Here is a 48,104-nt window from a genome sequence, read left to right on the forward strand (position 1 = left end):
AGCTCCTAGTAAAGCTTAACAAATGGATAACTTCAAAATCACCTTTTTGGTCTCACATCATTGACAAAGGTACATTTTTTGAAGTGTGATATAATGGGGTATATTTTATGCTGGATAGGATGCTTGCCTATTTATAGCTGATTTTGAAAGGAACTGAACCCGGCCTAAATGCTGTGTCAAAAAGATAAAATAGCTAGTCACCAGGGTGGCTGCACCATCTCCCTATTTTGAATGTGCATTTTACGGCCTTGGTATCTTAAATTATGCAAGAAAATATTGTGATTCATGGGGCGCGTGCCCATAATTTGAAAAATATTGATGTGACCATTCCGCGTGAGAAGTTGGTGGTGGTGACTGGTTTGTCGGGGTCTGGTAAGTCGAGTTTGGCTTTCGATACTCTGTATGCCGAAGGCCAACGGCGCTATGTAGAGTCTTTGTCTGCCTATGCTCGTCAATTCTTGGGCAACATGGACAAGCCAGATGTGGATTCCATAGAGGGTCTCAGCCCTGCTATTTCCATTGACCAGAAAACAACCTCGCGTAACCCACGATCGACAGTCGGAACGGCAACAGAAATCAATGACTATCTCCGATTGCTTTATGCTCGGGTAGGGGTGCCTTACTGTATCAATGGGCACGGGGCCATTGCGGCTTCTTCGGTGGAGCAGATTGTCGATGAGGTTTTGGAATTGCCAGAACGCCAACGTTTGCAGATTCTAGCACCGATTGTTCGCAAGAAAAAGGGTCAACACAAGACCATTTTTGAGAAGGTGCAGAAGGATGGCTATGTGCGGGTCCGTGTCAATGGGGATGTCTATGATGTGTCTGAAGTGCCTGAATTGTCCAAGAGCAAGGCTCATAATATTGAGGTCGTGGTCGATCGAATTGTCATCAAGGAGGGCATTCGTTCTCGCTTGTTTGATTCGATTGAGGCTGCTCTTCGAATTGCGGACGGTTATGTCATCATTGACACCATGGATGAGAAGGAAATGCTTTTCTCTGAGTACTATGCCTGCCCAGTTTGTGGTTTTACAGTGCCCGAGTTGGAGCCTCGTCTTTTCTCTTTCAATGCTCCTTTTGGATCTTGTAGCGATTGTGACGGTTTGGGCATGAAGCTGGAAGTGGATACGGATTTGATTGTCCCAGATGCCAGCAAGACCCTGCGTGACGGTGCCTTGGCTCCTTGGAATCCTATTTCTTCCAACTACTATCCTCAGATGTTGGAGCAGGCCATGAACCACTTTGGTGTGGATATGGACAAGCCTTTCGAGGAATTGACGGAAGAGGAGAAGAACCTGATTTTCAATGGATCGGATGGTAAAGAATTCCATTTCCATTATGAAAATGAGTTTGGTGGGGTGCGTGATATCGATATTCCCTTTGAAGGCTTGATTACCAATATCAATCGCCGCTACCGTGAAACCAACAGTGACTATACGCGGACGGTTATGAAGGCCTATATGAATGAATTGACCTGTGGAACCTGTCACGGCTATCGCCTCAATGACCAAGCCCTGTCTGTCAAAGTCGGTGGCGAACAGGGACTGCATATCGGGCAGTTATCTGACTTGTCCGTAGCGGATCATTTGCAAGTCATTGAAAATCTGACCTTGTCTGAAAATGAAGCGACGATTGCGACACCAATTGTCAAGGAAATCAAGGATCGCCTGTCCTTCCTAAATAACGTAGGCTTGAATTACCTGACCCTTTCGCGAGCAGCGGGTACGCTCTCTGGTGGTGAAAGCCAGCGGATTCGTTTGGCGACCCAGATTGGGTCCAACCTGTCAGGTGTCCTCTATATTCTGGATGAGCCGTCGATTGGTCTGCACCAGCGGGACAATGACCGCCTGATTGCTAGTCTTAAGAAAATGCGTGATTTGGGAAATACCTTGATTGTGGTGGAGCATGACGAAGACACCATGCGGGAGGCGGATTGGCTGATTGATATCGGTCCAGGTGCGGGTGTGTTTGGCGGAGAAATCGTGGCCTCTGGAACGCCTGCCCAAGTAGCAAAAAACAAGAAATCCATTACAGGCCAGTACCTGTCTGGCAAACGTGAAATTCCAGTTCCTTTGGAACGTCGTGTTGGTAATGGTCGTTTCCTAGAGGTGACAGGTGCCAAGGAGAACAACCTGCAAGACGTGACGGTTCGTTTCCCACTTGGGAAATTTGTGGCGGTGACAGGGGTGTCTGGCTCTGGTAAATCAACCCTGGTCAATTCCATTTTGAAAAAAGCTATTGCCCAGAAGCTCAATCGCAATTCGGACAAGCCAGGCAAGTTCAAGTCCATTTCAGGAATAGAACACTTGGATCGCTTGATTGATATTGACCAAAGTCCGATTGGACGGACACCGCGTTCCAACCCAGCTACCTACACAGGTGTCTTCGATGATATTCGGGATTTGTTTGCCCAGACCAATGAAGCCAAAATTCGTGGTTACAAGAAGGGACGGTTCTCCTTTAACGTCAAAGGTGGTCGTTGTGAAGCCTGCTCTGGTGACGGGATTATCAAGATTGAAATGCATTTCTTGCCAGATGTCTTTGTTCCTTGCGGAGTCTGTCATGGACACCGTTACAATTCTGAAACCTTGGAAGTACACTACAAGGAGAAAAATATCGCCCAGGTCCTTGATATGACGGTCAATGATGCGGTCGAGTTCTTCAAACACATTCCGAAGATTGAGCGCAAACTCCGTACCATTCAAGATGTGGGCTTGGGCTACGTTACTCTAGGTCAGCCAGCAACCACCCTATCTGGTGGGGAAGCCCAGCGGATGAAATTGGCATCTGAGCTTCACAAGCGATCAACTGGTAAATCTCTCTATATTCTGGATGAGCCAACGACTGGCTTGCATACCGAGGATATTGCTCAATTGTTAAAGGTTTTAGCTCGTTTTGTTGATGATGGCAATACCGTGCTGGTCATCGAACACAATCTGGATGTTATCAAGACAGCTGACCACATTATCGACATGGGGCCAGAAGGCGGTGTCGGCGGTGGTACCGTTGTTGCGACAGGGACACCAGAAGAAGTAGCAGCTAACCCAGCCAGCTTTACAGGCCAGTATTTGAAGAGTAAGTTGAGATAATACATAGAAAAAAGAGCTGATTGGCTCTTTTTTACTCTTCTTTATCCATGTTTTGCAGGGCATAGTTACAGGCCTGAATGACAAAACTGGAAAAACTAACTTCTTTTTTGACAATAGCCTCCTCAATTTTATCAACTAACTCGGATGGAAATCGAATTGTTTTGATTTCAGTCTCTTTTTTATCAGATTTTAATTTAAAAGCCATATCACCCTCCATACTATTAGTGTATAGAGAAAACGAAGGATAATAAATGTTACAAATTGTATTACAAAATGTATTGTAAAGTTGGTATTTATATAGTAAAATATGGATAAGAAAAAGCAAAGGAGTTTATTATGTTGAAGAAAATGCTATTTTTGTTGACAACACTTTTAGCAAGTTTTATGTTGACTGCCTGTGGAGAAAGCAGTGAAAATGTTGATACCAATAAGATTGCTATTCCTGTGAGTGCGAATCCAGAAGATACGGATTTCCAGTCTGTGAAAAAGCAGTTAGAGGATGCTGGTTTTGAAAATGTAACCACTCAGAAAATTGATGATCTAACATTTGGTATTTTTACAAAAGATGGTGAGATTGAAAAAATTACTGTCAAGGGTGAGGAGGTTTTTTCAAAGGGAGATTTATTCGAGAAAGATGTTCCTATTACCATCCACTATCATACATTTAAAGAATATGATAACGAAACTGAGGAAAGTAGCAGTGAACCTGTAGAGACCAGTGAAAGTTCATCCAATGCTAGTACAACCCCAAGTTCCTCTGTGGAAGAAGTAACTGAGCCTGTTAAGGAAGAAGTTATTACGGTTGATAATCCAGATTTTGCTTATGTCACCTCGAATTACGACGAGAATAAGGCTAAAGAATTTGTAGAAAAGTATAAGGGACAAATTGTCGAATTTGATGGTCATGTTGCCTATACCGCACCCTATGGAAATTATGATACACGCTTTGATTTCTTGTTGGAGACTGGCGATTGGATAGACGAAAATACATCAAATTATACGGGGATTCCGATGAAGTTTGAGAATGTGAACTTCTATGATTTGAATTTTACAGATGATACGGACAGTGTTCCTTTAGGTACAAATTTACATATCAAAGCTAGAATTGTTGGTGCTGCAAAGTTAGGTCAATTGATTTTCTTAGAACCAGTTGAATTACGTTCGCGTTAAGTGATGGCTACTGTCTTTTTGACGGTAGTTTTTCTTATCTGCATTTTTCTGCTATAATAATCCTATATAATTTTCGGAGGTGGATCATGCAAGCGCGTGTTGAAAAATTTGTTGCGAAATTAGCTCAATCAGAGGTTGACGGAATCTTAGTGACAGGGCAAAATAATATTTATTATTTAACTGGTTTTTGGGGGACCGAGGCGACTGTCTTCATCAGTGGCAAGCGTCGCTTGTTTGTGACTGATTCGCGTTATACCTTGATAGCTAAGGCATCAGTTAAAGGTTTTGATATTATCGAGAGCCGTTTTGCCCTTGAAGAGATTGCAAAGGTGATTAAGGAAGATGGGCTTGAAACCATTGGTTTTGACAGCCAGGTGACCTATGGTTTCTATCAAAGTCTGACCAGCATTTTTGAGGGTTATCAACTGGCTGCTATGTCAAACTTTATCGAAGACTTGCGCATGATTAAGGATGAGAAAGAAATTGCGACCATTCGCCGTGCATGTCAAATTTCGGATCAGGCTTTTATTGATGTTCTTGACTTTATCAAACCAGGTCAGACGACTGAGATGGACATCAATCATTTTCTTGACCACCGCATGCGTCAACTAGGTGCCGAAGGGGCATCATTTGAGTTTATCGTGGCATCTGGCTACCGCTCTGCTATGCCTCATGGAAGAGCATCTGAAAAGGTAATTCAATCTGGTGAGACCTTAACGCTGGATTTTGGTTGCTATTACCAGCATTATGTCAGCGATATGACGCGGACCATCCATATCGGTCATGTGACAGATCAAGAGCGTGAGATTTATGATGTGGTCTTGCGGGCCAATAAGGCTTTGATTGAGCAGGCCAAAGAAGGTGTCACCTATCGTGAGTTTGACGCTATTCCTCGTGAGATTATCAATGCGGCTGGTTATGGAGCCAACTTCACGCACGGGATTGGGCACGGGATTGGTTTGGACATTCACGAATATCCTTACTTTGGAAAATCTGACGAGCCAATCAAGGCTGGTATGGTCTTGACTGATGAGCCGGGTATTTATCTTGATGGCAAATATGGTGTCCGTATCGAAGATGACCTACTGATTACGGACACGGGTTGTAAGGTGTTGACTTTGGCACCCAAAGAATTGATTGTCATTTGAGAAATCTGTCAGTTTGTGGTAAAATAAAACGAATAAATAAAATTTTAAGAGGTAGTCATTACAATGATTGAAGCAAGTAAACTTAGAGCAGGTATGACCTTCGAAGCGGAAGGTAAGTTGATTAAGGTTTTGGATGCAAGTCACCACAAACCAGGTAAGGGGAACACGATCATGCGTATGAAATTGCGTGATGTGCGTACAGGTTCAACTTTTGACACGACCTACCGTCCAGATGAGAAATTTGAACAAGCTATCATCGAAACCGTCCCAGCTCAATACCTTTACCAAATGGATGACACAGCTTACTTCATGAATACGGAAACCTACGACCAGTATGAAATTCCAGTAGCAACTATTCAAGAAGAATTGCTTTATATTTTGGAAAACTCAGATGTGAAAATCCAATTCTACGGAACAGAAGTAATCGGTGTGACCGTGCCAACAACTGTTGAACTGGTCGTTGCTGAAACACAACCATCTATCAAAGGTGCGACTGTAACAGGTTCTGGTAAGCCAGCGACAATGGAAACAGGCCTTGTGGTCAACGTGCCGGACTTTATCGAAGCGGGTCAAAAACTTGTTATCAACACAGCAGAGGGAACTTACGTATCACGCGCTTAATTGCCCCTCTTAGAAAAGGAGAGCCTATGACAACAGAATACCAAGGCGAAATCGTTATTGCACCACGCGTTCTTGAAGTAATTACAGGCATTGCAGCAGCAAAAGTTGAGGGGGTCCATTCTCTTCAAAACAAGCGGGTTGCAGATAGCCTGTCAAAATCATCTCTCAACAAGGGTGTCTACCTTCATACAGATGAGGAAGGGCAAGTGACGGCTGATATTTACGTTTACCTGGAGTATGGCGTCAATGTCCCTGCTGTATCAATGGATATCCAGCGAGCTGTCAAGACTGCTGTCTTTAACTATGCAGAGGTGGAGTTGGCTGCGGTTAATATCCACGTCAACGGCATCGTTCCAGATAAGACACCAAAACCAGCCCTGAAAGACTTGTTCGGAGAGGATTTCCTCGATGAAGAATAATAGACATGCCCTGCGGAAGTGCGCTTTGCAGGCGATTGTATCCCTAGAATTTGGCCAAGAGCCTGTCCAGGCTGCTCAATTTTCTTACCTCTATGACCGTGAGGAAGAGACAGAAGGTGTGGAAATTCCTCTCTTTCTCCTCAACTTGGTTAATGGTGTGGCAGCCTATCGAGAAGAATTGGACAAGGAATTGTCTAGCAAGCTCAAGTCTGGCTGGACCCTGGACCGTTTGACCCTGATTGATAAAAATATCATGCGCCTGGGTCTCTTTGAAATCAAACATTTTGAGGAAACACCAGCCCGCGTCGCAGTCAATGAGGCCATCGAGCTAGCCAAGGAATTTTCAGACGAGTCATCCGCTAAATTCGTAAACGGCGTATTAAGCCAATTTATCCAAGAAGAAGCCTAACCAGGTTTCTTTTTTCGTTTCTTTTTGAGTTGGGAAAGGGAGATTACTCTCAGAAAGAATTCAGCCCCCCTGACTTAATAAACGCTCAGTTTTGGAAGGATACCATGAAATGTTCAGAGTTAACTAGTTTGGCTGTTTATGGGATGATACAGGAGAAGTAGAATTTGACAAAAAAGACAAGCATTACACAATACTTGTCTTATATACTAGCTCCGGCGGATAGGCTGACTGGCAAAATGTAGTTCCGTTTATCCAGTTCCTTGCCTTCGATTTTATCAATCAACAAATCCACCATCAATTTGGCGATGTCAGCCAATGGCTGCTTAACGGTTGTCAGCTGCGGGTAATAATTTTCAATGAAATAGGTCCCATCGTAGCCAATCAATTTGAGGTCTTGCGGAATAGTCAAATTGAGCGATTGGGCAACGTTCCAGACCAGCATAGCTGTCAAATCGTCTGACACAAAGATGCCGTCGGGGGCGTGCTTTTCCAGAATGGACTTGATTTCCATTTCCTTGCGAATAGGTGTAAAGTCGCTGGCAACGTGATAGACGGTTTCATCTGGTAAGACGGAGAGGAAACCAGACCGACGCAGACCAGTAGGGGAGTCGGAATTATCATTCCCCGAAATCATGATAGGTCGTTTGCAGCCTGCCTTTTTCAGGGTTTGGGCCGCCAAGACTCCTCCTCCGTGGTTATCAGAAGAGACAACGGGAATAGTAGGAGAGAGGTTGCGGTCAAAGGCAATAATTGGGGCGGAAACCCGGTCATAGTCCTTGATGCCCAGGTTGTGACTGCCCGAGATGATACCGTCAACCTGATTGGCTGCTAACATCTCTAGATACTCTCTTTCCTTGTCCGATTCATGCTGGCTGTTGCAAATAATAGTCTTATAACCTCGGTTGAAGAGTTGGCTTTCCAGGTGTCCAATCAGCTCGGCATAGAAAATATTATTGATAGTAGGGAAGATGAGTCCGACCAGCTTGGCCGATTTTCCCTGCAAGCTCCTCGCCAAATTGTTGGGCTTGTAACCCAATTCCCGCATGGCATCCTGCACTTTTTTGACAGTTTTTTCTGACAAGTAGCCTTTTTTATTGATGACGCGGGACACGGTTGTGGGACTGACACCGGCTAGGGCAGCAACATCAGTTAGTTTTGCGACCATAATCTAAATGGTAGTAAGTTCCGGTTGGGTTGCCACTGGTAATGGCAATGCCATTTTGATCAGCATCAGGGAAGACGCGACCAGAAAATACTTTTTCTCCTTTATTGATGAAAATTTCAAAGACAGACTTGTCTATGAAAATATTGGCAGTCAAAGCTCCAGACTCAATGTCACAAGTTCTGCTTGTTCCATATTCAAGGGCAAAGGGCTGACCACAATGTTCGCGGTCCAAGCTAATCTGTCCCTTTTCTGTATCAACTGTCAGCACCAAGCCTTTTTGGTCTGCATTGGCAAAGAGGACGATTTCATGCTTGCCATTGGCAGCAAAGTCCAGCTCCAATTCGTAGACATTGTTGGTTTCTTTTTTCGCTGAAAATGGCTGTGCTTCTTGACGAAGGCTTGTGATGGCTTCAACAGGGTACTGGTAAAGTTTACCGTCCTTGATAGACAATTCTTTGACTAAGGACAAGCAACCTTGATAATCATAAGCATCGGTTGGGTATTCCATATCTGGAAGAGCCAACCAGCTTACTGACAAGGCACGACCGTCTGGAGCATTAAAAGCTTGAGTTGCATAACACTCAAAACCATAGTCTAAATTAATTAATTCGCTCGGATTTACAATAGCTGCTGTTTCAGGATCGAAACTTTGGCCAATTTTGTACATGTTTGGATAGATATTGTCATAGTCCAATACCTCTTTGTCTAAGCCTTGTGGACAGTAGAGGAGAATTGGTTGTTCGCCAACGAAAGCGATATTCGGGCATTCCATCATATAAGCGGTCATATCATTGGCAAAATCTAGGTTACCAACATAGGTCCAATTGAGGTAGTCGTTGTTTTCAGCCTTGTAGAGCTTAACAATCCCCTTCAAATCCAGGTTTTGTCCACCGACGATGGCGTAATACTGTCCCTTGTAGTTGAAAATCTGTGGGTCACGGAAATGGTCTGTCGTGTCCTCTGGCTGCTCAATCAAGACTTTGTCAATCTTTTCAATCTTGCCATCCTTGTCCATGAGGGCACCAATCTGATAGGTGTGGCGTTGCCAATTTTCATCGCGGACATTTCCTGTGTAAAAGAGGAAGAGTTTGTCATCAAACTGCATGGCAGAGCCAGAGTAGGCACCATGGCTATCCAGTGGCGTATCCGGATAAATAACTGTTCCCGTTTCTTCAAAGTGAACTAAATCAGTTGATTCGGTATGAACCCAAGATTTCAAGCCGTGGGCAGCACCGAATGGGAAGTACTGGTAGAAGAGAGTCCATTTTCCATTAAAATAGGAAAAGCCATTAGGGTCGTTTAAAAGACCGTGCGGTGTTTCGATGTGGAAGTTGGTTCTCCAAGGGGAACTCTCTGTATTCTTTTTGATTTTTTCAATGTATTCTGGCGACCAGTCAGCATAAGCTCGGTAGCGCTCTTCAGTTGTAAAAGCCATTTGTCTACTCCATATCTTCTAATTATTCATTTAATATAGTAAACGTTTTCTTGAAAAAAATCAAGTTTTTACTGTGATTCTTGGAATTTTTTAAAAAAATCTGCAAAACGTTTGACATATTCATAAAAACCATATATAATAAAAATATCGAAAGAGTGAAAACACTTTCAATAATAAAAAATATACAAAAAGGAGATTTTTGTAAATGGATTATAAAAAAGTTTCTGCCGAAGTGATCGAAGCGGTTGGGAAAGATAATCTAGTTGCGGCAGCACACTGTGCTACTCGTCTTCGTTTGGTTCTGAAGGATGAATCCAAAGTGAACCAAAAAGCCCTCGATGATAATACAGATGTCAAAGGGACATTCAGTACGAATGGTCAGTATCAAGTTATCATCGGACCTGGTGATGTAAACTTTGTATATGCAGAGCTCATCAAGGCTACAGGCTTAAAAGAAGTTTCAACAGATGATTTGAAACAGATTGCAGCGCAAGATAAGAAGTTCAATCCATTGATGGACTTAATCAAGCTCTTGTCAGATATCTTTGTGCCAATCATTCCGGCTCTCGTTGCTGGTGGTCTATTGATGGCGCTTCGTAACTTCTTGACTTCGCCAGATTTATTTGGTCCAAAATCAATTGAGGAAATGTATCCTGCTATCCAAGGCATTTCTGCGATGATTCAATTGATGTCAGCAGCTCCATTCATGTTCTTGCCAGTCCTTGTAGGTATCTCCGCTGCGAAACGCTTTGGTGCAAACCAATTCCTCGGTGCGGCTATTGGTATGATCATGACCACTCCAGATTTGGGTGGTAAAGAAGCTTTTTGGGATATTTTTGGTTTCCAAGTAGCTCAAACAAACTATGCATATCAGGTTATTCCAGTTCTTGCAGCAGTTTGGCTTCTTGCGACGCTTGAAAAATTCTTCCACAAGAAGTTGCCATCAGCAGTTGACTTTACATTCACACCATTATTGTCAGTAATGATTACAGGTTTCTTGACATTTACATTCATCGGTCCTGTGATGTTGACTGTATCTGATGCGATTACTAACGCAATTGTTTGGTTGTACGATACTACTGGTGCGTTGGGTATGAGTATCTTTGGTGGTACTTACTCATTGATCGTAATGACTGGTCTTCACCAATCATTCCCAGCCATCGAGACACAACTTTTGTCTGCTTACAACAATAATGGTACAGGATACGGAGACTACATCTTTGTAGTTGCTTCAATGGCTAACGTTGCACAAGGTGCTGCAACTCTTGCTATTTATTTCTTGACAAAAAATGCAAAAACAAAAGGTTTGTCCGGTTCAGCAGCAGTTTCTGCCTTCCTTGGAATTACAGAACCTGCCCTCTTCGGGGTTAACTTGAAGTACAGATTCCCATTCTTCTGTGCTCTTGCTGGTTCGGCTATCGGTGCCCTCTTTGCAGGTTTGACTCATGTTATCGCTGTATCTCTTGGGGCAGCAGGTTTTATTGGCTTCCTCTCAATCAAAGCATCTTCTATCCCAATGTATGTAGTTGCTGAGTTGATTGCTTTTGCTGCAGCCTTTGCCTTTACTTACGTTTATGGTAAGACAAAAGCATCAGCAGTTTTCGCTGATGAAGCAGCAACAGCTGCTGCGGCAGCAGTGACAGCGTCTGTAGTTGAAACTTCAGAAAAAGTTGAAGAAACTGCAGAAATCTCTACTGCACAAGAAACTCTTGTATCTCCACTTTCAGGTGACGTTGTTGCTCTTGAAAATGTTAATGACGCAGTCTTCTCTTCTGGAGCTATGGGTAAAGGTTTGGCAGTTAAGCCAATTGAAGGTGTTGTTTATGCACCAGCAGATGCTGAAGTAACCATCGCTTTTGAAACAGGTCATGCATACGGTTTGAAAACAGCTTCTGGCGCCGAAATCTTGATCCACATCGGTATTGATACAGTATCAATGAATGGTAACGGATTTGAGAAATTGGTTGCAGCTGGCGACAAGGTGAAAGCTGGTACGCCACTTGCCAAATTCGATGCAGCTAAGATTGCTGAAGCAGGTCTTGATGATACAACTATGATCATCGTGACAAACACAGCAGACTTCACAGAAGTTTCACCACTTGCTGAGGGTACAATCGCTCATGGTGCGGACTTCTTGAAAGTTGTTAAATAATCCGAAAAATAAGCACAGAAAAAGGCGGTAAGCCTTTTTCTTCTATTTCTATCTATGGTATAATGAAAAAAACAAAAAGGGAGAAAATTCATGACAAAATTATACGGAAGCTTGGAAGCTGGTGGTACAAAGTTTGTTTGTGCGGTCGGTGATGAAGATTTCCAAGTCATTGAAAAGACACAGTTTCCGACAACAACGCCCTATGAAACCATTGAGCGTACGGTAGAATTTTTCAAACGCTACGAAGATCGTTTGGCTGGGATTGCTATTGGTTCGTTTGGTCCGATTGATATTGACCAAAACTCACAAACCTATGGCTATATCACTTCAACACCAAAACCTCATTGGTCAAATATTGACTTGCTGGGCTTGATTGCAAAAGAATTCAACATTCCTTTCTACTTTACGACAGATGTAAACTCTTCTGCTTTTGGTGAGACCTTGGTGCGCAAGGGTGTGAAGAGCCTGGTTTATTATACGATTGGTACAGGTATCGGTGCTGGGGCTATTCAAAATGGTGAGTTTATCGGCGGTCTCGGCCATACCGAAGCAGGCCATACTTACGTTGCACTCCACCCTTACGATGTAAAAAATGAATTCAACGGCGTTTGTCCTTTCCACAATGGCTGTTTGGAAGGTCTGGCAGCTGGTCCTTCCTTGGAAGGTCGTACAGGCATCCGCGGTGAGTTAATTGAACTTAATTCCGATGTTTGGGATGTTCAGGCTTACTACATCGCTCAAGCAGCTGTTCAGGCAACTCTGCTATATCGTCCACAAGTCATTGTATTTGGTGGAGGTGTGATGGCGCAGGAGCACATGCTTAACCGTGTCCGTGAGAAATTTACAGGCCTCATGAATGACTATCTGCCAACGCCAGATGTCAAGGACTACATCGTGACACCTGCTGTTGCGGAAAATGGTTCTGCGACACTCGGAAACTTTGCTTTAGCCAAAAAAGTAGCTGAAAAATAAGTCTGACATAAGAGAGAAGCTTGGCTCTGCCAGGCTTTTCTGTGGCTCTTCATTGGCGTTTATTGAGAAATTTGATAAGATAGGGCTAGAAGAATTGAGAAGGAGACTATTATGGCACAACCATTATTTTTAAACTCCGTCATGCAGGAAAAAATCTGGGGTGGGAATCGTTTAGAGACCGAATTCGGTTATGAAATTCCCAGCCAGACGACCGGTGAATTTTGGGCCATTTCGGCCCATCCCAACGGCGTTTCCGTCGTAGTCAATGGCGATTACAAGGGTACTCCCTTGGACAAGTTATATGCTGAGCGTCGTGATTTATTTGGCGACAGTGACAGTCCAGTTTTTCCGCTTTTGACCAAAATTCTGGATGCCAATGATTGGTTGTCTGTTCAGGTTCATCCGGACGATAGCTATGCCTTAGAGCATGAGGGCGAATTGGGAAAGACTGAGTGCTGGTATGTGATTGCGGCGGATGAGGGAGCTGAGATTATCTACGGTCACGAGGCCAAGAGCCGTCAAGAATTGGCCCAGATGATTGAGGACAAGGAGTGGGATAAATTGTTGACCCATGTGCCGGTCAAGACAGGTGACTTTTTCTATGTGCCAAGCGGGACCATGCACGCTATCGGCAAGGGAATTATGATTTTGGAAACCCAGCAGTCCAGCGACACGACCTATCGGGTCTATGATTTTGACCGTAAGGATGATGTTGGCAACCTCCGTGACCTCCATATCCAGCAGTCTATTGATGTCCTGACCATTGGTGAGCCAGCAAGCAGCCACCCCGATACTATTGAAGCTGGGGCGTTGAGGGCCACAACTTATGTCAGCAATGAATTTTTCACGGTTTACAAGTGGGAAATCGAGGATGCGGTCATTTTCAAAAAACAAGCTCCCTACTATCTAGTCAGCGTCCTTGATGGTGTAGGCGAATTGCAGGTTGATGGTCAAGTCTACGAGATTGAAAAAGGAAGCCACTTTATTTTGCCAAGCAATGTGCTGGAATGGGAATTTTCAGGGCAATTGGAAATGATAGTTAGTCATCCATAGAATCTGGAAGGCAGTCCTGCTAAGGGGCTGTTTTCTTTGTGAAAAGCGTGTTTGAGAGTTGTTCCAACCTTGAAAAAAACCAAATCTTGTGCTAGAATATATTATTGAACTATGTCATCTGGCCTGGAATTTTTAGGTTCTTGTCAAATGGTTGTCAGCTATTGATGGATGTAGCTTACCCAAAGACGGAAGGGTATCCTTGTGACAGGTCAGACAAGCAAAATCAAGTTAAGTAGGAAGTACAGAATGGTTAGAAATATGCTCCGCTCCATTATTGAAAATGATAAGGGTGAGCAAAGAAAATTAGAAAAAATGGCGGACAAGGTTTTCTCTTATGCAGATGCCATGGAAGCCTTGACGGATGAGCAGTTGCAGGCCAAGACGCAGGAGTTTAGGGACCGCCTTGCCAAAGGTGAAACCTTGGATGAACTCCTCTATGAAGCCTTTGCCGTTGTTCGTGAGGGTGCGCGTCGTGTCCTGGGTCTCTATCCTTATAAGGTTCAGGTCATGGGTGGTATCGTTCTCCACAATGGTGACGTTCCAGAGATGCGTACTGGTGAAGGGAAGACCTTGACGGCGACCATGCCGGTTTACCTCAACGCCCTGACAGGTGAAGGGGTACATGTAGTAACGGTCAATGAGTACCTTTCTACTCGTGATGCGACTGAGATGGGTGAGCTTTATTCATGGTTGGGTCTGTCGGTTGGGATCAACTTGGCAGCCAAATCACCTTTTGAAAAGCGTGAAGCCTATAACTGCGATATCACATACTCCACCAACTCGGAGATTGGTTTCGACTACCTTCGTGATAACATGGTGGTGCGTGCAGAAGATATGGTACAGCGCCCGCTCAACTATGCCTTGGTCGATGAAGTTGACTCAATCCTGATTGACGAGGCCCGTACACCTTTGATCGTTTCAGGTCCTCAAGGCTCAGAAACCAACCAGCTCTATTTCTTGGCGGATAAGTTGGTCAAATCTTTGGATCGCGACGACTATATCATCGATGTACCGTCTAAAACTATTGGTTTGGCGGATTCAGGGATTGACAAGGCTGAGAAATTCTTCAAGCTGGACAACCTCTATGATATTGAGAACGTGGCTATTACCCACTTCTTGGACAATGCCCTCCGTGCCAACTATATCATGACCTACGATGTTGACTATCTGGTCAATGAAGAGCAGGAAGTCATGATCATCGATCCATTTACAGGTCGTACCATGGAAGGACGTCGCTATTCTGACGGTCTGCACCAGGCTATTGAAGCCAAAGAAGGTGTACCTGTCCAGAATGAATCCAAGACGTCTGCCTCTATCACCTATCAGAACCTCTTCCGTATGTATAAGAAATTGTCTGGTATGACGGGTACTGGTAAGACAGAAGAGGAAGAATTCCGAGAAATTTACAATATTCGCATCATTCCTATTCCAACCAACCGTCCAATTCAACGTATCGACCATGAAGACTTACTCTATCCAAACTTGGAATACAAGTTTAATGCTGTAGTGCGTGATGTCAAAGAACGTTACAAAAAAGGTCAACCAGTTCTTGTCGGTACTGTTGCGGTTGAGACCTCGGACTTGATTTCTCAAAAATTGGTGGCTGCAGGGGTTCCGCACGAGGTTCTTAATGCTAAGAACCACTACCGTGAAGCTCAAATTATCATGAACGCTGGTCAGCGTGGTGCTGTTACTATTGCCACCAACATGGCCGGTCGTGGTACGGATATCAAGTTGGGTCCTGGTGTGCGTGAACTTGGCGGTCTTTGCGTTATCGGTACGGAGCGCCATGAGAGCCGCCGTATCGATAATCAGCTCCGCGGACGTTCCGGTCGTCAAGGGGATCCAGGTGAATCACAATTCTACCTATCCTTGGAAGATGATTTGATGAAACGCTTTGGTTCAGAGCGAATCAAGGCCTTCATGGAGCGGATGAACTTGTCTGAAGAAGAGTCTGTCATCAAGTCTGGCATGTTGACCCGTCAGGTTGAGGCGGCGCAGAAGCGTGTCGAAGGAAACAACTACGATTCTCGTAAACAGGTCCTTCAGTATGATGATGTTATGCGTGAACAGCGCGAGATTATCTACGGCCAACGCCATGATGTGATTACTGCTGAACGCGATTTGGGACCTGAAATTCGCTCTATGATTCAGCGGACAATTGAGCGCCTGATTGACTCCCATAAGAGCTTCAGTCGTGAAGAGGCCTTGGATTCAATTCTCAAATTTGCTCATGCCAATTTGGTTGACGAGGAGAGTTTGCGCCTATCTGATTTGGAAGACCTCAGCTATGGGGAAATTGCAGATGAATTGTACGACAGAGCCATTGCGGTTTATGATTCACAGATTGCCAAATTAAAAGATGAGGACCGTATTCGCGAGTTCCAAAAAGTCTTAATTTTGCGTGTAGTGGATAATAAATGGACAGATCATATCGATGCTCTGGATCAATTACGAAATGCAGTTAGTCTGCGTGGTTATGCTCAGAACAATCCGATTGTCGAGTACCAGTCAGAAGCCTTTACCATGTTCAATGACATGATTGGTTCGATTGAGTTTGATGTGACGCGTTTGATGATGAAGGCTCAGATTCACGACAATATTGAACGTGAACGTGCAGCCCATGAGGCGCATACAACAGCAGTTAAGAATATCATCCCACCAACTCGTGCAGTTCCGAAAGAGGCCTTTGAGGGTGTCGATCGCAATGCACCATGTCCATGTGCTTCAGGGAAGAAATTTAAAAACTGTCACGGAAGACAGTGACAGCTTTTCGAATGGATAAAGAATAAACAGAACAGGAGCGTGGTGGGGCAGGAATGAGTGGCCTCCCCGCTCTATTTTTTAGGTGAAAATGATTATTGGTTACGGTATAGATTTACAGGAAATCACAGCGATTGCGGCAGCAATGGAGGGCAAGCCCCGTTTTGTAGAAAAGGTGCTGACTGAATCAGAGAGAGAACGGTTTTCGATCCTGTCTGGGCGCAGACAAGTTGAATTTTTGGCTGGTCGTTGGGCAGCAAAAGAAGCCTTTGCCAAGGCCATGGGAACGGGGATTGGAAAAATCGGTTTTCAAGATTTGGAGATTTTGCCGGATGAGAAGGGGCGTCCAGTGGTCACAAAATCGCCTGTAGTCTGTAAAGTTTGGCTGAGTATCAGTCATTCAGGGAATTTTGTCCAGGCCAGTGTCATTTTGGAGGAAGAGGATGAAAGCTAGCATACATCGGCCCACAGTAGCTAAGGTGAAGGTGGGCAATATTGGTCACAACTTTGATAGGCTGACAGAGAATCTGCCAGCGCGAACGAAGAAGTTTGCGGTTGTTAAGGCCGGTGCCTATGGCCATGGTGCTGTGGAAGTGGCGCGTGAATTGTCATCCAAGGCAGATGGCTTCTGTGTTTCCAATATGGACGAGGCCTTGGAGCTCCGTCAGGCCGGTCTGGAACATCCAATTTTGATTCTTGGTGTGGTCCCAATCGACTGCATTCCTCTGGCCCGCCAGACAAATATTAGTCTGACAGTGTCTAGCCTGGATTGGTGGCACTTGGTGCAGGAGGCAGGATTGGAACTGGACGGCCTGTCTGTCCATATCAAGGTGGATACAGGTATGGGGCGTCTGGGTTTTCGGAATGTTGAGGAAATCACTGAACTGATTGAAGAATTGGCAGCTGCTGATGTAGATTTTGAAGGTATCTTTACCCATTTTGCGGCTGCAGACCAGGCGGACGATTGCTATTATCAGGAACAGTTGCAAAATTTTCGGAGCATTCTGGACCAATTGACAAGCCTGCCGGATTTGATTCATGCTAGTAATTCTGCGGCCAGTATCTGGCATCCAGACGCTGTTTTCAATATGATTCGCCTGGGGGATGCTCTCTATGGCCTCAACCCAAGCGGTCGGGAGTTAGAACTGCCCTATGCTCTTCTGCCGGCCCTGAGCTTGGAGTCCCAATTGGTACAGACGAAGCTCTTGGACGCGGGCCAAAAGATAGGTTATGGTATGACCTACGAGAGCCAGGGGGACGAGTATATCGGGACGGTGCCAATTGGCTATGCAGATGGCCTGTTGCGGGCTATGCAGGGATTCTCAGTTCTTGTTGATGGGCAGCCTTGTCCGATTGTTGGTCGTGTCTCCATGGATCAGATTACCATTCGTCTACCAAAACCTTATCCCCTGGGGACCAAGGTGACCTTGATTGGTCAGGATGGGGACCGAGAAATCACCCTCCAAGACTGGGCAGATTATGTGGGGACTATCAATTATGAGGTGGTTTGTCTGCTGTCTTCACGCATTTATCGACAATATATAGAATAGTTAGATGGGCTGGGAATATTCTCAGCTCTTTTTGCTTGTTGAAAAAATTTGGGAAAGAAGGACCAATCTTTCGGTTTCTACTTGACAAGTGAAGCATTATACAATATAATAACAAGTGGATATAACCAGTTCAATAGGAGGAATACCATGCCAACCTATATTAAAGCAAAATCAATTATTCTTGCTGAACAAGAAATAGAAAACGCTTACTTAGAAATTACAGAAAACGGTCAGTTCGGTCAAATCTTGACAGAAGAGCCGACGGGCGGTCAAATCATTGACCATTCAGCTTATCACCTTGCACCGGGATTGGTCGATACGCATATTCACGGCTACGCTTCTCACGATGTCATGGACAATGACTTTGAGGGGATTAAGACCATTTCAGAAGGTCTGCTGGCTTGCGGTGTGACCTCATGGCTACCAACAACCTTGACGGATTCGGTTGAAAATTTGGATGCAGTCTGCGAAACCATTGGGAAACATGCTGGTGAGGAGACCGGTGCGAAAATTCAAGGAATCTTCCTCGAAGGGCCATTTTTCACTGAAAAATACAAGGGTGCCCAAAATCCAAAATACATGAGTGACCCTTCGATAGAGAAATTGGACAAGTGGCACAGCCTTTCCAATGGCTTGGTCAATAAGATTGCCATTGCTCCAGAGCGTGAGGGGGTTAAGGAATTTATCGAATTTGCCAATAGCAAGCAAATCCATACAGCGCTAGCGCATTCGGATGCGACTTTTGCACAAGCGCAGGCAGCGGTTGATGCAGGTGCCGATATCTTTGTTCATGTCTACAACGGTATGAGTGGTCTTCACCATCGTGAACCGGGTATGGTGGGCGCTGCGCTTAGTCTCAAAGATGTCTACGCAGAAATGATCTGTGACGGGCATCATGTCCACCCTGCAGCAGCTGAAATTGTTGTCAAAGCCAGAGGAGCGCAGGAAACGGTCTTGATTACGGACTGTATGCGGGCTGGTGGTATGGGCGAGGGCGAGTCTCGTCTGGGTGAATTTGAAGTTGTGGTCAAAGACGGCACAGCTCGCCTCAAAGACAGCGGTAGCTTGGCTGGTTCTATCTTGGAGCTTATCCAAGCGGTGCAAAATGTGGTCGAGTGGGACTTGGTCAGCCTGCCTGATGCCTTGAGAATGGCCTCTCTTGCACCAGCACGGTCTGTCAACATTGACCATGTCTGCGGTCAAATAGCTCCAGGTCGCGCAGCAGATTTCATTGTCGTGGATGATCAAGGTCAGCTCACAGCGACCTATCTGGACGGTGTGAAGCGCTTCGGCTAAATTTCGTCATTTCGTTTATCTTTTATTGCTTTGTTATTAATTTGTTAGGCACTAGGCTGGCCTACTTAACTTTGTTTATCTCATTTTCCTAAGGAGGATTCTAATGACAAAACTACAACTTTCGCAAGCTAAGTTTGATCACATGACACGTTTGTCAAACAGTAATCAAGTCATTGCGGCTCTTGCTATTGACCAACGCGGTGCTTTGAAACGCCTTTTGGCGGCAGCTGCTGGTGGTGGTGAATTCGGTGACGATATTTTGATTGATTTCAAAAAAGTGATTTCAAGTGACCTGACACCTTATGCCAGCTCTATCCTTTTGGATGCAGAATATGGTGTACCTGCGTCAGAATTGCGCCATGCGGACTGTGGCTTTATCGCTGCCTATGAAAAAACTGGTTATGATGCCTCAACTCCGGGTCGTTTACCAGATTTATTGCCAAACTGGTCAGCAAAACGGATCAAGGAATTGGGTGCAGATGCCGTAAAAATCTTGCTTTACTATGATGTAGATGACAAGCCAGAAATCAATGATATCAAGCATGCTTGGGTAGAACGCATTGGTAGCGAGTGTATCGCAGAAGATATTCCTTACTTCGTTGAAATCTTGACTTACGATGCTAGCGACATGGATGTGACTTCTCGCGAATACGCAGCCCTCAAACCGCACAAGGTCAACGGCGCTATGCGTGAATTCAGCAAGGCACGCTATAACGCTGACGTTCTCAAGGTGGAAGTACCTGTCAACATGAACTTTGTGGAAGGCTACACAACAGAAGAGCCAGTCTACACTGCAGAAGAAGCAAAAGCCTACTTCAAAGAGCAGTCTGAAAGCACGCATTTACCATATATCTACCTCAGTGCGGGTGTATCTGCAAAACTCTTCCAAGAAACGCTTGTTTTTGCCAAAGAGGCAGGTTCAGACTTCAACGGTGTTCTCTGCGGACGTGCAACTTGGAAAGATGCTGTGGCAATCTTTGCCAAAGAAGGTGAAGAGGCTGCTAAGGCATGGTTGGCAGACCAAGGTCGTCGTAACGTGGAAGAACTCAATGGAGTTCTAGCCACAACAGCCCGTCCCTGGACAGAAAAAGTAGAAGTGAAATAATCGTGAATTACTAAGAGCCTAGGTTCAAGCCTAGGCTCGCTTTCTTTAGTTTTAGTTCGTGTTAACATCTTAGCGCAGGGTTGATTGGCTTTCACAGTTTGGGGAACTGAGAAAGGTGGGAAATTGGGATTGTGAAACGATCCTCAGCACTTCGCGTTTAACGCTCCAAACCTGTCCTAACGAATGATACGAACTCCGTTCGTTCAATTTCCAACCTCCAAAGGTTTCCCAAACCTTTCTGATGGGAGTGAGAAAGAACTCAATTGGTCAAAAAAGAGTTCGTCTTCTCACCCCCGCACAGTTGATTAGGTCAGATTTGGAGTATGAAATACGAACAAATCTGCCAATCAACCACTGCGCTGAGATGTTGACACGAACTCTGAGAAGTGAGGCTGGACTTTTTGCCCAGCCTCCTTATCTCCAACCTCCAACAGTCACTACTCCGACTGTTGGAGCTGTGCCGGGTGGGCTATAACGGTCTGGGGATAGACCGTTTTAGGTCAACAACAAGAAATAAAGACTTGTTGACGAACTCTTTTTAGCTTTGTCGAGTTGAGCTCACTCCCTTTTTAAGTGGTTGAAAGCTCTAAAAATCTCGATAAGATCACTAAGTTAGGCTTAACAATAAATCTGTTTTTTGCTATAATCAAGGTATAGAATCCGTTTTCAAGAGGTGTCATCATGGAACTAAAAGAAGTCATGCAATTGTTGGAAGAGATGAAGTTGGGGGTTTTTGCGAGCTTGGATCAAGATGGAAATCCGCATGCCCGTCACATTCATATCACAGCGGCCACTGAGGAGGGGATTTTCTTCATGACCAGTCCCGAAACTCATTTTTATAAGCAATTAATGGGGGATCCGCGTATCGCTATGACAGCCATGTCAGAAGATGGTTATCTGCTTCAGGTCGTGCGGATTGAAGGCTTGGTTCGTCCAGTGGAAAATGATTATTTGAAGACTATTTTTGCGGACAATCCTTATTACCAGCATGTTTACAAGGATGAGGATAGCAATGACATGCAGGTCTTTCAATTGTATGAGGGGAAAGGCTTTTACCATAGTTTGACCCAGGGACATAAGTATGTCTTTTCAATTGGTAAGGGTGCATCTGGCACCATTCGGACCTTGTAAACTAGCCAAGAGGTGTAGATTTCTTCAAATTGTGATAGAATAACAATTATATTATCTAAACAATGGGGGAAGACTTGTGAGAGAGGATATTAAACTCAACGAGAGAGCCGAGGTGCTGTCTGAGCAGCTAATTGCTGTTTTGGAAACCATTTATGATCCAGAAATTGAATTGGATATCTACAATCTTGGTTTGGTCTATGAAATCACTGTGGATGAGGCTGGTCTATGCAAGGTCATCATGACCTTCACGGATGCAGGTTGCTCCTGTGCAGATACCATGCCGGGTGAATTGATTGCGGCCCTAAAAACCATTGACGGAATCGAAGATGCCCAGGTGGAAATCGTATGGTCGCCGGCCTGGAAAATGACCCGTATCAGCCGTTTGGGACGCATTACACTGGGGATTAGTCCAAGATAAAGGAAAAAAGTTGAAGATGGAGTGTCTTCAACTTTTCTTTAATACGACGGGCATGTCGTACATCTGAGGTGAAAGTCCTCTGCGGGCACCCGCTACCGGTGAACACAATAACGACTCCCAAGCCTGACTATCGTGAGGTAGCGGATTAAAATGGACTGGGGAGAGACCGTTTTAAATCTGACGCTAGAAACCAAGACCGTCAGATGAAGGGATAGCGAAATCGTGGCACTACGAACAGAAACGTGATACAAAGTCGTATATAGCGGATAAGGTGGCAAAGAACACCAAAGTCCAAAAAGGTAGTCGTAGGCTTATCCGACGGTGGTTGCCGAAAGGAACCACAAAAACGACCCCGAAAGAAGTCGCTTTTATCGAAAATTGGATCAATAACTATCCCAAAAAATGTTTGGGCTACAAGTCACCGAGAGAATTTCTTATAGGTGGCTAACTCGGAATTGAAATTTGCCGTCCTAAAGATGAAAAAGAAATAAACAAAAAATTTGTACGAACCATTATGAGACGATATAATTGTATGTATAATTAGCGATTATTGGAGAAAATATGAAAAACATTTTTAATGAAAAGCGAGAACGATTTGCTTTCCGTAAATTATCCATTGGACTTGTTTCTGCAACCCTAGCAAGTCTATTTTTTGTGACTTCTATTGCTACTGCCCCTTCAGTCAGTGCGCAGTCTATCAATTACACCTATGTGACCGAAGAAGAGTTGACTGATGCGGAAAAAGAATTGATTATTCGCGACTTGCCAGGTTTGGCACAAGAAACGGATTCTACCTACTATTTGGTTTATCGTCCTGTAGTGTCTACAGGTTCTGATTCAAAAATCTTACCTGAAACAGGTGTCTTGGAAAATAGTGCGATGGTTGTTGCAGGTCTATCTCTCCTGATTATTGCTGTAAAATTAGGCAAAAAAGGGAAGAAAGAATTTGCGGGAGTAATCATTCTTGCCGCAACGGGTGCAAGTTTCTTGGCACCGACAGGTTCAGCATTAACTAGCCATATTCTGGCTCAATTCAACCATGCGGTGGAACGTTCTGCAGGTCAGGCCTTGCCAGCGCCAGCTGAGATTGAAGGCTATGTTTATGTGGGCTATTTTAAAGATAGCAAGGCGGTAGAAGGGCTTCCAGCAGAGGAGGAGAAACCAGCTGATAATGGGAACCAAGAAATCGTAACCGAAGTTTCAAATACTGCTCCAAGTCATGAGCTACCAGCAGCTGATATTACTGAGAAGACTATCACAAAGATGGAAATCGTAGCCTTTGAGACTCAAACGGTTGAAAATCCAGCCTTGGCCGAGGGGACAGAAAAAATTGTTCAAGAAGGTCAAAATGGCGAGCGGACCATTACCATCAAGCAAACACTTGTAGACGGTCAGGTTCTGAAGGAAGAGGAAGTTTCATCCGAAATTACCAAAACTGCTACTCCAAAAATTATTGAAATTGGGACAAAGAAGGCTGAAGAATCTATCGTAACTGGTCTTCCAGATACAGCACCAACGCACGAAAATCCAGCCTTGGAAGTTACAGAGAAAGTTGTTTCGCATACAGAATCGATTGCCTTTGAAACTGAGGAAGTCTATGATGATACTCTTCCAGATGGGACTAGATTGACTGTGCAGTCTGGACAAGCAGGTCAAAAGACAATTGAAACCAAGCAAACATTTATCGGTGATGTCTTGGTGAAGTCTGAGGCTGTGTCCGAAGCGGTTAGCCAAGCTCCTGTTAATCAAATCGTAAAAATTGGTACAAAACCAATTACTGCTCTTCCAGATACAGCTCCGACGCATGAACTACCAGAAGTTGCCTTGACAGAAGATACGACGACCAACACCGAGTCCATTCCTTTTGACAGTCAAATTATCTATGATGCTACTCTGGCTGAGGGAACTCGAAATGTGGATCAAGTTGGGCAAGCCGGTGTTTGGATGACAATTACCAAGAATTACTATGCTGACGGTGTCTTGATCAAGTCTGAGCAGGTTTCAAGCTCGGTGACAAGCTCACCAGTAACTGAAATTGTTCGCATTGGTACAAAGAAAGCTGATACAGTCACAACTGAGACGGAATCAGCTACAAAAGTCATTCCATTTGAAATTAGCTACCAAGACGATGCGACCCTTCCAGTTGGTGAAGAAAAAATTATTACGGCTGGTCAAAATGGACTTGCTACTGTTACAACAACCTACACTCTTGTAAATGGCGTTCGTCAAGAAAATCCAACAGTGACTGAAACTGTGACCACTCAGCCTGTGACTCAAGTAGTTGCACGTGGTACGAAAACGGCTACCCCAACTCCAGTTGAACGCACAGAGACTGTTACAGAGACGGTAGAAATTCCATTTGAAACCAAGACAACAGAAACAGCGGATTTTTATACAGATGAGGAGCAAGTAGTAGTTGAGGGGAAAAATGGAGATAAGGAAGTTACCACTACTTATCAGACAATCAACGGAGTCCGTCAACCAAACCCAACAGTGACTGAGAAAGTCCTTGAAGAGCCAATAACGAAAGAGGTTCTCAAAGGAACAAAACCAATAGAGGGTACGGAAACCGAAACTAATCAAGTTGAAATTACCTTTGAAACAGAGTATGTTGACGACCCGACACTGCTAGAAGGTAAGACCAAAGTTGTAACGGTAGGTGTAAATGGCTCTAAGACAGTTACAACAACTTACCAGACTATTAAGGGCGTTCGTCAGGAAAATCCTACTGTAACAGAAGAAATTACCAAGCAACCAGTCAAGCAAGTCATTGCGCGTGGTACAAAAGTTGAGAAAGTCCCACAAGTGATTATCACAGACTTGGTGGAAAATGATGATGCCAAGTCAGCGACAATTAGCTACAAGTTAACAGATGAAACATCTAATTTCCTCAGAGCTGTTGCCCTCCTCTATGATAATACAGGTGCCTTGGTACAGGAACAGGCAATTACGGATCCAAATGGTCAGTTGACACTTGAAAATCTTGATTTCTACACAGATTACACTGTTAAGACTAAGATTTTCTACACAATGGCAGAGCAGGAACAAAGTTCCGAACAAGAAGCTATTCTTGAAAGTATGCGCAAATTTGATCTGGTCTACAAAAAGATTGAAATCAAGGATATTGATGTGGTGACTGTTTACCGTCGTAAGAATGGTAGCTACATCGGTCAAGAATTCTTGGAAGAACTGCCAGCATCCACTGATGAATTGTTTATCAAGGTGACTTCAGACCGCTTCAAGGAAGTATACCTACCTGTGTCAAGTATTGAAGAAACTACCTTGAATGGCAAGGCAGTCTTCAAACTAGTTTCATCCTTTGATGAATTGGTACAGGACAAGGATGCCCAATACGTTGCCAATCGTGAATTCTACATTCCTAAGATGGCAACTGATGCAAATACCTACACATCCTTCAAAGCTTTGATTGACGCTATGAAGGCAAATCCAAGTGGTACTTTCAAACTAGGTGCGCATTTGGACGCAAGTGAAGTCCCTGTTGGAGATATTCCATCTTATGTGACTGGATTTAGCGGTACTTTGGATGGAGTAAATGACGGCTACGCCTTCTCAATCAGCAACTTGAAAGCCCCATTGTTCTTTAACTTCAACGGTAAAGTTCAAAACTTGGACATCAAGAATGCAAGTCTAAATACAACGTCTAAGAACCCGCTTGCTACAATTGCGATTAATGCCAACGATGCAACTATCATGAACGTAGCAGTAGAAGCATCTATCAAAGGTCCACAAAACGTATCAGGTTTAGTTCATTCAGCAACCAATACGACTATCAAGGATGTATCCTTCAAGGGTAGTATCGAAGTAACTGGAACCGATGCAAGTCTAACTGGTGGTATCTTGGGTAACGGTACAATGGCAAGTGTTGGAAATGCCAAGGTTGATGCAACTATTACTCTCCCAGGTACAGAAAACCAAGTAGCTGGTGGTATTGTCGGACGTACCATGCTTGTCTACGATGTACCAGGAAGTGTCTATAATGCATACGCAACGGGCTCTATAGTGACGACAGAAACAGGTGGTATTGTCGGCGGTATTGCCGGTGCCAACCAAGTAACTGGTCCTTACGCTCCACATAGTGGTAACGTTAATAATGTTATCAGCGATATGGCTGGTACGACAAGCATTATCGGTCAACCAGCAAATCCAACTGGAAAGATTAAAGACGGTTTCACTACAACAACTGATAATTTGACCAATGTTACTGTTATCTCTGATGAAGATGCACAAGCCAAAGTAGAAGTAATGGCTATTCAAGCGACAATTGATGATTCTGTTTCGCTTAATCTCAATCAATATTCAGTAGATTATCTAACCGTGGATAAGGCTCAGGCTGACCATGAAATCGCCTACTACAACATGGAGAAAATCCTTCCATTCTACAACAAGGAACTCCTTGTATACTATGGAAACAAGATTGCAGTCGATGATAAGCTCAATACCGTTCGCCTCTTGGATGTTGTTCCGATGAAGGACGATGCCTTTGTGATGGATGCTTATACTGATAAGACAAACATCAACAAAATCATGCTTCATTATGCGGATGGTACCGTTGACTACAAGGCGGTTTCCTATAAAGAAGATTTCAAGAACAACCATGTAGTGGAGTATACCATTTCAGGAACAGACTTGATTTACACGCCAGAGTCCTTCTTGAATGATAGAAGCGCCCTTGTTACCGACTTGGTAAGCAATCTGTCTGCTGTCACCCTAGATTCTGAAGCCATGAAGAAAGTAATCGGCTATCCAACAACATTGGATGCCAATACTCAAACAGGAACCATTAAAGATTTCTATTTTGCAGACAGCTATGAAAAAGTTATGGCCAACCTAGAAAGCAATGTTCGTAAATTGTTAGTTGCCAGTCTCAATGGACAAGGCCAGGCTTCAGAGACCTATATCAAGGAAAAAATTCTTAATAATAAAGAAGCCTTTCTTCTAGGTTTGACTTACTTGAACCGCTGGTATGACATCAACTACGGAACTGTGAATACCAAGGAATTAACCATTTTCGAGCCTGACTTCTTCGGAAATGATGCAGCATCTGCCCTTGATATGATTTTGGCAATTGGTAATGGTGGCTATGATGTTCTTCGTGCGCACAATAACGTGACGACCTACGTGTCTGCCATGGCAAAACAAACTGCTAAGGCTTCTGTCTTTGACCTGGTTGAGTCCTACCGTAAACTTTTCTTGCCAAACTTGACAGACAATGAATGGTTTAAGCAAACAACAAAAGCCTATATCGTTGAAAGTAAGTCGCAGGTAGCAGAAGCAGCAGCCAAGCAAGATGCTGCAGAAAAACACAGCAAGTATGCTCTCGCAGTTTATGACCGTATTACGAATCCAAACTGGGCTTACCGTCAAATGCTCCTGCCACTCTTGACCCTGCCACAGGAAGACATTTTCATCATTAGTAATCTGAATACCATGGCAATTGGTTCGTATGAACATTATGTTGAAGATTATTCAACAACTGAAAACCGTGATAAGGTACGTCAAATGGTTGATTTGGCAGCCCAACGCCAACGTGACAATGCCGATTTCTGGTATAAGATTCTTGACGAGACCAACCGTGACAAACTCTTTGGTAGTCTTCTTAACAATGAAGGCTATATGATGTTCGGTCCTGACGGTAAGAGGGCTTACCGTAATCTGACCGCAGAAGTCGATGCTATTCAAGATTTCTATGGTCCGATCAACAAGTGGTATCGTGAACACTCATCAATTAAGACTGCCTATGCAGATGGTAAGGAAACTTACTATATCACCTATGATATGATCGGTGATTATGGAACCACTTTGTATAGTCATGAAATGGTCCACAATCAGGATGGCTCTACTTATCTCCATGGCTATGGTCGTCGTATCGGTCAGGGAATGGAAGTATATGCAGATGGCTTGTTGCAAAACGTTTCTTCTCTTGATAAGATGATCCTTGGTTTCAATGCCTTCTTCACGGATGATGTAGCCAACCGTGTCCATGTGGCTGATCCGGTGGAACGATTTAGCAATGAAGCGGATTTTAATCAGTATTTCCACAATCAGTTTGATGTGCTTTACTTGTTGGATTATTTGGAAGGTATGGCTATTCTTGGAAAATCTGACGATCTGAAGAAAGATTGGCTCCGTAAGATTGAAAACTACTACGTTCAAACAAACGGTGTTAATACGCATGCTGGAAATAATGCACGTGAGCTGACCGATGCAGAAGTAGCTTCCTTGAAAACTTTCGAGGATTTGATTGATAACAGTATCATTGATTACCGTCAATATTTCGGACCTTCTGGTGGTGCCAAAACCTTGACCAAAGAATGGTCTCGTAATGGTTACCACAGTGTGCCAATGTTTGCAGCCAACTATTCTGCACTTTCTAACCCTTATGGTTCACCGGGAGATATTATGTTCCGCCGTATGGCCTTTGAATTGATTGCAGCCAAGGGCTATACAGAAGGCTTTATCCCTTATGCATCTGGTCAATTATCTGACTATGCTATGAGCCAAGGCTCAACCATTTACGATACTTGGAACAAGAAAGATACAGGTCTGATTACTGATACGCACGTCTTGAACCAAGTCTTTAAGGGTCAATATGCAACATGGGAAGAATTCAAGAAAGCCATGTTTGCTGAGCGTGTTGAAAAAGCAGAGGCAGGAAAACTCAAGCCATTTACCATGCAGTATGAATTAGGTGTTGCTAACTCTACAAAAGAAGTAACAGTAACGACCTATGCCCAACTCCAAGCTTTGATGGAAGAAGCAATGGAAGCTGACACAAATGGACGAATTTTCTATTCAACCAATTATGCCAACCTCAGCCGTGTGCATGCTCTTAAGGTAAAAGTATATCAGGCTCTGATGAACACAACGGATGACTTCAGGACGTCGATTTTTAACCCATAAGCATAAACAAGTTGGACTTGTGCCAACTTGTTTTTTAGTACGACGGGCATGTCGTACATCTGAGTTGAAAGTCCTCTGCGGGCACCCGCTACCGATGAACCCAATAGCGACTCTCAAGCCTGACTATCGTAACCGTCCCATAACAAGGTATCTATTCAATCATTTCTTGCCTAGACTATCATCTCAAACGACATGCGTTAAAAGTTAGTTGAACCGCCGTGTGCCGAACGGCACGCACGGTGGTGTGAGAGGGACTAGTCTTAGTCCCTACTCTATTGATTTTTTAGCAAAATTCATACCAAAATCACACCATTACTTTTTGAGGTTTCGATAAAGGTATGACTCCCTTAGAATTTAGGGAAGCATGCTTTTTAAAGTACAAACATTTTTAACTATTCATTTTATCTGGGGATAGACACAAGCGTTCTCTCTTTTTTGATATATATATGACCTGTACACGTTCATCACAAGTTCAACTGCTAGATGTACTCTGTTAGAAGCTTGGCATTGAGCACAGAATCATTCGACCTCAGAATCAGAAACATAATGGCAATGCTGAACACAGACATCGAGATGACAAACGCCGCTTCTATCAGCATGTAACCTTCTATTCCTATGATGATTCTATCAAGCAGATTCAGTGCTTTCTTTACTGCTCCAATCGACTCCCCCATTCAGACTTTAGTCTAGGTATCTTTTATCGCTATCAGAAAATTTCTACTAGTAATATAGCTGAATATTTAGATTGCTTGAAAATGGCATTTTAAGCCTCGCTTCATTGACAATGGTGCCGTGGTAATTAGTAACATTTCTTGCTTCGATTACCATTTTGTTTGGTGAAGAGCAGTCACTATATTAAATAAGTGTGTAACCTTTTTTTAACAACAAGTTGGATGTTATATGAAAAAATTAGGTAAATTCGAGTGTGTATTGGAGTATTCTCCTTGCTTTTTAAGGAGGAATAGGATATAATTACAGCATTTGAAACAGTAGCTTAATTCATTGTTTCATAGAAAATTTGGAGGGCATTTCATAATGAAACGCAAGAAATCATTCGACTGGTATGGAGCGAGACAACGTTTCTCAATTCGTACTTATCATTTCGGTGCGGCGAGTGTTTTGCTAGGTTTGACATTGGCAACTGGCGCTCAAGCTGTACAAGCAGAAGAGCTTGTTGCTGACACTACTGTCACAAGTAGCATTCAAAGCCCAGCGACAACCGACACGACACCAGCACTTACGACGGAAACTGTTACGCCAGCTGAGCGGACAGCAACCGTCGATTACGTGGTTAATTATGTCTTGGAAGATGGCACACTTGTCAACGCTGGTGTGAAAACAGCTACCGTTACGACGACAGAAGCAGTTGCATCAACTAGCGTTGAAGTAGCAGTCGAAGTACCGGCCGGCTATGAGTTGGCGCAAGGTCAAGCGACAACTGTAACTCAAGTTGTTACCGAGGGCGCTGAAAATCTTGTTACCGTTCAATTGGTTAAAAAAGCTGAAGAAGTAGCTCCAGCAACAGCAGCACCTGCAACGACAACTGAAGCTGCAACTGAAACACCAGCTGACGCTACAGAAGTAGCAGCAGCTGTGACTGCTGAAGAAGCGAAAGTTGTCCTTGAGCAAAACATTTCTGAAGCGGTTGTCTTGTCAGAAGAAGCTAACCGACTTTATACTGCTGCACCAGAAGGCAATGAGTCTTTGAAAGCAGCTGCAGATGCAACGAAATTGGCTGCAACTGAAGCTACTACAGTCTTGAAAGACTCAGTAGCAACTCTTGTACAAGTAAACGCTCAAATCGACGCAGTTCGCACAAACGTTGAAGCCTTGGCCTTGGAATTGCGTAAGTACTTTGTCAATGGTGATATTGTAGCATTGTTGGATACGACAACATCTACTGATGGCACCACAACTATTGATACTTCAAACGCAAATTCTGTCTACTATGCACAAGATGGTGTGTGGGACATCCCAGATCCTGTGAAAGCTGCAAACTCAGGTCTTCCGGTAGCAGACCAAGAAGCAGCAATCACAGAAGGAAATAAGAATATCCCTGATGGTTATATTGCCGATCAAGATGCTAATCGCGATACCTTCTTGATACTTAATCTGGATACAGTAGCAGGTGATGATCAAGGGTTCAATGACTGGGCTGGTAAAAACTACTATATCACTTTCTCAGTTTCAACCGATAAGGTTGAACGTGAAGCGAATGATGTAGTTTATGCAAAATTAGTTGAGAAAACTGATAGCGGAAGTACGGTTGTTAACACTATTGAGTTGAAACCAGGAGAAAAAAATAACTTTGATGAGTTGAAAGTTCTTGAAACTGCTGCACGCCCAGTTACTTATGGATTTACTTACACTGTTCAAACTGCTAATGGTGGAACTACCAGAAACATTGCTTTGAGCAATAGTAATGGTAATAACCGAAATGCCATTGTTTACAGTAAATTGGAATCAAGTCGTGTAGGTATTCCATTTACAGAAACAACATTCCTTGTAGCAGGTTCAACTACTCAAACGACTTCTTACTTTGTTAAAGAAAATGCAGCAACTGGTCGCGTTCGTGAATTGTTGGCAAAACACACTCAAACAGGTGGTTTGACTGGTGATGCCTTCCATATCGCAGGTGCTATCGACTTTGATAACTATGAATTGATTGAGTCAGAACTTCCTACAGTAACTTCCGGTACATTAGCTTCTGACTATGTGGTTGGTACACAGTACGTTGTCCTTCGTGGTAACTGGAATGAAGCACGTATGATTACAATCACGGATGTAGATGGTTCTATTCAAATCCAAACCTACATGTTGGATCCAAACAATCCAGATTGGGCAACTTTCTATAAGAATAATATGAACAATGCAACTATCTCAGACTTCCCTGAGTATTTCAAGTTGATGTTCACAACAGAAGTTATCGCCCCTCAAGGTTATAACTCAAAAGAAGGAACGTTCTCTTCTAAGTTTTATGAAGCAGATAAGTTAGTTCTTGAAAGCACTGAGATTCAAGTCTTAGATGCCAATGGTGATGTACTTGGTACTTTGAGTGATGATAAGACAACAATCAAGACTACTTCTGGTGCAACTATTTCAGTTGCAAGCACCACAGATACCATGGTAACTGGTAAGGATGGTACGATTTACACTGTTAATTACAACAAAATCTACAAAACAGATGCTGATGGCAACTATGTAGATGCAGATGGTAATGTGCTTACACCTATCATTTGGGACTATTCGAAGCCAAATAATGAGTTTGTACCTGGAATCTATCAAGATGGGAAAACGGGAGTTGATGGAATTACCATTTCGACAGGTCCGCTTTCAGCAACAGAGCATCCAGAAGGTGTCCTTTACTTCGGTTATAACTATCACACGTCAACAACTGAGACTCGTTTGACAGATAGTGAAACAGATACACGTTGGGATGTCGGTGGTCTTGAGCAAACCTTACGTAATGCTAACACTAAGAACGAACAACACGTACGTTACTGGTACACTGAAAAAGGTGGCGTAGAAGTTTACTACATCACTGAAGATGGTACAGTATTGACAGACTTCACAGCTGCAGATGGTTCTACAGTTGCTGATAAGAATGTTGTTGTAGGTCATGGCGATACAGATTCAGCTTACGATACAACATCAGTTCGTTACGAAAGTATCACTGCTGCTGACGGTACAGTTTACTACTATAAAGAAATTGATACCACTGCTGCAAACCTTCACCCAGTTGTAAACGATACAACAGATACAGACTATCGTGCAAATGAGAAAATTGATGCAGAAACTGGAACGATTAAAACAGATACTGTTAAGCAATTGACTTATGTTTACGAAAAAGCTGGCTCAGTCAACGTTAATTATGTTGATACAGATGGTAACCCACTTCAAGCTCCAGTAGCTGATGTAACAAATGGTCAACCAGGTTCAGACTATGATACTTCTGACAACAAGCCAGAAACCATCACTGCAGCTGATGGAACTGTTTACTATCTAGCACCAGCTGGCGACTACTCTGTTGGTACAGTTTCAGACGATAATAACTTGACTGCAGCTGGTAATGGTACTGCAACAGGTGTTGATACTACAACTGGTACGGTTGAATCTGGAACTACTAAAGAGATTACTTACGTTTACCAAAAAGGTGGCGATGTTATCGTTCATTACGTCGATGAAAATGGTAACCCAATCTCAGGTACAACAGATGCAGGTACTGAAACAGATAGCACTGTGACAGATACTGCCTACACTAAAGCAGGTACTGCTTACGATACAACAGACCTTAAACCTAACACTATCACAACAGCAGATGGTAAAGTTTATCAACTTGTTCCAGCAGCGACTCAAGGTAATGAAACTGGTAAGGTTGTAGAAGGTACGACAGAAGTAACCTATGTGTACGAATTGTTACAAGGTGATGTTGTTGTTCACTATGTAGATACAGAAGGCAACCCAATCGCTAAAGATGTGACAGATACTAAAGTATCTGACACAGGTACAGCCTATGACACAACTGATCACAAACCAGCTAAGATTACAGCAGAAGATGGTACAGTTTACTACATCTTGCCACAAGATGAAGTACAAGCAGGTTCAGCTCCTGAAACTGGTAAGGTTGTAGAAGGTACAACAGAAGTCACTTACGTTTACCAAAAAGCTGGTAACGTTGTTGTTAACTACACATTGGCAGATGGTACAGTTATCAAAGATCCAGTAAATGATGAAACGAACGCTAAGCCAGGTACTGAGTACAGCACAACAGATAACAAGCCAGAAACAATCACAACAACTGATGGCAAAGTCTACAAACTTGTTCCAGCAGAAACAATCGGTAACGAAACTGGTGATGTTGAAGCTGGTAAGACTATCGAAGTAACTTACATCTACGAAGAAGTTAAGTCTGACGTCGTTGTAGAATACTACAACACAGCTGGTGAAGTGATTGCAGCAACTGTTGTCGATGAAGATGACAAGTCTGTCGGCACAGTCTACAACACAGATGAAGACAATCGTCCAGAAACAATCACAGCAGCGGACGGCACTGTTTACTACTACAAAGAAGTAAAAGACACTTCTGCACCAACAACTGGTAAAGTAGCAGAAACGACTACAACTGTTCAGTATGTTTACGAAAAAGCTGGTAACGTAGTTGTTAACTACATCACTGAAGATGGCGCAGTTATCAAAGATCCTGTGAAGGATGAAACAAATGCAGCTCCAGGTTCTGAATACAACACAACAGATAACAAACCAACTACTATCACAGCAGAAGATGGTAAGACTTACGAGTTGATCCCAGCAGCAACAATCGGTATTGAAGAAGGTACGGTTGAAGCTGGTAAGACAACAGAAGTTACTTATGTCTACAAAGAAGTAAAAGGTTCAGTTGTTGTAAATTACATCTCAACAACAGGTGAAGAATTACAAGCACAAGTAGTAGATACACCAGAATCTTCAACAGGTACAGAGTACGATACAACAGATGTGAAACCAGAAACAATCACAACTAAAGATGGTCGCACATTCAAGTTGGTTCCTAAAATGACTCAGGGAACTGAAAAAGGTGAAGTTGTTCCAGGCGTAACAGAAGTCACTTATGTCTACGAAGAAGTCAAAGGTGATGTTGTTGTTAACTACGTAAATACTGATGGTAAAGTAATTGCTACCCAAGTAGTAGATACAAAGACAACTTCAACAGGTACAGCTTACGATACAACTGACAACAAACCAGAGAAAATTGTTGAAGATGCGACTGGTGATGTATACTACTACAAAGAAGTTCAGGCTGGCTCAAACGAAACAGGTAAGGTTGTAGAAGGTACAACAGAAGTTACTTATGTGTATGAAAAAGCTGGTAACGTTGTTGTTAACTACATTACAGAAGATGGTACAGTTATCAAGGCACCTGTAAACGATGAAACAGACGCTAAACCAGGTTCTGATTACAATACAACAGATAACAAACCAACTGAGATTGTTACAGAAGATGGTTCACGTTATGTCTTGATCCCATCTAAGACAGTTGGTTCTGAAACAGGTACAGTTGAAGGTGGTAAGACAACTGAGATCACTTATGTGTATAAGAAAGTCGCTACCTGGATTCCACAAATTCCAGGTGTACCAGCAGGAGAAGAACCAAAAGTTCCATATCCATTCGATCCTGAGAATCCAGATAAGCCAATTGATCCAACAACACCTTACCCAGACGGTGAAGTTCCATCAATTCCACATGTTCCAGGCTACACACCAATAGATCCGAAGACCAACGAACCATTGAAACCAGTTGATCCAACAGATCCAAGCAAGGGCTATGTGCCACCAACTCCAGACGAGTCAGGTATCGACACACCAATCCCTTATGTTCAAAATGGTAACGTTGTGGTGAACTATGTGACTGAAGATGGTACAGAAATTAAGAAACCTGTTAAAGACGAAACAGATGCTCCAGCAGGCAAGTCTTATGACACAACAGATAACAAACCAACTGAGATTGTTACAGAAGATGGTTCACGTTATGTCTTGATCCCATCTAAGACAATTGGTTCTGAAACAGGTACAGTTGAAGGTGGTAAGACAACTGAGATCACTTATGTGTATAAGAAAGTCGCTACCTGGATTCCACAAATTCCAGGTGTACCAGCAGGAGAAGAACCAAAAGTTCCATATCCATTCGATCCTGAGAATCCAGATAAGCCAATTGATCCAACAACACCTTACCCAGACGGTGAAGTTCCATCAATTCCACATGTTCCAGGCTACACACCAATAGATCCGAAGACCAACGAACCATTGAAACCAGTTGATCCAACAGATCCAAGCAAGGGCTATGTGCCACCAACTCCAGACGAGTCAGGTATCGACACACCAATCCCTTATGTTCAAAATGGTAACGTTGTGGTGAACTATGTGGATGAAAATGGTAAAGTTATCAAGGATCCAGTTCAAGATTCAACGAATGTTCCAGCTGGTAAGCCTTATGACACAACAGATAACAAACCAACTGAGATTATTGGCGAAGATGGTTCACGTTATGTCTTGATTCCATCTAAGACAATTGGTTCTGAAACAGGTACTGTTGAAGGTGGTAAGACAACTGAAATCACTTATGTGTACAAGAAAGTCGCTAACTGGATCCCTGAAATTCCTGCTACACCAGAGAATCCAACTCCAGTTAACCCAGTGATCCCTTATCCATTCGACCCAACGAACCCAGATAAGCCAATCGATCCAACATCACCTTACCCAGGTGGAGGAGTTCCATCAATCCCTCATGTACCAGGTTATGTGCCAGTGGATCCTAAGACCAACGAGCCATTGAAACCAGTTGATCCAACAGATCCTAAGAAAGGATATGTTCCACCAGTTCCAACAACGCCAGGTGTTGACACTCCAATCCCTTATGTGCCTGTAACACCAGTTACACCGCCTGTAAGACCTACAGAACCAGGTAAGCCAGTGACACCGCCTGTAAGGCCTACAGAACCAGGTAAGCCAGTTACACCACCAGTGACTCCGGATGTGCCAGGTAAACCTGTAACCCCAGTTACACCGGCAACACCAGCAACACCAGGAGCAGCTCAATTGCCAAACACGGGTGAAACTTCTTCATCTGCGGCAGCAATTCTTGGTGCAGGTATGCTAGTTGCAGCACTTGCGCTTGCAGGTAAACGTCGTCGTAACGAAGACTAATCTGTTTTCATTCGTACATGTCCTCCCACTATACAAGTAATGAATGAAAATAGAAAACGGAAAGCATAGCTTTCCCAATAGGCTGTCCCTACGCTAGTTGTGGGCAGATAAAAGGAAGAGAGAACATGTGTTCTCTCAGACTGAAGACAAAGTCCTTAGAATTGATTTTCTAAGGGCTTTTCTTCGTGTTTAGGAGTATAATATAATAAAAAGGACTTGTGAGGTTCTCCTATGCTACACAAAGAAAAACCTGACTATAACTGCAATCAGTACGGTTTCTATACCCTTGACCAGCTTGTGCCTGCAGATCATTTCCAGCGCCAAGTTGATAAAGTTATCGATTTTGATTTTATCTACGGCTTAGTCGAAGAAGCCTATTCGTCTGACAATGGTCGTCTTAGTCTTGACCCTGTTATGCTGGTCAAAATCCCTATGATTCAGTGTTTTTATGGCATTCGTTCCAAAGGAGGTATTTGCTTATTCTGCCCAAGTTGCCTGTGACAAGTACGGTTGGGCACCCGCTACCGGTGAACCCAATAGCAACTCCCAAGCCTGACTATTGTGAGGTAGTGGATTAAAACGGTCTGGGGAGAGACCGTTTTAAGTCTGACGCTAGAAACCAAGACCGTCAGAGGAAGGGATAGCGAAATCGTAGCACTACGAACAGAAACGTGATACAAAGGCGTATATAGCGGATAAGGTGGCAAAGAACACCAAAGTCCAAAAAGGTAGTCGTATCAAATAGTGGCTCAGAGGTTGGTGCTGAAACGTGCCATATCAAAACCAGTCCTCGCTAAACGTGGACTGGTTTCTTGCCTAGATTATTATCTAAAACGACATGCGTTAAAAGTTAGTTGAACCGCCGTGTGCCGAACGGCACGCACGGTGGTGTGAGAGGGACTAGTCTTAGTCCCTACTCGATTACCGTCCACCGCGACCTCCAGGTGCGCCCCCCATTGCGCCGGGGCCGGTTTGGACAATTTCAGTTTGTTTCTGGCCATTGACCGTGACATCTCCACCTGTAAAGGAGACGGAACCGTCAAAGTCAAAGGCTGAAGTAGGTGCAGTTATGTCAATGGTGCCACCAGAAATGATCAAATCACCATTGGAATCAAAGGCATCCGTATCGCCATTTCCGACAGCAACGGTCAAATCACCCCCGGTGACCTTGATGAAGATATCGCTGGCTGTATCACTTGCAGCATTGATGGCGTCATCAGAACCATAAACATCCAAGGTTCCACCATTGATAGTGATATTGGTTCCTTCCAAGGCCTCGGTTGACTCAGTTACTTTAATCGAACCATCTTCAATGGTCAAGGCAGATTCAGCTTTGATACCGTCGTCACCTGCTGTGACAGTGATGGTTCCGCCCGTGATAGTGGTATTTCCTTTCGTAGTATCCTCGTCGTTTGTCGCCTTGATACCATCGCCACCTGCCATCACGTCAATCCTACCACCTGTGATGGTCAATGAATCCTTACCGCGAATACCGTCATCCTGAGCTGTTACCGTAATATTTCCAGCCTCGATGGTCAAGTCATCGGTAGAGACAATCCCGTCTTGGAAATTGCCTTCAACGGTCAGTTTACCATTGCCAGTGATAACTAAATCCGACTCCGAATGAATAGCCCCTTCAATATCTGTATCGGAATGAGTGCTAGTGTCTGAGACAGTATTTTCGGTGCCATCTTGCAAGTTAATTTCAAGATTATCAGCAGATAGGACATTGATAGCTGCGGTATCTGTGCTAGAAATGGTAGCTCCGGCCAAAATCAAACGCACATTTTCCTGAGTGTCAATGGTTACACCTTTTGTCGTCGAACCGCTTAGAATATAGGTTCCGCCTTCAGTGATGGTCAAGCCCTCGTCAGACAAGGTAACTTCTTGACTAGGGAGTGACGACCAATCAATGCTAGAAGTGCTTGCGGTGTTGCTCGTGCTTGAATTGGTTGTCGTTACTTGGCTGTTAGCAATCGTCTTGCTGGTTTGGGTCTGTCCTTGGGCAGAAGAACAAGCGGCTAGCGTAGCGATAGTGAGGAGGGCAATGCCAGAGGTGAGTAGTTTTTTCGTCTTAGTTTTCATCATAATGATTTCCTTCTTTCTTTATAAATATTTCTTTTTAGGTGTCTGTTTATTGACAATGAAATTGAGTGGATTGGCTTCGACAATGGATTTTGTCAAGGCTTGGTCTGAGATGCTTGATTCCAAAACCAGAGAATATTCGAGGACCAGTGCCTGCTTTTTCTTTTTGTAGCTAATGGATAGGATTTCTTCCTCCTTACAAGCTGCTTTGAAGACCTTCTTGAAAAAATGTTGGTAATCAAAATCCAAGGGAACAGTTAGGAGAATGTGTCGTCTCCTGTGATCGGTTTGACCATAATTCACAGTTTCAAAGAGGAGCATGGCGCCGCAGATAATGAGCGTCAGGAGGCTGGCCAGTCCCAGATAACCGGTTCCTGTTGCTAATCCGATGGCCATAGCCAGTAGGACTGCCAGCATTTCTTTGGAAGAGCCAGAGGCAGAGCGGAAGCGAATGAGACTAAAGGTCCCAGCGACGGCTAAGCTAGTCCCCAGACTGCCGTTGACCAAGAAGATGATAAAGGCAATCAGGGTTGGCATCAGGGTCAAAGTTATGACAAATTCCTTGCTGTAGCTGGATTTGTGCTTGTAGGTCATTGCCAGTAGATAACCCAGCACCAAGCTGATCCCCATAATTAAACTGATTTGCAGGGCGATGGAGCTGGTGGTAGATAAGATACTATCGAATAGGTGCATAGGCTATCAACTCCTTTTCTGGGCTAGTTGCGAGGCGGTAAGCCGTTCCGTATTTGGAGAAGGGTTTTCTCTCAATGGCGTGCTTTTCAAGGAGCGCGGATAGCCAATCTGGAATCGTCTCAGCTGCTTTGATTTCCATAATCATTAGGTCAGGGTCCAGCAGGACCTTTTCTTTTGCAGCTGATTTAAGCATCGGACGATTTTCGGAATAGGTGACGTTTTGGTCAATGGTCAAGCGGAGTTTTGGATCCTCTAGCCCCTTGAAGGACTGGCGTTCATAGTGAATGAGAATTTTCGGATAGAGATTGCCATACCGTTTCCGAAGCGCTTGAATTTCTTGGCAGACAGGTTGGTCTGGCAGGCTGCTGTCGCGCAAACCTGTACGGAGGAAATATTGAATAATGCGCGGTGTTGATTCCAGTCGGTACTTGTAACCAATGCCATCGATTTTTTTCTTGATTTCCAAAAAGGCGGTGCTGTTGGCATGAGGCTGAGCATCGTAGAGCCGAATCCGAACCTTTTCACGCTGATGCTTTTTGGCTAAGGCATCCTGCACCATGTCAAAATCCTCATTATCAAAATAAATGCTGGTAATGGTTGAATGAGCGTAGTCATCTGCAAGGAGATGGGGCTGGGCATCGCGGAGGAAGAGCCTCCAGGTCGCTTTACTGAGGATGTATTTGGTTTCCTTACGTTTGAATTGTTTTTGGCTGATAATGGTTTTCATGTAAGACCTCTTTCTAATGAACTGTTTATGTTTCTAAGTATAAAGGTCAAATATTAAACCAAGCTGAAAGAAATATTAAAGAAAGCTTAAAGTTCAATTTTGGGCGAAAAAAATCCCCCATCACGAGGATAGGGAATGTGCTAAAGTTTTTATTTTCCTGACCGGTCGATATTCCAGAAATCTGTGACAGCGCCTTTAGATGCGGACGATACGGTATGGGCATATTTTCCGAGCACACCGCGGCTGTAGAGAGGTGGAATGACAGTTGTTTTCTTGCGTTCTTCGATTTCTTGGTCAGAAACGTGCATGGTGATTTCTTTGGTATCTTGGTCCACCGTTACCAAATCGCCTGTACGGAGGTAGGCAATTGGACCGCCATCCTGAGCTTCAGGTGCGATGTGTCCAACAACCAGTCCATAGGTACCGCCAGAGAAACGACCGTCTGTTAGAAGGGCTACCTTGTCACCTTGGCCTTTTCCGACAATCATGGAAGAAAGGGATAGCATTTCAGGCATACCAGGACCGCCTTTTGGTCCAACATAGCGGACAACGACTACATCGCCATCTACGATTTCGTCAGTCAAGACTGCTTCGATCGCTTCTTCTTCAGAATCAAAGACCTTGGCTGGACCTGTATGGTTGCGGACTTTCACACCAGAAACCTTGGCAACGGCACCTTCAGGAGCAAGGTTACCTTTGAGGATGATGAGTGGGCCATCTGCACGTTTTGGATTTTCAAGTGGCATGATGACGTCTTGACCTGGTGTCAAATCAGCGAAATCTTCCAAGTTTTCTGCGATGGTTTTACCAGTACAAGTGATACGGTCGCCATGCAGGAAACCATTTTTCAGCAAGTATTTCATAACTGCTGGTACACCACCGACATTGTAGAGGTCTTGGAAAACATACTTACCAGAAGGCTTGAGGTCAGCCAAGTGAGGTACTTTCTCTTGGAAATCATTGAAATCTTCCAAGGTCAAGTCAACGTTTGCAGCGTGAGCAATGGCTAGCAAGTGAAGAGTAGCGTTGGTGGAGCCACCGAGTGCCATGGTAACAGTGATAGCATCTTCAAAGGCTTCGCGAGTCATTATGTCAGACGGCTTGATGCCCAGTTCTAACATGCGGACAACCGCACGTCCGGCTTCTTCAATGTCAGCCTTCTTCTCAGGAGATTCAGCAGGGTGAGAAGAAGAGCCAGGAATAGACATCCCCAAGACTTCAATGGCAGAGGCCATGGTATTGGCTGTGTACATACCACCACATCCACCAGGTCCAGGGCATGCATTACACTCCAAGCGACGGACATCTTCTTCGGTCATATCGCCGTTGTTCCATTTTCCGATTCCTTCAAACACTGAAACCAGGTCAATGTCCTTGCCGTCCAGATTTCCTGGAGCAATGGTGCCACCGTAGGCAAATACGGCAGGAATGTCCATATTGGCGATAGCAATCATAGAACCAGGCATGTTTTTATCACAGCCACCGATTGCGACAAAGGCATCGACGTTGTGTCCTCCCATAGCTGCCTCAATAGAGTCAGCAATGATATCACGTGAAGTCAAGGAGAACCGCATACCAGGAGTTCCCATAGCGATTCCGTCTGCAACGGTGATGGTACCGAATTGAACTGGCCAAGCGCCAGCATCTTTGACCCCTTCTTTGGCTAATTTTCCGAAGTCGTGCAAGTGAATATTACAAGGCGTATTTTCAGCCCAGGTCGAAATCACACCGACAATCGGCTTTTCAAAACTATCATCGGTCATGCCTGTGGCGCGCAACATGGCACGGTTGGGTGATTTGACCATTGAATCGTAGACTGAGCTACGGTGACGAAGGGTTTTAAGTGTATCTTTATCTGTCATTTCTCTTCTCCCTATCTTTCTGGTGATTGGTTTCCTTATTATACCATAGTTATGAGGGATATGAAAAAGGATTTGACAAATAATGGGAAATTTCTGAATTTTTTGAAAACAAAAGGAAACAGCTCCCATATATTAGCGGGGAACTGCTTCACTATATTGAAATTATATTGTTGGAGCAGCGGTTTTGGCCTGCTTGATGAAGAGACTGATTGCAGCTAGAGTCAGGAAGCCAGCCCCGACATACCAGTAAGGTTGATCCAGGGTTGTAGACCGTCCGGACAGGTTGATGATACCACGGAGGAGAAAACCTGCTGTAATGGTTGCAACACCTGAATTCCAGAGATTATAGGTCAGGCGAGAGAGTGTGCGATGGATGGTCATCAAGCCAAGTAGAAGACTTCCACCGATTAGGGTTACGCAGAACAGATAGTGCATATGGAAAGCTGTTTCTCCATAACTGAGGCTTTCATAGACCCGACTGAAGATGAAGAGGAAGGATGTTAGTGCTAAATAAGTGATAAATGTGCGAATAGTGCGTTTGTTTTCTGTATTAGTAGCCGATGTAGACAATGTCGCTCACCGCCCTTTCTGAGATAGTATTTCCGTTTGTTGTTGGGTTGTTAATCACTTGACCGTTGAAGTAGAGGGTTGATGAACCACCGCCGTCTAGGTTGTAGGCAGTTGTTGCTCCGTATTGTTTCATAACTTCTGCCAGTTGATAGAGGGATAGACCTTCACTTTCAGAAGTACGACCGTCTGCCACAACGATGATATAGTGGTTTTCATCGATGATACCAATGGCTGAACGAGGGTTGGAAGACATGGCCCGTCCAACTTCTGTTGATGTATCCACCACGATTTCACCATTTTCTACCAAGGTTGGCCCGAAGGCGAGCAAGTTGACAACGCCATTGTCAATTAACTCTTGAGCTGTTATTTCATTTTCATAGATAATTTCAAATGAGCCGTCAGCATAAATTGCCAAGTCACCATAAGAAGCATTGTCACGGACGGTATCACGGTAGAGGACACCATTCTTGATGACATAACCTGTTGAGTTGGCACCGTAGTAGTCGCCGTTGACCGCCAAGATGGCATTGTTGGCTGCAGCGGTTTCAGATGTTTTGGCTGTGACGTTGGTACCATAAGTATTTTGAGCTAAGGCTGTTTTCAAGTACTCAGGTGAGCTGACTTGGATATCCGCTACATAGACAGTTGTGTTGTTGGTTGTAATGGTTTCGAGTGTGATTTGGATGTTATCATCAGCGTAAGAGGTATCAGTTGTTGTCACATTGGTTGCGGTTGTTGCAGCGGTGCTACTTGCTGCTGTACTGGAATTTGTCGTTGCTGCAGCGGTTGTCCTTGCTGATTCTACTGTTGTAATAGCTTCAGAGAGGACAAAGGTTTTGAGCATGGAGTAGGTGAAACCACCAGTGAGTAATGTACCGAATAGTGATGCGTATATGAAGGGTTTTTTAAGCAATTTCATGGGTAAGTGCCTTCCTTTCATTGAAAATAATATGTTTTTGAATATACCAAGAGAAGAAAAAGAGAGAGAGGCCCACTGTGATTTTCACCAAATAAAGATTCAAGCCAAACAGTTGGTGGAAAATATAAATCAGAGAGGTGTCGCAGATGAAGAGGGCCAAAGCTAGGGTCAAATAACCTAGGCCGGTAGTTTGGACGCTCTGCTCGTTTTGAAAGACCAGCTTTTTATTGAGGTAATAATTGGACAGAGAGCTGGTAACACGAGCCAAGCCATTAGCAATGAGGATATGAATACCCGAGGGCAGAGCAGTCAAACTTGCGATAAGCAGGGCATAGGCACCGTAGTCTACCAGAAAGCTGCCAAGTGAGGCCAGGGCAAATTTGAAGAGGTTTTTGTAGATGAGTAAGCCATCCTTGATAGGTCGGAAATGCGAGCTAGCATTATCATCTATATAAATGGTCTGAATGGGAACCTCGGTAATGGGGAACTCTTGGCTAGCTTGAGTCAGCATATTCATTTCGTACTCATAACGGTGGCCTTTGATTGTCAGCATAAAGGGCAGGAGCTTGGAATGAAAGGCACGTAGACCAGTCTGGGTATCGCTAACCTTGACACCAGTTTGAAGGCGGAAGAGTAGACGGGTCAGCTTATTACCAAAACGACTGCGGAAAGGCACATCATTGCTAAATTGACGGACTCCCAGAACTAAGTGATTGGGCAAATTCATAGCAGCCCGGGCCACTCTATCCATATCGTTGACGGAGTGCTGGCCGTCCGCATCAGCTGTTACGATGACAGAATTGGAGTCACGTTCTTGAATAAATTGAAAAGCAGTTTTCAAGGCCTGGCCTTTTCCTAAATTACGCTCGTGGTGAAGAACGGTTGCGTAGGAACTAGCTTGCTCGATGATGGCTTTCGAAGCTTCAGTGCTTCCGTCGTTAACTATAATAATCTTGCAATTGAGCCGATGCTTCAAAGTGTTCAATAGCTCCAGTAATTTCTGATCTGGCTGATAGGCGGGGATGATGACATAATACATGGGAGTACCTCGTTTCGTTTTTTGCTATACACCCACTATAGAGGAGTTTTCTGAAAGAAATCTGAAAATAACCTACATCTTGATTTGACTTAAGTTTTGTTTAAGATTTCGGCTTGAAATAAGGAAAACGAATAAATGTAGGAATTTTCAGAATATTCCTTGACATTTAAGTTCCATGTGTTATGATAGTAGATACAACATTGCAGAGAGGAGGAATACATGTGCAAGAAATCCAATTAGATCAACCGCGTTCAGGTTCCTATTTAATCTTAGATAGCTTGCATCAATTGGGTGTGGACCTGGTCTTTGGCTATCCAGGCGGGGCAGTCCTCCCCTTATATGATGCTATCTATCAATACGAGGGGATTCAGCACGTCTTGGCTCGTCACGAACAAGGAGCGGTCCACGAGGCGGAAGGCTATGCCAAATCATCAGGAAAGGTGGGCGTAGCCATCGTCACATCTGGACCAGGGGCAACTAATGCCATTACAGGGATAGCGGATGCCATGGGCGACAGCGTGCCTCTTCTGGTTTTCACAGGACAGGTTGCGACGCGCGGTATCGGTAAGGATGCCTTCCAGGAGGCCGATGTCATTGGTATGACCATGCCAATCACCAAATACAATTACCAGATTCGGGATACAGCAGATATTCCTCGAGTGATTACAGAAGCCTATCATATTGCGACCACAGGCCGTCCAGGTCCAGTAGTCATCGATGTGCCAAAGGATATTCAGGAAAGAATTGTTGAAGCCTATCACGATCCGATGGTTCATTTGCCAAGCTACCAACCAACGGTAGAGCCAAATGGCTTGCAGGTTAAGAAAATTCTCCAGCAGCTCAGTCGGGCCAAAAAGCCAGTGATTTTGGCTGGTGGTGGGGTCAACTATGCAGAAGCCCAGGAAGAATTGATTGCTTTTGCAGAGAAATACCGCTTGCCTGTTGTTTCAACCCTGCTTGGGTTAGGAGCCATGCCGATTGAACACGAATTAGCCCTAGCGATGGGTGGCATGCACGGAACTTACTCAGCCAATATGGCCATGAATGATGCAGATTATATTATCAACATCGGTGCCCGCTTTGATGATCGCCTGACGGGAAATCCGACAACCTATGCGCCTAATGCGACTATTGCGCACGTGGACATTGACCCAGCAGAGATTGGCAAGGTCATGAAGACGGCAATTCCAGTAGTCGGAGATGCCAAAGCGACCTTACAAGCCCTGTTGAAATGCGAAACCGTTGAGACAGACTATGCTGACTGGACGGAGCAGGTATTGGACAACAAGCGTCGAGCACCTTTCTGGTATGAGGAAGATGCCAACTTTATCAAGCCACAAGCAGCTATCGAGCTGATTGGTCAATTGACAAATGGCGATGCTATCATCGTGACAGATGTGGGACAACACCAGATGTGGGCGGCTCAATTCTATCCTTACAAGCACCAGCGCCAGCTGATTACTTCGGGCGGCATGGGGACTATGGGATTCGGAATTCCAGCAGCAATCGGCGCTAAACTAGCCAATCCAGACAAGGAAGTTGTAGTCTTTGTCGGTGACGGTGGTTTCCAGATGACCAACCAGGAATTGGCTATCCTCAATGGCTATGGTGTGCCCATCAAGGTTGTCTTGATTAATAACCATTCCCTGGGTATGGTTCGTCAGTGGCAAGAATCCTTCTATGAAGAACGTCGCAGTCAGTCAGTATTTGATGCAGAGCCAAACTTCCAGCTCCTAGCGGAAGCCTATGGTATCAGCCATTACAGTTTTGACAATTCGGCGACCTTGGCAGAAGATATGAAGGTCATCTTGGAAAACAAACCAATGCTGATTGAGGTCCATATCTCCAAGGCCGAACATGTGGTGCCAATGGTACCAGCCGGCAAGAGCAATGCGGAAATGTTGGGGGTGAAGTTCAATGCGTAGAATGTTAACAGCAAAATTACGAAATTCTTCAGGTGTCCTCAACCGCTTTACAGGTGTCCTATCCCGGCGCCAAATCAATATTGAATCCATTTCAGTCGGCCCGACCGAAGTTGCAGGTATTTCTCGGGTAACGGTCATCGTTGATGTTGCGACCATGGACGAAGTGGAACAAATTATCAAGCAACTCAATCGCTTGATTGATGTGGTCCGTGTCCGCGATTTGACAGACATTCCGCACTTGGAACGGGAAGTGATTCTGATTAAAATCGTTGCTCCGCCAGCTAAGCGGGCAGAAATTTTAGCCATTATCCAACCCTTCCGTGCCAGCGTTGTCGATGTGGCACCTCACTCCATTACCATTCAGATGACTGGTGACGGAGACAAGATTGACGCCCTCCTGCGTGTGATTCAGCCTTATGGCATTAAGAACATTGCTAGGACAGGGGCAACTGGTTTCAGTCGTGACTAACCTAGTCACTCACTTGTCTTTTACTTCGTCGTTAGCTCGGCTTGGCATACCTCAGTATAGCCTTCGCCTCACTGCCTAGAATTAAAAGAAAGTTGAGCAACTAGGGATGCACATGATAGACAAAATTACAGAATGTTCATTTTCTTTGAACATCCGAATTTATAAGTAAAAAAATAGAAAAGAGATTAACAAATGGCAGTAGCAATGCAATATGAAAAAGATGTAACAGTTCCAGCACTTGACGGCAAACGTATCGCCGTTATCGGTTATGGTTCACAGGGCCATGCCCATGCCCAAAACTTGCGTGACACAGGACACGATGTTATCATCGGCGTGCGTGCTGGTAAATCTTTTGATAAGGCAAAAGAAGATGGCTTTGAGACCTTTGAAGTAGCTGAAGCAGCAAAACAAGCGGATGTTATCATGATTTTGGCTCCAGACGAAATCCAAGCGGACCTTTACAATGAAGAAATTGCTCCAAACTTGGAAGCGGGGAATGCTCTTGGTTTCGCCCACGGTTTCAACGTTCATTTTGAATTTATCAAGGTACCAGCAGATGTGGATGTCTTCATGTGTGCGCCGAAAGGACCAGGTCACTTGGTTCGCCGTACCTTTGAAGAAGGTTTCGGTGTGCCAGCTCTTTACGCTGTCTATCAAGACGCTACTGGCAATGCCAAGCACATCGCTATGGACTGGGCAAAAGGTGTTGGCTCAGCCCGTGTAGGTCTCTTGGAAACAACCTTCAAGGAAGAAACAGAAGAAGATTTGTTTGGTGAGCAAGCCGTTCTCTGTGGTGGTTTGACAGCTCTGATGCAAGCTGGTTTTGAAGTCTTGACTGAAGCTGGCTATGCACCAGAATTGGCTTACTTTGAAGTATTGCACGAAATGAAACTCATCGTTGACCTTGTTTACGAGGGTGGTTTCAAGAAAATGCGTCAGTCTATCTCAAACACTGCTGAATACGGTGACTACGTATCAGGTCCACGCGTGATTACTGACCAAGTTAAAGAAAACATGAAAGCTGTATTGGCAGACATCCAGTCTGGAAAATTTGCTAATGACTTCGTCAACGACTACAAGGCTGGCCGTCCACGCATGGAAGCTTACCGCAAAGAAGCAGAAGGACTTGAAATCGAAAAAGTCGGTGCAGAACTCCGCAAAGCAATGCCATTTGTAGGCCGCAACGACGACGATGCCTTTAAGATTTATAACTAAAACAGTCCAGTGGACTGTTTTAGCCCTCGCCCAAAAACGAGAAAGCGAGGTAAGTCCGGGGGAGTGAAAGAGTCTGGGGATAGAC

Annotated in this window: 31 protein-coding genes and 3 pseudogenes; 24 read left to right on the forward strand and 10 right to left on the reverse strand. The window is 44.2% G+C overall.

Annotated features, from left to right (window positions below; genetic code table 11):
* Positions 1 to 263 precede the first annotated feature (263 nt).
* Positions 264 to 3,089, forward strand: coding sequence for an excinuclease ABC subunit UvrA (uvrA, locus tag ACHBIF_RS09760; RefSeq protein WP_394720219.1), 2,826 nt, complete (start codon positions 264 to 266; stop codon positions 3,087 to 3,089).
* A gap of 31 nt (positions 3,090 to 3,120) precedes the next feature.
* Here uvrA and ACHBIF_RS09765 read toward each other — a convergent pair whose 3' ends face one another.
* A complete protein-coding gene (locus ACHBIF_RS09765; RefSeq protein ID WP_162840661.1) occupies positions 3,121 to 3,294 on the reverse strand; it encodes a YlcI/YnfO family protein in 174 nt (57 codons plus the stop codon).
* A 131-nt stretch (positions 3,295 to 3,425) separates the two neighbouring features.
* On the opposite strand from ACHBIF_RS09765, the gene ACHBIF_RS09770 reads away from it, so the two are divergent.
* From ACHBIF_RS09770 to nusB, 5 genes are all read left to right on the forward strand, one after another.
* Complete coding sequence (locus tag ACHBIF_RS09770) at positions 3,426 to 4,259, forward strand: DUF4839 domain-containing protein (protein WP_105111507.1); 834 nt, start codon at positions 3,426 to 3,428, stop codon at positions 4,257 to 4,259.
* Positions 4,260 to 4,345: 86 nt separating this feature from the next.
* A complete protein-coding gene (locus ACHBIF_RS09775) occupies positions 4,346 to 5,407 on the forward strand; it encodes a M24 family metallopeptidase (RefSeq protein ID WP_394720222.1) in 1,062 nt (353 codons plus the stop codon).
* Between the two features lie 63 nt (positions 5,408 to 5,470).
* On the forward strand, positions 5,471 to 6,028 hold the full coding sequence (efp, locus tag ACHBIF_RS09780) for an elongation factor P (RefSeq protein ID WP_105122500.1): 558 nt from the start codon (positions 5,471 to 5,473) through the stop codon (positions 6,026 to 6,028).
* Positions 6,029 to 6,054: 26 nt separating this feature from the next.
* Positions 6,055 to 6,447, forward strand: a complete 393-nt coding sequence (locus tag ACHBIF_RS09785) for an Asp23/Gls24 family envelope stress response protein (RefSeq protein WP_105111510.1) — start codon at positions 6,055 to 6,057, stop codon at positions 6,445 to 6,447.
* Positions 6,437 to 6,856 carry a transcription antitermination factor NusB gene (gene nusB, locus ACHBIF_RS09790; RefSeq protein ID WP_394720225.1) on the forward strand — a complete coding sequence of 140 codons (420 nt, stop codon included), beginning with the start codon at positions 6,437 to 6,439 and terminating at the stop codon, positions 6,854 to 6,856. Before ACHBIF_RS09785 ends, nusB begins: the two co-directional genes overlap by 11 nt.
* Positions 6,857 to 7,055: 199 nt before the next feature.
* On the opposite strand, the gene ACHBIF_RS09795 is transcribed toward nusB, so the two are convergent.
* Positions 7,056 to 8,021, reverse strand: a complete 966-nt coding sequence (locus ACHBIF_RS09795) for a LacI family DNA-binding transcriptional regulator (protein WP_394720227.1) — start codon at positions 8,019 to 8,021, stop codon at positions 7,056 to 7,058.
* The gene (locus ACHBIF_RS09800; RefSeq protein ID WP_394720229.1) at positions 8,002 to 9,456 is read right to left on the reverse strand and encodes a sucrose-6-phosphate hydrolase; all 1,455 of its coding nucleotides are present in this window, start codon (positions 9,454 to 9,456) and stop codon (positions 8,002 to 8,004) included. The genes ACHBIF_RS09795 and ACHBIF_RS09800 overlap by 20 nt, the downstream gene beginning before the upstream one ends.
* 205 nt (positions 9,457 to 9,661) lie before the next feature.
* On the opposite strand from ACHBIF_RS09800, the gene ACHBIF_RS09805 reads away from it, so the two are divergent.
* The 15 genes and pseudogenes from ACHBIF_RS09805 to ACHBIF_RS09875 form a co-directional block, all read left to right on the forward strand.
* Complete coding sequence (locus ACHBIF_RS09805; protein ID WP_394720231.1) at positions 9,662 to 11,608, forward strand: sucrose-specific PTS transporter subunit IIBC; 1,947 nt, start codon at positions 9,662 to 9,664, stop codon at positions 11,606 to 11,608.
* Positions 11,609 to 11,698: 90 nt separating this feature from the next.
* Entirely contained in the window at positions 11,699 to 12,580 is an 882-nt protein-coding gene (gene scrK / locus ACHBIF_RS09810) for a fructokinase ScrK (protein WP_105122504.1), read from the forward strand.
* A gap of 111 nt (positions 12,581 to 12,691) precedes the next feature.
* Positions 12,692 to 13,633 (forward strand): mannose-6-phosphate isomerase, class I, encoded by a 942-nt coding sequence (manA, locus tag ACHBIF_RS09815; RefSeq protein ID WP_394720233.1) that lies wholly within the window; start codon positions 12,692 to 12,694, stop codon positions 13,631 to 13,633.
* Between the two features lie 246 nt (positions 13,634 to 13,879).
* Positions 13,880 to 16,399: a preprotein translocase subunit SecA gene (gene secA, locus ACHBIF_RS09820; protein ID WP_394720235.1), complete on the forward strand. Its 2,520-nt coding sequence runs from the start codon at positions 13,880 to 13,882 to the stop codon at positions 16,397 to 16,399.
* A gap of 88 nt (positions 16,400 to 16,487) precedes the next feature.
* On the forward strand, positions 16,488 to 16,850 hold the full coding sequence (gene acpS / locus ACHBIF_RS09825) for a holo-ACP synthase (RefSeq protein ID WP_394720237.1): 363 nt from the start codon (positions 16,488 to 16,490) through the stop codon (positions 16,848 to 16,850).
* Positions 16,840 to 17,946 carry an alanine racemase gene (alr, locus tag ACHBIF_RS09830; protein ID WP_394720239.1) on the forward strand — a complete coding sequence of 369 codons (1,107 nt, stop codon included), beginning with the start codon at positions 16,840 to 16,842 and terminating at the stop codon, positions 17,944 to 17,946. Before acpS ends, alr begins: the two co-directional genes overlap by 11 nt.
* Before the next feature lie 147 nt (positions 17,947 to 18,093).
* Positions 18,094 to 19,242: an N-acetylglucosamine-6-phosphate deacetylase gene (gene nagA / locus ACHBIF_RS09835; RefSeq protein ID WP_394720241.1), complete on the forward strand. Its 1,149-nt coding sequence runs from the start codon at positions 18,094 to 18,096 to the stop codon at positions 19,240 to 19,242.
* A gap of 103 nt (positions 19,243 to 19,345) precedes the next feature.
* Positions 19,346 to 20,347, forward strand: a complete 1,002-nt coding sequence (gene lacD / locus ACHBIF_RS09840) for a tagatose-bisphosphate aldolase (protein WP_394720243.1) — start codon at positions 19,346 to 19,348, stop codon at positions 20,345 to 20,347.
* A 681-nt stretch (positions 20,348 to 21,028) separates the two neighbouring features.
* Positions 21,029 to 21,478: a pyridoxamine 5'-phosphate oxidase family protein gene (locus tag ACHBIF_RS09845; RefSeq protein WP_394720245.1), complete on the forward strand. Its 450-nt coding sequence runs from the start codon at positions 21,029 to 21,031 to the stop codon at positions 21,476 to 21,478.
* A gap of 76 nt (positions 21,479 to 21,554) precedes the next feature.
* A complete protein-coding gene (locus ACHBIF_RS09850) occupies positions 21,555 to 21,896 on the forward strand; it encodes a metal-sulfur cluster assembly factor (RefSeq protein ID WP_105111524.1) in 342 nt (113 codons plus the stop codon).
* A gap of 307 nt (positions 21,897 to 22,203) precedes the next feature.
* Positions 22,204 to 22,344: pseudogene (locus ACHBIF_RS09855) on the forward strand (IS30 family transposase); the annotation flags it as partial.
* A 113-nt stretch (positions 22,345 to 22,457) separates the two neighbouring features.
* Positions 22,458 to 28,817 (forward strand): ZmpA/ZmpB/ZmpC family metallo-endopeptidase, encoded by a 6,360-nt coding sequence (locus tag ACHBIF_RS09860; protein WP_394720247.1) that lies wholly within the window; start codon positions 22,458 to 22,460, stop codon positions 28,815 to 28,817.
* A gap of 461 nt (positions 28,818 to 29,278) precedes the next feature.
* A pseudogene (locus tag ACHBIF_RS09865) lies at positions 29,279 to 29,488 on the forward strand (IS481 family transposase); the annotation flags it as partial.
* Between the two features lie 364 nt (positions 29,489 to 29,852).
* Positions 29,853 to 36,515, forward strand: a complete 6,663-nt coding sequence (locus ACHBIF_RS09870; RefSeq protein ID WP_394720250.1) for a MucBP domain-containing protein — start codon at positions 29,853 to 29,855, stop codon at positions 36,513 to 36,515.
* Between the two features lie 231 nt (positions 36,516 to 36,746).
* Positions 36,747 to 36,977 (forward strand): annotated as a pseudogene (locus tag ACHBIF_RS09875) (IS5/IS1182 family transposase); the annotation flags it as partial.
* Positions 36,978 to 37,436: 459 nt separating this feature from the next.
* On the opposite strand, the gene ACHBIF_RS09880 reads toward ACHBIF_RS09875, so the two are convergent.
* The 7 genes from ACHBIF_RS09880 to ACHBIF_RS09910 all read right to left on the reverse strand — a co-directional run bounded on the left by ACHBIF_RS09880 (position 37,437) and on the right by ACHBIF_RS09910 (position 44,410).
* The gene (locus ACHBIF_RS09880) at positions 37,437 to 38,600 is read right to left on the reverse strand and encodes a carbohydrate-binding domain-containing protein (RefSeq protein ID WP_394720266.1); all 1,164 of its coding nucleotides are present in this window, start codon (positions 38,598 to 38,600) and stop codon (positions 37,437 to 37,439) included.
* A gap of 21 nt (positions 38,601 to 38,621) precedes the next feature.
* Positions 38,622 to 39,293, reverse strand: a complete 672-nt coding sequence (locus ACHBIF_RS09885; protein ID WP_105122903.1) for a DUF4956 domain-containing protein — start codon at positions 39,291 to 39,293, stop codon at positions 38,622 to 38,624.
* Positions 39,277 to 40,020, reverse strand: a complete 744-nt coding sequence (locus tag ACHBIF_RS09890) for a polyphosphate polymerase domain-containing protein (RefSeq protein WP_394720253.1) — start codon at positions 40,018 to 40,020, stop codon at positions 39,277 to 39,279. The genes ACHBIF_RS09885 and ACHBIF_RS09890 overlap by 17 nt, the downstream gene beginning before the upstream one ends.
* Positions 40,021 to 40,169: 149 nt before the next feature.
* Positions 40,170 to 41,882, reverse strand: a complete 1,713-nt coding sequence (ilvD, locus tag ACHBIF_RS09895; RefSeq protein WP_394720255.1) for a dihydroxy-acid dehydratase — start codon at positions 41,880 to 41,882, stop codon at positions 40,170 to 40,172.
* A 162-nt stretch (positions 41,883 to 42,044) separates the two neighbouring features.
* The gene (locus ACHBIF_RS09900; protein WP_105111531.1) at positions 42,045 to 42,452 is read right to left on the reverse strand and encodes a hypothetical protein; all 408 of its coding nucleotides are present in this window, start codon (positions 42,450 to 42,452) and stop codon (positions 42,045 to 42,047) included.
* Positions 42,433 to 43,371 carry a phosphodiester glycosidase family protein gene (locus ACHBIF_RS09905; protein WP_394720258.1) on the reverse strand — a complete coding sequence of 313 codons (939 nt, stop codon included), beginning with the start codon at positions 43,369 to 43,371 and terminating at the stop codon, positions 42,433 to 42,435. Before ACHBIF_RS09905 ends, ACHBIF_RS09900 begins: the two co-directional genes overlap by 20 nt.
* Positions 43,358 to 44,410 carry a glycosyltransferase gene (locus ACHBIF_RS09910; RefSeq protein WP_394720260.1) on the reverse strand — a complete coding sequence of 351 codons (1,053 nt, stop codon included), beginning with the start codon at positions 44,408 to 44,410 and terminating at the stop codon, positions 43,358 to 43,360. The genes ACHBIF_RS09905 and ACHBIF_RS09910 overlap by 14 nt, the downstream gene beginning before the upstream one ends.
* A gap of 182 nt (positions 44,411 to 44,592) precedes the next feature.
* Between ACHBIF_RS09910 and ACHBIF_RS09915 the strand changes: the two genes are divergently transcribed.
* The 3 genes from ACHBIF_RS09915 (at position 44,593) to ilvC (ending at position 48,019) form a co-directional block, all read left to right on the forward strand.
* On the forward strand, positions 44,593 to 46,335 hold the full coding sequence (locus tag ACHBIF_RS09915) for an acetolactate synthase large subunit (protein WP_394720262.1): 1,743 nt from the start codon (positions 44,593 to 44,595) through the stop codon (positions 46,333 to 46,335).
* On the forward strand, positions 46,328 to 46,804 hold the full coding sequence (gene ilvN / locus ACHBIF_RS09920; protein WP_105111535.1) for an acetolactate synthase small subunit: 477 nt from the start codon (positions 46,328 to 46,330) through the stop codon (positions 46,802 to 46,804). Before ACHBIF_RS09915 ends, ilvN begins: the two co-directional genes overlap by 8 nt.
* 192 nt (positions 46,805 to 46,996) lie before the next feature.
* Entirely contained in the window at positions 46,997 to 48,019 is a 1,023-nt protein-coding gene (ilvC, locus tag ACHBIF_RS09925) for a ketol-acid reductoisomerase (protein ID WP_394720264.1), read from the forward strand.
* The last annotated feature ends 85 nt before the right edge of the window (positions 48,020 to 48,104 follow it).

This window comes from Streptococcus sp. A11, from assembly GCF_043674225.1.
Lineage (GTDB): Bacteria > Bacillota > Bacilli > Lactobacillales > Streptococcaceae > Streptococcus > Streptococcus suis_V.

Excerpts from the sequence above, each read along its gene's own strand:
- uvrA (WP_394720219.1), top strand. The coding sequence starts at position 264 with ATGCAAGAAAATATTGTGATTCATGGGGCGCGTGCCCATAATTTGAAA.
- ACHBIF_RS09765 (WP_162840661.1), bottom strand. The coding sequence starts at position 3,294 with ATGGCTTTTAAATTAAAATCTGATAAAAAAGAGACTGAAATCAAAACA.
- ACHBIF_RS09770 (WP_105111507.1), top strand. The coding sequence starts at position 3,426 with ATGTTGAAGAAAATGCTATTTTTGTTGACAACACTTTTAGCAAGTTTT.
- ACHBIF_RS09775 (WP_394720222.1), top strand. The coding sequence starts at position 4,346 with ATGCAAGCGCGTGTTGAAAAATTTGTTGCGAAATTAGCTCAATCAGAG.
- efp (WP_105122500.1), top strand. The coding sequence starts at position 5,471 with ATGATTGAAGCAAGTAAACTTAGAGCAGGTATGACCTTCGAAGCGGAA.
- ACHBIF_RS09785 (WP_105111510.1), top strand. The coding sequence starts at position 6,055 with ATGACAACAGAATACCAAGGCGAAATCGTTATTGCACCACGCGTTCTT.
- nusB (WP_394720225.1), top strand. The coding sequence starts at position 6,437 with ATGAAGAATAATAGACATGCCCTGCGGAAGTGCGCTTTGCAGGCGATT.
- ACHBIF_RS09795 (WP_394720227.1), bottom strand. The coding sequence starts at position 8,021 with ATGGTCGCAAAACTAACTGATGTTGCTGCCCTAGCCGGTGTCAGTCCC.
- ACHBIF_RS09800 (WP_394720229.1), bottom strand. The coding sequence starts at position 9,456 with ATGGCTTTTACAACTGAAGAGCGCTACCGAGCTTATGCTGACTGGTCG.
- ACHBIF_RS09805 (WP_394720231.1), top strand. The coding sequence starts at position 9,662 with ATGGATTATAAAAAAGTTTCTGCCGAAGTGATCGAAGCGGTTGGGAAA.
- scrK (WP_105122504.1), top strand. The coding sequence starts at position 11,699 with ATGACAAAATTATACGGAAGCTTGGAAGCTGGTGGTACAAAGTTTGTT.
- manA (WP_394720233.1), top strand. The coding sequence starts at position 12,692 with ATGGCACAACCATTATTTTTAAACTCCGTCATGCAGGAAAAAATCTGG.
- secA (WP_394720235.1), top strand. The coding sequence starts at position 13,880 with ATGGTTAGAAATATGCTCCGCTCCATTATTGAAAATGATAAGGGTGAG.
- acpS (WP_394720237.1), top strand. The coding sequence starts at position 16,488 with ATGATTATTGGTTACGGTATAGATTTACAGGAAATCACAGCGATTGCG.
- alr (WP_394720239.1), top strand. The coding sequence starts at position 16,840 with ATGAAAGCTAGCATACATCGGCCCACAGTAGCTAAGGTGAAGGTGGGC.
- nagA (WP_394720241.1), top strand. The coding sequence starts at position 18,094 with ATGCCAACCTATATTAAAGCAAAATCAATTATTCTTGCTGAACAAGAA.
- lacD (WP_394720243.1), top strand. The coding sequence starts at position 19,346 with ATGACAAAACTACAACTTTCGCAAGCTAAGTTTGATCACATGACACGT.
- ACHBIF_RS09845 (WP_394720245.1), top strand. The coding sequence starts at position 21,029 with ATGGAACTAAAAGAAGTCATGCAATTGTTGGAAGAGATGAAGTTGGGG.
- ACHBIF_RS09860 (WP_394720247.1), top strand. The coding sequence starts at position 22,458 with ATGAAAAACATTTTTAATGAAAAGCGAGAACGATTTGCTTTCCGTAAA.
- ACHBIF_RS09870 (WP_394720250.1), top strand. The coding sequence starts at position 29,853 with ATGAAACGCAAGAAATCATTCGACTGGTATGGAGCGAGACAACGTTTC.
- ACHBIF_RS09880 (WP_394720266.1), bottom strand. The coding sequence starts at position 38,600 with ATGAAAACTAAGACGAAAAAACTACTCACCTCTGGCATTGCCCTCCTC.
- ACHBIF_RS09885 (WP_105122903.1), bottom strand. The coding sequence starts at position 39,293 with ATGCACCTATTCGATAGTATCTTATCTACCACCAGCTCCATCGCCCTG.
- ACHBIF_RS09890 (WP_394720253.1), bottom strand. The coding sequence starts at position 40,020 with ATGAAAACCATTATCAGCCAAAAACAATTCAAACGTAAGGAAACCAAA.
- ilvD (WP_394720255.1), bottom strand. The coding sequence starts at position 41,882 with ATGACAGATAAAGATACACTTAAAACCCTTCGTCACCGTAGCTCAGTC.
- ACHBIF_RS09905 (WP_394720258.1), bottom strand. The coding sequence starts at position 43,371 with ATGAAATTGCTTAAAAAACCCTTCATATACGCATCACTATTCGGTACA.
- ACHBIF_RS09910 (WP_394720260.1), bottom strand. The coding sequence starts at position 44,410 with ATGTATTATGTCATCATCCCCGCCTATCAGCCAGATCAGAAATTACTG.
- ACHBIF_RS09915 (WP_394720262.1), top strand. The coding sequence starts at position 44,593 with ATGATAGTAGATACAACATTGCAGAGAGGAGGAATACATGTGCAAGAA.
- ilvN (WP_105111535.1), top strand. The coding sequence starts at position 46,328 with ATGCGTAGAATGTTAACAGCAAAATTACGAAATTCTTCAGGTGTCCTC.
- ilvC (WP_394720264.1), top strand. The coding sequence starts at position 46,997 with ATGGCAGTAGCAATGCAATATGAAAAAGATGTAACAGTTCCAGCACTT.